Origin of the sequence: Nocardia albiluteola, assembly GCF_018860155.1 — a bacterium.
Taxonomy (GTDB): Bacteria; Actinomycetota; Actinomycetes; order Mycobacteriales; family Mycobacteriaceae; genus Nocardia; species Nocardia albiluteola.
Genome location: NZ_JAHKNI010000001.1, coordinates 698,482 through 756,152, shown reverse-complemented (window position 1 = coordinate 756,152; position 57,671 = coordinate 698,482). Strand labels below are relative to the sequence as shown.

The 57,671-nt window shown below is 67.8% G+C and carries 38 protein-coding genes, 1 tRNA gene and 2 pseudogenes (2 of these 41 only partly in view); 11 read left to right on the top strand and 30 right to left on the bottom strand.

Features of this window, described 5'->3' with window-relative positions; all coding sequences use genetic code 11:
• Nucleotides 1-15,770 carry the 3' portion of a scabin-related ADP-ribosyltransferase gene (locus tag KO481_RS03520; RefSeq protein ID WP_215915429.1) on the top strand. 42,907 nt of this gene lie to the left of the window's left edge, so only the last 15,770 of its 58,677 coding nucleotides appear in the window; the start codon falls outside the window, past its left edge; it ends in the stop codon at nt 15,768-15,770.
• 278 nt (nt 15,771-16,048) lie between these two features.
• Nucleotides 16,049-16,885, top strand: a complete 837-nt coding sequence (locus KO481_RS03515; RefSeq protein WP_215915428.1) for a class I SAM-dependent methyltransferase — start codon at nt 16,049-16,051, stop codon at nt 16,883-16,885.
• Between the two features lie 5 nt (nt 16,886-16,890).
• Here the strand turns inward: KO481_RS03515 and KO481_RS03510 are convergent, their stop codons facing one another.
• The gene (locus KO481_RS03510; protein WP_215915427.1) at nt 16,891-17,121 is read right to left on the bottom strand and encodes a DUF6400 family protein; all 231 of its coding nucleotides are present in this window, start codon (nt 17,119-17,121) and stop codon (nt 16,891-16,893) included.
• A gap of 232 nt (nt 17,122-17,353) precedes the next feature.
• Between KO481_RS03510 and KO481_RS03505 the strand changes: the two genes are divergently transcribed.
• Entirely contained in the window at nt 17,354-18,226 is an 873-nt protein-coding gene (locus KO481_RS03505; RefSeq protein WP_215915426.1) for an SDR family oxidoreductase, read from the top strand.
• A gap of 307 nt (nt 18,227-18,533) precedes the next feature.
• On the opposite strand, the gene KO481_RS03500 is transcribed toward KO481_RS03505, so the two are convergent.
• Nucleotides 18,534-18,609, bottom strand: a tRNA-Thr gene (locus KO481_RS03500).
• Nucleotides 18,610-19,233: 624 nt separating this feature from the next.
• Here KO481_RS03500 and KO481_RS03495 point away from each other — a divergent pair.
• Both KO481_RS03495 and KO481_RS03490 read left to right on the top strand, forming a co-directional pair.
• Complete coding sequence (locus tag KO481_RS03495; RefSeq protein WP_215915425.1) at nt 19,234-19,851, top strand: DUF6088 family protein; 618 nt, start codon at nt 19,234-19,236, stop codon at nt 19,849-19,851.
• Entirely contained in the window at nt 19,851-20,864 is a 1,014-nt protein-coding gene (locus KO481_RS03490) for a nucleotidyl transferase AbiEii/AbiGii toxin family protein (protein ID WP_215915424.1), read from the top strand. Before KO481_RS03495 ends, KO481_RS03490 begins: the two co-directional genes overlap by 1 nt.
• A 95-nt stretch (nt 20,865-20,959) precedes the next feature.
• Here the strand turns inward: KO481_RS03490 and KO481_RS44255 are convergent.
• The 3 genes and pseudogenes from KO481_RS44255 to KO481_RS03480 form a co-directional block, all read right to left on the bottom strand.
• Nucleotides 20,960-21,217 (bottom strand): annotated as a pseudogene (locus tag KO481_RS44255) (Tn3 family transposase); the annotation flags it as partial.
• A 79-nt stretch (nt 21,218-21,296) separates the two neighbouring features.
• Nucleotides 21,297-21,476: a YegP family protein gene (locus KO481_RS03485; RefSeq protein WP_215915423.1), complete on the bottom strand. Its 180-nt coding sequence runs from the start codon at nt 21,474-21,476 to the stop codon at nt 21,297-21,299.
• 239 nt (nt 21,477-21,715) lie between these two features.
• Complete coding sequence (locus KO481_RS03480; protein ID WP_245400250.1) at nt 21,716-22,165, bottom strand: VOC family protein; 450 nt, start codon at nt 22,163-22,165, stop codon at nt 21,716-21,718.
• A 367-nt stretch (nt 22,166-22,532) separates the two neighbouring features.
• On the opposite strand from KO481_RS03480, the gene KO481_RS03475 reads away from it, so the two are divergent.
• The gene (locus KO481_RS03475; protein WP_215915422.1) at nt 22,533-24,086 is read left to right on the top strand and encodes an FAD-dependent monooxygenase; all 1,554 of its coding nucleotides are present in this window, start codon (nt 22,533-22,535) and stop codon (nt 24,084-24,086) included.
• A 32-nt stretch (nt 24,087-24,118) separates the two neighbouring features.
• On the opposite strand, the gene KO481_RS03470 is transcribed toward KO481_RS03475, so the two are convergent.
• The 9 genes from KO481_RS03470 to mdlC form a co-directional block, all read right to left on the bottom strand.
• Complete coding sequence (locus KO481_RS03470) at nt 24,119-26,473, bottom strand: glycoside hydrolase family 65 protein (protein ID WP_215915421.1); 2,355 nt, start codon at nt 26,471-26,473, stop codon at nt 24,119-24,121.
• Nucleotides 26,470-27,213, bottom strand: a complete 744-nt coding sequence (locus KO481_RS03465; RefSeq protein WP_215915920.1) for an HAD family hydrolase — start codon at nt 27,211-27,213, stop codon at nt 26,470-26,472. The genes KO481_RS03470 and KO481_RS03465 overlap by 4 nt, the downstream gene beginning before the upstream one ends.
• A 108-nt stretch (nt 27,214-27,321) precedes the next feature.
• Nucleotides 27,322-27,714: a hypothetical protein gene (locus KO481_RS03460; RefSeq protein ID WP_215915420.1), complete on the bottom strand. Its 393-nt coding sequence runs from the start codon at nt 27,712-27,714 to the stop codon at nt 27,322-27,324.
• Nucleotides 27,715-27,734: 20 nt separating this feature from the next.
• Nucleotides 27,735-28,121 (bottom strand): hypothetical protein, encoded by a 387-nt coding sequence (locus tag KO481_RS03455; protein ID WP_215915419.1) that lies wholly within the window; start codon nt 28,119-28,121, stop codon nt 27,735-27,737.
• A 127-nt stretch (nt 28,122-28,248) separates the two neighbouring features.
• Complete coding sequence (locus KO481_RS03450; protein ID WP_215915418.1) at nt 28,249-28,740, bottom strand: hypothetical protein; 492 nt, start codon at nt 28,738-28,740, stop codon at nt 28,249-28,251.
• 88 nt (nt 28,741-28,828) lie between these two features.
• Nucleotides 28,829-29,245 (bottom strand): DoxX family protein, encoded by a 417-nt coding sequence (locus tag KO481_RS03445; RefSeq protein ID WP_215915417.1) that lies wholly within the window; start codon nt 29,243-29,245, stop codon nt 28,829-28,831.
• Between the two features lie 31 nt (nt 29,246-29,276).
• Entirely contained in the window at nt 29,277-29,456 is a 180-nt protein-coding gene (locus KO481_RS44655; protein ID WP_215915416.1) for a copper chaperone, read from the bottom strand.
• 26 nt (nt 29,457-29,482) lie between these two features.
• A complete protein-coding gene (locus KO481_RS03435) occupies nt 29,483-30,022 on the bottom strand; it encodes a cupin domain-containing protein (protein ID WP_215915415.1) in 540 nt (179 codons plus the stop codon).
• Nucleotides 30,023-30,068: 46 nt separating this feature from the next.
• Complete coding sequence (gene mdlC / locus KO481_RS03430; RefSeq protein ID WP_215915414.1) at nt 30,069-31,679, bottom strand: benzoylformate decarboxylase; 1,611 nt, start codon at nt 31,677-31,679, stop codon at nt 30,069-30,071.
• Nucleotides 31,680-31,822: 143 nt separating this feature from the next.
• Between mdlC and KO481_RS03425 the strand changes: the two genes are divergently transcribed.
• Together KO481_RS03425 and KO481_RS03420 are read left to right on the top strand one after the other, a co-directional pair.
• Complete coding sequence (locus tag KO481_RS03425; RefSeq protein ID WP_215915413.1) at nt 31,823-31,990, top strand: hypothetical protein; 168 nt, start codon at nt 31,823-31,825, stop codon at nt 31,988-31,990.
• A gap of 28 nt (nt 31,991-32,018) precedes the next feature.
• Complete coding sequence (locus tag KO481_RS03420) at nt 32,019-32,633, top strand: NADPH-dependent F420 reductase (RefSeq protein ID WP_215915412.1); 615 nt, start codon at nt 32,019-32,021, stop codon at nt 32,631-32,633.
• 223 nt (nt 32,634-32,856) lie between these two features.
• On the opposite strand, the pseudogene KO481_RS03415 reads toward KO481_RS03420, so the two are convergent.
• From KO481_RS03415 to KO481_RS03400, 4 genes and pseudogenes are all read right to left on the bottom strand, one after another.
• Nucleotides 32,857-33,258: pseudogene (locus KO481_RS03415) on the bottom strand (MFS transporter); the annotation flags it as partial.
• Nucleotides 33,259-33,480: 222 nt separating this feature from the next.
• Nucleotides 33,481-34,680: a DNA polymerase III subunit delta' gene (locus KO481_RS03410; RefSeq protein ID WP_215915411.1), complete on the bottom strand. Its 1,200-nt coding sequence runs from the start codon at nt 34,678-34,680 to the stop codon at nt 33,481-33,483.
• 88 nt (nt 34,681-34,768) lie between these two features.
• On the bottom strand, nt 34,769-37,669 hold the full coding sequence (topA, locus tag KO481_RS03405; RefSeq protein ID WP_215915919.1) for a type I DNA topoisomerase: 2,901 nt from the start codon (nt 37,667-37,669) through the stop codon (nt 34,769-34,771).
• Nucleotides 37,670-37,971: 302 nt separating this feature from the next.
• Nucleotides 37,972-38,178 (bottom strand): cold-shock protein, encoded by a 207-nt coding sequence (locus tag KO481_RS03400; RefSeq protein ID WP_011206895.1) that lies wholly within the window; start codon nt 38,176-38,178, stop codon nt 37,972-37,974.
• A gap of 435 nt (nt 38,179-38,613) precedes the next feature.
• On the opposite strand from KO481_RS03400, the gene sftH reads away from it, so the two are divergent.
• Complete coding sequence (sftH, locus tag KO481_RS03395) at nt 38,614-41,001, top strand: DEAD/DEAH box helicase (RefSeq protein ID WP_215915410.1); 2,388 nt, start codon at nt 38,614-38,616, stop codon at nt 40,999-41,001.
• Nucleotides 41,002-41,307: 306 nt separating this feature from the next.
• Here sftH and KO481_RS03390 read toward each other — a convergent pair whose 3' ends face one another.
• The 7 genes from KO481_RS03390 to ssd all read right to left on the bottom strand — a co-directional run bounded on the left by KO481_RS03390 (nt 41,308) and on the right by ssd (nt 47,565).
• On the bottom strand, nt 41,308-41,676 hold the full coding sequence (locus KO481_RS03390) for an Rv3654c family TadE-like protein (protein WP_308166282.1): 369 nt from the start codon (nt 41,674-41,676) through the stop codon (nt 41,308-41,310).
• Complete coding sequence (locus KO481_RS03385; protein ID WP_215915918.1) at nt 41,673-42,044, bottom strand: TadE family type IV pilus minor pilin; 372 nt, start codon at nt 42,042-42,044, stop codon at nt 41,673-41,675. Before KO481_RS03385 ends, KO481_RS03390 begins: the two co-directional genes overlap by 4 nt.
• A gap of 23 nt (nt 42,045-42,067) precedes the next feature.
• Nucleotides 42,068-42,223 carry a DUF4244 domain-containing protein gene (locus KO481_RS03380; RefSeq protein ID WP_215915916.1) on the bottom strand — a complete coding sequence of 52 codons (156 nt, stop codon included), beginning with the start codon at nt 42,221-42,223 and terminating at the stop codon, nt 42,068-42,070.
• A gap of 108 nt (nt 42,224-42,331) precedes the next feature.
• Nucleotides 42,332-42,922, bottom strand: coding sequence for a type II secretion system F family protein (locus tag KO481_RS03375; protein ID WP_308166281.1), 591 nt, complete (start codon nt 42,920-42,922; stop codon nt 42,332-42,334).
• 570 nt (nt 42,923-43,492) lie between these two features.
• On the bottom strand, nt 43,493-44,299 hold the full coding sequence (locus tag KO481_RS03370; protein WP_245400249.1) for a type II secretion system F family protein: 807 nt from the start codon (nt 44,297-44,299) through the stop codon (nt 43,493-43,495).
• 649 nt (nt 44,300-44,948) lie between these two features.
• Complete coding sequence (locus tag KO481_RS03365; RefSeq protein WP_215915409.1) at nt 44,949-46,136, bottom strand: TadA family conjugal transfer-associated ATPase; 1,188 nt, start codon at nt 46,134-46,136, stop codon at nt 44,949-44,951.
• 340 nt (nt 46,137-46,476) lie between these two features.
• Entirely contained in the window at nt 46,477-47,565 is a 1,089-nt protein-coding gene (gene ssd, locus KO481_RS03360) for a septum site-determining protein Ssd (RefSeq protein WP_245400248.1), read from the bottom strand.
• Between the two features lie 488 nt (nt 47,566-48,053).
• On the opposite strand from ssd, the gene KO481_RS03355 reads away from it, so the two are divergent.
• Entirely contained in the window at nt 48,054-48,833 is a 780-nt protein-coding gene (locus KO481_RS03355; RefSeq protein WP_308166351.1) for an HAD family hydrolase, read from the top strand.
• Nucleotides 48,834-49,289: 456 nt separating this feature from the next.
• Here KO481_RS03355 and KO481_RS03350 read toward each other — a convergent pair whose 3' ends face one another.
• The 5 genes from KO481_RS03350 to KO481_RS03330 form a co-directional block, all read right to left on the bottom strand.
• Nucleotides 49,290-50,030 (bottom strand): Fic family protein, encoded by a 741-nt coding sequence (locus KO481_RS03350; protein WP_215915408.1) that lies wholly within the window; start codon nt 50,028-50,030, stop codon nt 49,290-49,292.
• A 267-nt stretch (nt 50,031-50,297) separates the two neighbouring features.
• Complete coding sequence (locus KO481_RS03345) at nt 50,298-51,989, bottom strand: dipeptide ABC transporter ATP-binding protein (RefSeq protein ID WP_215915407.1); 1,692 nt, start codon at nt 51,987-51,989, stop codon at nt 50,298-50,300.
• 6 nt (nt 51,990-51,995) lie between these two features.
• On the bottom strand, nt 51,996-52,946 hold the full coding sequence (locus tag KO481_RS03340) for an ABC transporter permease (RefSeq protein ID WP_215915406.1): 951 nt from the start codon (nt 52,944-52,946) through the stop codon (nt 51,996-51,998).
• Complete coding sequence (locus KO481_RS03335) at nt 52,939-53,865, bottom strand: ABC transporter permease (RefSeq protein ID WP_215915405.1); 927 nt, start codon at nt 53,863-53,865, stop codon at nt 52,939-52,941. Before KO481_RS03335 ends, KO481_RS03340 begins: the two co-directional genes overlap by 8 nt.
• A gap of 63 nt (nt 53,866-53,928) precedes the next feature.
• Nucleotides 53,929-55,590: a peptide ABC transporter substrate-binding protein gene (locus KO481_RS03330; RefSeq protein WP_215915911.1), complete on the bottom strand. Its 1,662-nt coding sequence runs from the start codon at nt 55,588-55,590 to the stop codon at nt 53,929-53,931.
• A gap of 356 nt (nt 55,591-55,946) precedes the next feature.
• Between KO481_RS03330 and acs the strand changes: the two genes are divergently transcribed.
• Nucleotides 55,947-57,671, top strand: partial view of an acetate--CoA ligase gene (gene acs / locus KO481_RS03325; protein WP_215915404.1) — the 5' portion only. 228 nt of this gene lie beyond the right edge of the window; 1,725 of the gene's 1,953 nt are visible here — the first part of the coding sequence; it begins with the start codon at nt 55,947-55,949; the stop codon falls past the right edge of the window.

Here is a 57,671-nt window from a genome sequence, read left to right as displayed (position 1 = left end):
ACCGCCCCGGCCCGCTGCAGCGCATCAACCAGCAGACCACCAGCTTCGGCACCCGCACCCTCCCCAACGCCGGCTCCAAGGGCAAGACCTCGATCCATTTCGTCCACCGCCATCCGGTGTGGGGTCCGCGCCTGATCGAGATCAATTTCAACGTCAAGCCCCACCCCGACGTCCAGCTCAAGGACGTGCGCGGCAAAGTGGTCCCCGCCACCGCGGCCCTGGACAACGTGTTCGGCCACGCCCTGGGCACCAGCACCGGCACGAGCCGCTCCAGCGGGCACCAGCTGAGCTTCAACCCGACAGGGCAGGACAACGGCGAGCGGCCCTCGGCGACCATCAACATTCAGCGCACGGGCACCCACAGCGATTCCCTCACCACCAGCAGCGATCGCCGCGCCTGGGAGCGCAGCAACGACGGCGTCGAATTCCAGTTCCGCACACTGCATTCGGTCGAGGTCAACTGGCGCCCCTGGACCGAGTCGCTGTCGACCTACGTGCTGGACAAGATCGGCACCGCGGCCGGCGCCCCCCTCTCCGCGGCCGGGAAATTGCTCGTGCGGGCCGGGCGGTACATGAACGTCCTGCCGGAACTGGATCCCGACGAGCTGCCGGAGCCGCCCGTCCACACCGAGCGCGATACCTTGAACTCGTTGTCGCGCTTCCGTTTGCACAGCGCCAACGCACCCGCCGAGTCCGAGTCGGATACGGGTTCGGAATCCGATCCGTCCGAAGTCTTCGACGACACTTCCGACGCGAGTTCCGACAGCGAGTCCGAGCCCGATCTCGGTCCCTCCCACACCAGGCCGGACACCTATCGCACCGACCCCACCATCCCGGTCCCGCCGCCCCCGCCCGGCAGCGTCGCCGTCGACATGCGATCGCCCGATGCGCAGCACGCACAGAATCTGCTCACCGGGCCGGTGTGGCGGCCCACGCGACCGATCGCGATCTACGACTTCGAGGGCCTGCCCGAGTTCGGCCGGGCGCTGCTGGCCGTGGACCCCTCGCTGCGCGACAACAACCAGACCCGCAGCTTCGAGGGCATGGGCGTGCGCCTGACCACGCTGGCCGAGAGCGGCGCGGACACCCCCCTGGGCCCGGAGAGCACCGCCCCGTTCCTGAACCTGGATGACACCACCGATCTGCCGACCCCGCAACGGCATCCACGCGGCGCCCGGGTCACCGAGACCTCGGTCCAGCTCACGCTGCACTCGCCGCGTATCGAGCAGACCAGCTCGACCATCGCGATCGACCGCTTCGAGTTCACCAACAGCAGCGTGCAGACCCACGCCGACAACACGATCGCGATCAACCCGACCTTCGGGCTCAACTCGCCCTACACCGAGGACGGCGACCACCGCGGCACCCCCACCATCCCGCTCGGCGGCCAGGTCGCCGGGCACGGCAGCACCGCGAACCTCGCCAGCGTCCGGCGCAACCTGTTGCGCTGGGGCACGCCGGCTTTGAACGCCGACGGCGAGGGCGCGGTCGGGCATCGCGTGCGCGCGGTCGCGCTGCTGCGGGTCACCGGACCCAGGGGCACCGTCTGGGTCTCCGGCGACGTGGTCCTGCGCACGACCGAGGACAACCTCCCGCTGTCCCCCGACTTCCCCGAGCCCGATCGGGAGGCGCCCGCGCCGAAGACTCCGAAGCCGGTCAGCGACCCAGCCAAACCCAAGGCGCCCGAAACCAAACCCAAGACGGCGGACGATACGGCGGCCAAGGCGAAGGCGGACGCCGAGGCCAAGGCTGATAAGGCCAAGGCGGACAAGGCCAAAGCCGATAAGGCCAAGGCAGACGCCGAGGCAGCAGCCAAGGCGAAGGCCGACGCCGAGGCCAGGGCCAAGGCAGACGCTGAGGCCAGGGCCAAGGCCGATAAAGCCAAGGCAGACGCAGACGCAGAGGCAGAGGCAGCAGCTAAGGCGAAAGCGACGGCGAAGAACGAAGATTCGGACTCGGACTTGTCGGACTCGGACGAGGAGGCCGCGCCCGTCACACCGAAGCCCAAGGCCAAGACGGGCACCGACGCGGCCAAAGCGAAAGCTACAGCAAAGGCCGACGACTCGGACTCGGACTCTAACTCGGACTCGGACGACGAAACCTCCCCTGTCACACCGAAACCCAAGCCCAAGCCGAAGGTCGTCGACGAGAGCGAGAGCGAGGACGAAGACCCCGCGCCAATCGCGCCCAAGCCACGCGCCTCGTCGTCCGCGGGCAGCGTCGAGACCGTCCTGCACAAACCGGCCGACACCGCCGGGAAACCGGTCACCGACCCGAGCCGTCCCGTGTCTACGGAGGAAACCCCCGCCGAGGACACGGTCGAACAACTCCGTCGCACGAAGCAGCAGCCCGGCGCCGACGACCGGGTGAAGCAATGGCAGCAGGACATGCTCGATGCCCTGAAGCAGGACGGCGAAGCCTCGGACGAGGATTCGGACGACGAGGCCGAGCACCGGGACCTCTCGGTGGACAAGCCCCCCACCCCGCCCGCGGACATCTACCGACCCCCGTCGTCCGACGGGTCCGCCGAGACCGTCGTGCCCGCATCCAAGTCCACACCCGCACCGGCGGGCGCGGCCGACGCCGAAACGACGACATCGCCCAAGGGCAAGGGGAAGAGCACCTCGCCCGCGAGCTCCGTCGGGTCCACCGGCACCACCCGCCGCATCCCCCGGGACGACGAGTCGGCCCATCTTTCCGACGACGAGCTGCCGCCCCCGCCCGCCCGGCAACCCGCCGCCAACGTGCGGCAGCGCGGCCCCCGATACGACTCGATCAGGGACGTCGCCCCGCCGGCGGGCCACGTCTGGGAATCCATGCCCCTCGACGGCGACTGCTACTTCTCCACCCTCGAACGCATCATCCACCGCAACGATCCGCCCGCCACACTCCGCGAACTCCACGATCGCATCCGCGACCTTCGCGACCAGGTCGCCGACGAGTTCGTCGCCAACGCCGACGACTATTTCGAACAGTTCGAATCGATCGTCGCCGCCGCCGAACGCACGTCCACCGGACGGGCCTTCCGCAACCTCGATCGTCGCGAAGTCAGGGCACTGATCCAGGCGCGCCGCAACGGCCGACTCCGAGCCGCCTTCAACCAGCAGGTCGAGGACATTCGCACCCTCGGTATCTGGGAGAACGCGATCAGCCATCTCGTCCCCACCGCCAGCGCTCCCGTCCTCGACCGCCGGAACCTCCTGGTCAGCCTCCGGACCACCCTGCACGGCGGGGCCGCCGACACGATCCTCGGGCCGGAGACCTTCGCGTCCGCCGACGCCGCGGTCCTGCTCCACGAGGACCACTTCTACCTCGCCGTGCCCCGGATACACCCGCCCGCCAGGAACTGGGACGAACTCGCCGACCTCCTCGGCCCCGACCCCCTGCGGCACACCTCCGAGTCCCTCACCCAGACCCCCGACGCCACCGATCGGGTCATCGCGTTCGGCGACCGCACGGGCGCCCGTTACCTCTGGCTGCCGCCCGCCGACGCGGCCTCCGACGGCGAATTGCGCGACGCCACAGATAATCCCGTCACCCTCACCATCGACGACCTCCTCACCGACCCCGCCATCACCGATATCCGCACACCCAATCCGACCCCGCTCGCCCCATTCGGCAGCCGTCACACCGGGACCACGGACACTGCCGGATCCGGTGATCAGCAGCAGATCCCAACCTCCCGTACAACCCAGCACACCCCATCCGGTGAACGCCCCAGCGGCACAACGAACACCACCGAATCCGGCGATCAGCAGCAGACCCCGACCCCCGATACAACCCAGCACACCCCGCCCGGTGAACACCCCAGCGGCACAACGAACACCACCGAATCCGGCGATCAGCAGCAGACCCCGCGGACCGAACCGGCTGCACACGACAGCGACAGTGACAGTGACAACGAGAGCGACAACGACGAGACCTCCTCGACGGCGTCGGACGATGCCCCGGCGCTCCCCTCCTTCCAGGAGACCGGCCCACAGGGCGAGAGGGTCGGCGTATTCGAGCCCGAGGTCTTCCGCCGGTCCTTCACCGGCGGCATATACCGACCCGGCACTCGAATCTATGGTTTCTCGCCCCGCGGAATAGTTCGGCTGACGGCGACCGAGGACGGGTACACCAGGCGCGACCAGTCCAACGACCTCTCCGTCCACGACAGGCCGTCGTACAGCCTGCAGGAAGCCCGGGAGTTCGTGGGCGGACTCGTCGAGAACGGCGAACTCACCTCGATCGTGGTCCGCATGCCGGGCGCCGCCCGCCCCGGGCCCGACGAGCAATTGACCAATACCGCTCTGGCACAACGGCTGCAGCAACGCAACGACTTCCTCACCGGCACGCAATTCCGGTTCTCGGGCGGCCAGGCCGCCCTGATGGCGGACGGCAACGTCGCGCTCCGCCCACCGGGGAGCGCGGCGACCGACACGATCACCGTCACCCGGGCCGACTTCATCAACCGCCTGTCCCAGAGCCGGACACCGTTCTCCGTCGATATCACCCACCCGGGCCCGCCCCATTGGCGCCGCGTCCACACCGCCGGCCAGGACCCGGTGACCACGACGCTGGCCGCCGTGCACAACGCCAACCCGAGCCAGCTTCGCACCCACGTGGCCGGTCGCCTGGAGACCGATCTGAATGCCCATCGCCGTGCCAACCTCGCGCCGGGCTCGAGCCGCTTCGTCGAGCGCATCGGCTCCGATGTCTTCGACGCCGCACAGTCCGTCCATCGCGCCGGGGTCCACCGGCTCATGCAGGGCACCACCCCGGCCAGTGCCGCCGACGTTCGCCAACATGCCGCTCAGTTCGAGAACACGCAGTCCCGGATGCGCGCCGACCAGGCTCAGCGGGTGATCGATGCGCTGCGCGCCGGAACCGCCACCGACACCCATGTGGCCGGACGCCACGCCATCGACTTCACGCTCTTCGCCGCCGCGAACATCACGCGTACGAATGTCGTTGTCATGCATGGTGACCGGATACAGGGTCAGATCCTGACCAACCCCGGCCAACCGATCCTGTTCCTCCGGCGCAACGATGACGGCAGCTACGACGTCGGAACCACCGCCCCGCAGAACGGTAGTTTGTTCGCAGGCTCGATTCCCGCCGCGGACGTACCGACCGCCGCGTCCCAGCAACCGCGCCCCCGGACCGCCCCACCCCCATCGGCCGAACCGGCCACCGCCCCGCCGCCCGGCCCCAGCCCCACCGTGTCTCCCCGCCCCACCGCGGTACAGCCGGCTACCGTCACCGGCCGATCGGTGCCGACCGGCCTGGAGCAGGCCGGCATCGGACATGTCGGCGGGGACGGCGTCCGGGTATTCGATACCGACGCAGCGGGTTTGAACTTCGGCGAGACCGTTCTGAACAACTGGCCCGAGCTCACCGCGCCGCAGCAGAACGCGATATTCGCCTACGACCAGATGCCGATCGCCAATATCCTGCTCCGGCGCGGCGAACAGCAGATGCAGCAGTATCTCGATCGATTCCGCCACCAGGCCGCCGCCCTGGACCTGCTGTCGGAACTGACCGGATCCGAGCGGCCGTCGATGGCCGATCTGACGCCGTTCCGTGGGGCCGGCGAGGACGCCCTACCCGCGACGATCCAGGACCCCGTCCGCCGCACCCGGACCAGCCTGGTGCTCCGCGCGATCTTCGACAGCCCGCGCCCGGAGGGCGTGCTGCACCAGATACTCACCGACGCCGACTTCAATATCGCCGTCACGACCCACTTCCAGCGCTATTTCGGCACCACACCGAGCCTCGACGCCCTCGACCACGAGATCGAACTCCTCGACGAGGCGACCGAGCGGCCGCTGCCGCTCACCGAGGATGTCCGTGTCGTGCGCGGCCTGGATAGCATCGGATTCCTGCGCGACCGGAACGGGGACCCCCTGGGGAACGGCGACCCGTCCCGGCTCGTGGGAACGGTGCAAGAGGAGCGCGGCTACCTGTCGACCTCGGTCAGCCGCGACCCAATCGCCATTCCGGGCGGCCTTCGATACAACTACCGGCTCAATCTCACCGTGCCCGTCGGGGCCCACGGCCTCTGGGTCGGACTGCTCGGACACGACAGGGTCATACCGAATGTCGCCGAACTCCTGCTGCCGCGCGGCACCCGCTACCACATCACCGGCGTAACCCGGGACCCGTCGACCGGCATGGTCACCCTCGACGCCCGTGTCCTGCCGCCCGGCGGCCGCCGCCCCGAATCCCCGGAACCGGCCGAGAGCCCCGAACCGCCGCAGCGACGGTCCCCCGACCGCGACCGATCGGGCTCCCCGCATCGGGAGACGGACGCGGGCACCTCCGGCGGGAGCCGATCGCAGACGCCCGACGCGTCCGCCGGAACGAGGGACCCGACCCGGCCGCGCACCGGCACGACGACCCCGCCGACCGGACATCGGGGCACGTCCGACACCGCCCCCGGCGACCGGCCGGGTACAGGTTCCCCCACGCCGGTGCATCCCGCGAGAAACGCCTTCGGTGAGCAGCCGCCGCGAACCACACCCGCGCACGCCTCCCCACCGGCCTCCGACGGCAGCACATCTCACGCACCGGTCTCCCGCCCCGCGCCGGAGGAACGCATCGGCGCCAGCCCGGCGGAGACCACGGACGTCGAACACCTCAACCAATGTGCCCCCTTGACGCTGGCCGAACTCAAGACCCGCACCCACAGCCCCGTGGTCAAGACGATCGACGAGCCCACGCCCCTCTCCGGCGTCACCCGCAGCCGGGTCGTCTATGCCGCCGGAGCACGCCCACGGCGCTACGACGACCACCTCACCGTCGCCGACATTCTCGATGAACTCGGTCCCGGCCACATCGCTATGGTGTTCGACACCTACACCAGCCGGGACCAGCACGGCGTCGGCGCACACACCTATCTGATGGTCAACGACAACGACGACATCACCGTCGTGGACCGCGGACAAGGTGTCGAGCACGGCTACCCGCCGCGGCCGCTGCGAGATCTCGCCAAGACCGAGGCGATCTTCTACACCCCCGACGGCCACCCGATCGAACTGCTGACCAGCCCCCGTCACGACGTCACCAACCAGGGCGTCATCGGCCCCGACGGCGTGCGCCGTTTCCCCGACAACGTCGCGGGCGCCAACTTCGGCTTCTTCGGCCTGCGCGACTGGGACGAGCGCCCCGCCCACGAACGCGCCGCGCTGCTGGCGTGGGAGCAGGGAGCGTTCGTCAACTCGATGCTGCGGCGCAACCCGCAGGGCACCATGACCGCCCAGGAGCACGCCGACCTCTACCACCGATCCCGCCGCAGCGCCGAACTCGTCCAAGCACTCACCGGCCCCGGCAACACCGTGCCGACCGCCGCCGACCTCGTCCAGCAGCGCAACGACCTGACCTCTAACTACCAGGGCACCCGCAGCCAGCAACGACACCTGGCGCTGCTCGACCAGGCCCTGCCCGACCTGAACGGACCACACCCGGGCACCGCCTGGAACCAAATCCAAGTCCAGGCCCAGTATTTCCACGACGTGGACGGGATCTATCGCGGGTTCCTCGGCGAGCCCTACGGGCCCGACACCATCCCCCGTCACATCGACGTACTCGACCAGGCCACCTCGACCCCGCTACCGCTGACCGAGCCCATCGTCGCGGTCCGCAGTTTCCGGAACATGAACTTCCTGGCCATCGACGGACAGGGCACCAGATATCAGGGCGGCGACCTCTCCGCCGTCATCGGCGTCCCCCAGCACGAACGCGCCTTCCTGTCCCTGACCCTAGGCGCCGATGTCGCCCCCGGATTCGTCCAGGAGCCCTTCCGCCTGGCCCTCACGCTTCCCCCCGGCACCCGAGGCGCCTACATCGGCCAAGACGGCAGCGTCCCGGTGCAACTGGAAATCCTGCTCCCCCGACACCCCGACTACCACATCACCCACATCACCCGAGACCCCGACGGAATCACGGTCCTGCACGGCATCGTCGACAGCACCCCCGAACACATCGCCGAGGCGCGTGTCGGAGGCGCCGGCCAGTCGACCGAGCAGGCCGCCGCTCGGCCGCCGACTCATAACATCCAGAGGTTCGGCCCCTCGGCAACCAAGCAGACCACCGTGATCGAGCCCGACTCACTGCCGGTCAAGGCCATCTTCAGAAAATCGGTATTCCCGCAGCGAGTCACGATCACACCCGCCGAATCGCCGAGTCAGGTCTTCACCATTCCGCCCGTCCAGAACCGGCATACCCTCGCGATCGCCCCGTCGGGAGAGCGGCGAACCGTCGAGATCGAATCCATTCTGCCGGACCTGCCGACGGCGATCGTGCCGATCGATCTCACGAAGATAACGGCGCAGGGATGTCGGCCGGTATGGCGAAATGAACTGGACTGGCAAAATCCGGAAAACTACATGTTCCGATACGATAGCCGAGGGCCGGAGGAGATCCACGAGCGCGGTTTCGAGCCGTACCTCATGAGCCCCGTTCCCGTCTACGACGGCGGATTCGACCTCAGCGATCATATGACGCTCGGCAGGGGCGCGACCACCTTCATTTCGACCACCACGGCGAGCCCGTTCCGGCCGGGTTTCCGCTGGGCCGGAAAATGGGTGTACGCAATCAGCGCCCCCGGCGGTTTCGATATCGCGGCGAGCGAGGGTTTCAGTGGCCATCAAAGTGAAATCACTTTTCCGGGCGGTATTGATAAGCGCTTCATTGTCGGCGCCTACAAGGTAGAAATAGTCGGGTGGGGCAGGAGGGGAGCCAGAACGGCCATCAAGAAGGAAAGTTTTGTTCCCAACCCGCACTTCTACGGAAACACTCCGGAAGGCGCCGATGACATTCATGCCACCGACGGGGAGGCGCGCCCGGTGCACCCCGCGCATGCGGACACCGTCCGGATCGACGGCAGCGCCGCACACGTCACCGCCACGGCCCCGGCGCATTCCACCGCGCGGCAGGACACCGCCGAGACCCCACCCGACTGCGTCGTCGACGCGCTCACCGCGATCGCCCACGATCTGCCCGGCGCCCCGATCGAGATACCACAGCAGGCCGCCGAACTCCCCGGCCGTTCGAGGCAGGAGGCCGAACAGGCTGCGGGCGGCGAACTCCTCGGATACTCCGACCACGACCGCATCGCCGAACAACTCCGACGTCTCGGCCCCGGGGCGCAGGCCCTGGTCGTCGGCGTGCACCCGGCCGTCGGCACGAACGGCATCGGCGCGCACGCCTACCGAATGATCAACCGGGACAACACCATCGTCGTCGACGACGCGGCCGATCCCGCCCACACGGTGCCCGGCCAACGCCCGACGGCGAGCGTCCACGCCGTCCTCTACGATCCCACCGGCGCGACCGCCCGTCCCACCCGTGCCTCCGGCGAGACGATCCCCGAATTCCCGGCCGACATCCGCATCGGCGCACCGACCGACGTACCCGCCGACGCCCATCCCCACGAGCCCGCCCCGCCCTCGCGCTCTCGCGTGCCGGACCGCTGGGAGCCGGTCGCCGCCGATCGGGATCCGCTGTTCGCCGCGATGACCCGAATCTGGAACCTGACCGAGCCGGACATCCGCCAACGCCTCGACTCGTTCCTGGGCGGGACCGAGCGAGAAGAACAACGCCGACGCAGGCGCCCGGACTACGACCGCCGGAACGGGGCGATCGACGACCCGGAATGGGATCGGGAGCAGGCGCGACGACAGGAATTCGACCGGCAGCTGGCATACCGGAGAGGCCTGCTGGCCCCTAACGATCCGTCGACACCGCACATCCCCTCGGACGCGACCGCCACTACCAACCTGCTGCAGCTGGCCGGTGAGGCATTCGGCAGGAACGTGGTATTCACGCACCCGGATGGACGGACCACCGAGATCATCGGCAAACCGACCAAACCTTTGGTGTTCCTGCGCGGCACGGCGAAGGGCGACTACGAGATCGGCCTCACCCACGTCGGGGGCCTGTTCATGGCCTCAGGTCAGCTCGGCATGTCCACCCGGCTCAGCTCCCCCCTCGCGCGAGTGCCCCGCGATCGGATTCCACCGCCGCGGGACCGGGTGCTGTCCACCACGCACACCCCGCTGCTCAGCGGTGCGACACTGCAGAAGAAGTACATCGGCGAGGACGGACCCGTCATCCCGATCGAGACCGGCGTCGACACCGTCCCCGGCAAGAAAAAGGGTCGCCGCCCGGTGGCTCCCACCCCGGTGCGGCGCATGGACGCCGAGGAACTCGAGGCCCATCGGCTCTTCATCGGCGAGGACGGCAGGCTCTACCGGGCCGCCGACGGCCGGCTGTTCGACACCAGGCAGATCACCTCCACCCGCCGCGACGGCGACGGCCTGGCCATGTTCGTTATGGACGAATTCGGCAACCTCTATGCCTCCGAACCCGAAATCGACGGACTGCACCACTCGTCGTTCCTGCGCGGCCCGTGGGTGACCGCGGCCGGCGAGATCGAGGTCCGCGACGGCCTGCTGGTCGCGATGACCGACACCAGCGGACACTTCCTGCCACGCCCGGAGGTCAACGATTACGCGCTGGATTGGCTGCGGCGCCAGGGTCTCGCGGTCAGCGACAGATTCGTCCGGCGCGCCTTCAACGACCAGCCGCGTGAGCGGTCCGACGAACTCGACCGCCAGCGCACCGAGGTCACCCACCGCCAGATCCTGCTCGACGCCGCCGACCAGGCGCTGGCCCGCCAGGAGAGCGCACTCGGCGCATCATCTTCCCGCGAGGCCGTGCGGGCCGAACGCGACAGCCTGGAACGACGACGGGCCGAGCTGAACCGCTGGCGCGAAGGCCTTGCCGCCGAACAGCTCCAGCCGGACCTGAAGGACCAGCTCTACGCGCTCCCGACTCCGACCGGACCGCACGACCGCATGAGCGTCCCGCAGGCGCCGCGGGGGTTCGACGACGCGGGCTTCACCGCACCGCAACGGGCGGCGTGGTGGCACGAGCACGGCCGTTCATGGTGGGACGCACTGCATTTCGAGCAGATATCACCCGGGTACCAGGCAACCCTGCTCACCGACCACCCGGGACTGCGCAACGGCGAGGGCATCCCCGCCGATGTGCGAGATATCTTGAACCGCAGGCATATCCAGCTGGAGATCGCCCGCCTGGCCGCCGCTACCGACCCGACGCCGGACGATCTGCGGCAGTCGCAGAACCTGAAAACTACGCTGGCCGACCTGCACGCCGCGGAACTCGAGGCCGCAATCGCCGCCCGGCACAACGGCATCGACACACCCCCCGTGCGTCTACTCTCCTTCCACCAGGCCACGCCCGGCCGTCGCGCCGGCGCGACCATCGCATTCGGGCCCGTGGACACCGCGGCGACGGTGCACTGGCATGCCTCACAGAACACCGCGAGCGACTCGACGGGCCACGTGATCACCGAGGCTGCCACGCGGCACGCGCACACCGCTGCGACACAACCGAATCACGCGACGGTGGCATGGATCGACCATGAGGCCCAGGAACAGCCGGAGCCATCCTGGTCGCTCGGCCGCATATTCCGCGGCCGCGGCGAACCCGACCGGCTCGGCACGGCGATCTCGGCATTCGCCGCCACGCGCCGCCCCGGCGAGAACGACGCCGAACCGGCGCGGATTCAGCTGTTCGCGCCCGAATCGCTGGCGAAATCCGCGATACCGCACGTTGACTCATCTCTTGTCACGGTTCACGGAAACCACCAGGTGCACCCGGCCGCGTCGGTCGCGGAAACCCCACAGGCACACGATGTTTCGCCGGACGCGACAACCGGCGAGCCGGTCCTGTCCGGCACCGCGCGACCGTATGCGCAGACGCTGGGCTCGATGCTGGCCGGGCAAGGACCGATCGACTTCGCCCGTGTCCTAACGCTGCTGCGCCACGCGAACACCGCGCGAGACCCGCGCCCGCTCGACGAAGCGTTCGCGGCCGGGCACGACCGGCCGCTGCGGGATGCGGTCCGGCAGGCGGTACAGCAGAAGCGGCTGCACCCGGCCCAGGAACAGCGGATGGCTCGGCTGATGGGCTGGCAGCCGAAGCAGACGCTCCCCGCCGACGCGCCCGCCCCGCCCCGCGCGGCGGCACGACCGAACCAGGCGCCGGAGGATCTGCCGGAGGTGCGCGACTACGTCCAGGCGATTCGATCCGCCACCAGCACCGAAGGCGTGCTGGCCCTGGTGGAGCAGCTGGACCGCAACCCGCGCAGGTTGTGGGCGGTACGGGACGCGTACACGGCGCAGACCGACGGCCGCGACCTGGCGCGGGACCTGCACACCGCGCTACCGGACGACAAGGACTACATCGACCACGTACTCGCCGAACCACCGGCGGAATCCACGGCCTGGAATCCCGGCAGCGAGCCGGCGCCGGTCGAGTGGGATACGGCACTGGGATGGTTCGAGCACATCCGGAACATGAGCTTCGAACACTGGACCGGCGACCACCCGCTGCCCCACGCCTACATCGACACCGGGTGCGTCCAGATGGCGCATCACGTTACGCTGGAACTGATCCGGCTGGGCACGCAGCCCCGCAAGATCCTCGTCAACGGCGAGGACATCCTGATGACGCAGCACCTGCCGGACGGCTGGACCAATCGGCTCGCGTGGCGCCACCATGTCGCCAATCTCGTATACACCCGCGACCAGGACGGTCACGCCGACTGGATGGTCTGGGATCCGTCGGTCGCCCGCGAACCGGTGACCGCGCGAGAGTGGCTGGCGGCCATACGCATCGACGCCGATACCGCGGAACGCCTCGAGGGGCCGGTCGAGGACGTCACCGACACCTTCGGCAGACGCCGCGCCGAGGACGTCGCCAACGACCGGATCCTGGAGCGGTGGAGGCCCGGCGGCTATCTGCGCGATCCGACCGTGGTCGTCACGGATGCGCACGCGATGGCCCTGGCGCCGGGCCGGCTGCTACCGCCCGACCGAGATCAGCAGGTACACCATTCGAAGACACTGCGGGAGCTCGACCGGGCGCTGGCGAGCGACGACAGCGATAAGCGCCTGCTGGAAAACCTGAACATCATCGCGCGCCGGAAACTCGGCGGCGAGGTCTCCGATGCCGTGGACGACTATCTCCGCACCCACGAGGCCGAGGGCACAACACCCGACGAGGACGAGATCCTCGACATCGTCTGGTCGCTGCTCAGGGGCAACCCGGCGAGGGTGGGATTGCTGGAGGACAGTCCCGGACTCCTGGCGCAACTGCGAACGCAGCTGCGCACCCGGTTCGATGCCCTCATCGCGGGAACCCGGGCCTCGGACTCGGACGACGAATACGCCTCGCAACTCGCCACGATCCTGGGCGGCACCGGCCCGATCGACTTCCGTGCGCTGCTGGACAATCTGCGCCACGCGACAGCGCAACGCGACAGCGCCTTCGTGGAGGCCGCCTACCAGGCGGGCTATGAGAACCGGACGGACGGCGCCATGCGGTTGGACGACGCGGTGCGCCAGGCCCGCCGCGCGGACCGGTTGACGAGCCCTCAGGTGTCCCGGATCGCGCGACTGATGGGCTGGGCGCCCGATGCCGAGCCTCCCGCCGCCCTGACCCCGCCCCGGACCGACGTTCCGCCGGGCGAGCACCCAGAGGATCTGCCGGAGGTGCGAAACTACGCGAATGCGGTGTGGAAGTACGTCGATTCCCGCCGACCCGACGCCGCGCTCGCGCTGGTCACGCGGCTGGACCGGGATCCGCAGCGGCTGTGGGCCGTTCAGGGTGCCTACCGGCGGGCGTCCGGCGGACGCGAACTGATCGCGGACCTGCGCGACGCGCTCCCCGGCGAGCACGACTACATCGACCACGTCTTCGCCGAGCCGCCCGCGACGCTCCTGGCCTGGGCATCCGATGCCGCACCGACGCCGGTCCAGGAGGAGAAGACGACCGAGTGGATCCGCGCGCTGCACCGCGGAACGTTCGAGGGTCCGACCGGTGACCTGCCGTTGTCCTCGCTCGAGGTCGGATCGCCCGAACGGGCGCAGCGAATCGCCTCGGCGCTGACCCGCCTGGGCACCCATCCCCGCAAGATCATCATCACGGGCCCGGACATGCGGGTGAACGCGCGGATTCCGGGCATGGCGCAGCGCCAGGTGCCACTCCGGCAGTACGTCGGAATCCTCGTGCACACGGTCGAATTCGGCGTGCCCGGCTGGCAGGTGCTGGATCCCGCGCTGAGCAACTCGCCGATCGGCCTGCAGGAGTTGCTGATATCGCTGAACATGCCGGACATCCCCGCGGACAGGCAACTTCGGGGTCCCGCGCCGGAGATCACAGAGTCGCTCGCCGAACTGCACATGCGGGATCCGTCGCGATGGACGCCCGAGGGCGATCCGCTCGATCCGATGATCGTGACCACGGACGCCAACCCGACGCGCACCCATACCCCGATGTTCACGATCGACACCGAGCGATGGCGGCCGCTACGGGCCGACGCGTCGAACCCCGCCCTCGAGGACGCCTTCGTCATACGGCCGCCGGACACCCCGGACGGGCAGCCCGCGATCGGCCGCGGCACCCACAGCGGCACCCGGCAGATCGTGCGATACGACCTCGACACCACACCGGACGAATGGAAGTTCCGGCTCCGCGTCCACCTGAAACCCGGTGCCGGAGCGACGAAGTCGACGCTGGCCGAGATCATCTCGAAGGCGGCCGACGCCAACCGGGGCATCAATCGGGACATCGACGAGTCCGGCCTGACGCTGCCCGGCACCGACGCGACGATGTCGTCGAGGGTGGAGTTCGTCGACGACCCGGCCACCGCGCACCTGGTGGTGGAGGCCATGCCGGGGCTGCCGAGCCAGGACGAGCCGATGAATCAGCTCCGCTGGTTCGCCGGGGCGGCACCGGACAAGTTCAAACACGAGATCCTGCACACGTACGGTCCGCAGGACGGGTACCGGCTCCCGCGCGGCCTGCTGCGCCCGACCGGCCCGAACGCGCAGGCGCAGCCCGACGATGTGATGGGCGCGATGAACAACGACGGCCCATTCCGGGTCCTGGACCACCACCTGGCCCAGATCGTCGACGTAGCGGCCCCATACCTGCCCGCCGACCCGGCCGTCCCGCGCCCCGCGCCACCCGCCCGGCAGTCCTCGCCCGACCACCACCCCCAGCACGAGTTCGACCTGCCGCCGGAGGTCAACCAGGACCTGCTCGTGCCGGAGGACCGGGGCCAGGTCGTCGAGTCCGAACCCGGCGCCATCGTCTATCACACCACCGAGCTCGGCCCGGACACGGCGTTCAACACCGGCATTCCACCCAAGAACCCGGCCGATCCCCTAACCATCCACAGCCATGTCAGCACCACCGGAAAATCACAGTTCGTATCGACGTCGCTGGACTCGACCTACAAGCACAAGCACTACCGCTACAAATACAAGATCCGCTCCACGACCTCCGGTATCGACGTCGCCAAAACCTTTGCCCTGCAGAGACACAAGTACGTCTTCAACTGGGAGAAGGAGGTCGCCTTCACCGAGACCATCCCCAATACGGACATCGTCGAGGTCTACGACCTCGAGACCAAGCAAACAATCCCCAACCCCAACTATCGGCCGCCCGTCCCCGAGGTACCGCCCGGCGAAGCCCTCGCGGACAACGCCCCAGCTGAGGCGCCGCCCGACGAGCAGGAAGTCCTCGCGGAGGGCGAGCAGGCCGAGGAGCCGCCGAACGAACCCGCGCAGTCCCTCGAAGAGCCCGGCGCAGAACACGAATCCGCCGAGCCTGCCGCACACGGCTCCGAAACCGACGGCGGGCTCGGCGAATCCTCCTCGGAGGCATCGGATGTCGCCCCGGGCGTCCCCTAACTTCGACGAAATCGGCGCACACGGAGACCGTTTCGGAACGTTCACACCCGAGAACTTTTAACGGGCTTTCGCCGACTGCGATTATCTGCCCAGCGCCCATCGGAACCACCGATCCCCAGGGCGGCGGCTGGCACCTCGGCATCCTGGCGCGATCCGGTCGCAGATCGATTTCTGCGAGTCGGTGGTCGTGAAATACCCTGCGCCGCACCATCACCCACGCGAACACAAGATCGCCGGAAGTGCTCGCGGTTCAGGCTGTGTCAGGCCAGAATTGGTGGATGACCGAGCTTGCGCTGACGGCGGAACGTCGTGATGAACTGGCCGCGTTGCTCGGTGATGAGCGGCTTCTTCGAGATCGGTATCCGAGGGCCGCAGAGTATCTGAATACCGCGCCGATGCTGCCCGGCACCGGCGACGATGCCGCGGATGCCGCGTTCGATCTGCGGTTCGTGCACTTCATGACCGGTGGCCGGAAAGTGAGTGAGAACCCCTATTGGGACATCATTGCCCCGTCGGTGTCAGTGCGCGAAGGCCGTCGTGTGGTGGATGGTGGCCGGCCGAACGGGAGTGCTCGGCTCGGGTTCACGGAGACGATCCTGCAGGCGGCGTACGCCTACGCGATCCCGTCGCCCGAGACGGTTGCCTGGTTGGCTCAGTTGGCCGATGGACGGTCGGTGGTCGACCTGGGAGCGGGCCGTGGGTATTGGGCCGCGCAGCTCGCGGGCGCCGGAATTCGGGTCGAAGCGTTCGAGTCGGAGCCGCCGGACCGGACGCAGAACCCCTCGTTCCTCCCGGCAGCTGGGCAGGACGACGTGTGGCACGGCGTCGGTGACCTGGCGGAGCTGGAGACCCGCGGCGGAATCGGTGCGAACGAGATGTTGTTCCTGTGCTGGCCGCCGGGATGGGGCAACCCGATGGCCTCCCAGGCGTTGGCGGCCTTCACCGCGTCCGGAGGCGAGCGTGTGGTGTACATCGGTGAACCGAAGGGCGGAAAGACCGGCGATGATGCGTTCTTCGACGCCCTGACGGCCGACTGGACCCTGAAATCCGAAGACGTGCAGTTTGTTTCGTGGTGGAACCTGGCCGATCGAGCGCAGGGCTGGGTGCGGCGCTGACCGGCTCAGTCGGCGATGGAGCGCGGGGCTCGATCCGGCAGGACACCGGCCTGGACGAGTTCGTCGTAGATTCGCTGCTGCTCGTCGTCGAGATTCGAGTACAGCATGTCGTACGCCCGGTCTTCCTCGGCGAGCACCGCGACCGGATCCCAGGTGTCGCCGAGCGCGGCGAGGACGGCGCTGCGGCGCCGCGTCTCGTCGAGCGTGAGGTCATAAGCAAAATCGAGATCGGCCATGGGGCACTCCAACCGGGTCTTTCCGTCAACAATTGCGACGACGATGCCCAATGACACCGTTGCGGGCAATGACCTACGTCACATTCCGCGCTTCGACCGCATCACACTCGATGTCGGCGGAGTCCGTCGAAGAGTCGTGAACACGGCATCGGCCAGGTACGGCCCCCGAGGCGCGGGAAATAACGAATTCTCGTGATGTGGCCACAGGGGCTTTACGACGAAAGTAAATGTCATGAACAGCACAGAGATTCGCCCCTCCCGCCCGACCGTCCTCGTCACCGGCGCGACCGGTGCCGTCGGGCGCCACCTCGTCGCCACCCTCCTAGCCCGCGGCGCCACGGTCCGCGCCCTGACCCGCAAGCCCGAGGACGCGAACCTGCCCGAGGCCGTCGAGGTCGTCGCGGGCGACCTCGCCGATGCCACCACTCTCGGCGCGCAGGTATTCGAGGGTGTCGATCGGGTCTTCGTCTTCCCGGCGCGCGGCATCGACGTTTTCCTCGACGCGGCCGTCGCCGCCGGCGTGCACCGCTTCACGGTTCTGTCCTCGCTGGCCGCGGCCAAGGAATTCCCCCGTGACCACGGCTCGGCCAGCCAGCTGCACCACAGCGCCATCGAGGCCGCCGTCACCGATCGCACCGACGGCTGGACGATCCTGCGCCCCGGCACCTTCGCTAACAACCTGCTCGAATGGCGCTGGCAGATCAGCTCGGGCGCACCGATCCGGGCCCCCTACCTGGCCTCCGCGCAGGCACCGGTCCACGAATACGACGTCGCCGAGGCCGCCGCCGAGACGCTCCTGTCCGATGACTACGCCGGCCAGATCATCCCGATCACCGGCCCCCAGGCGGTCACCCGCAGCGACCAGGTCGCCACCCTCGCCGCCGAAATCGGCCGCGAGATCCCCCTGATCGAGATCACCGCCGACGAATTCCGCACCGAGATGGCGCAATTCATTCCCGAGCCGATCATGAAGATGCTGCTCGACTACTGGAGCGACACCGCCACCACCCCCGACCGGGTCCGCCCCGTCACGAAGGTGACCGGAAAACCAGGCCGCACCCTGGCCGAGTGGGCCGCCGACCACCGCGCCGACTTCGGCGCCTGACCACCCACCCAACGGCCTGGCCACTTCGGCCGGGCCGCAGGGTGTGACTTCGATGCCACGCGGGCCGCGTCCAGCACATAATCACCGCCGGTCCTCGCGCAGTACCGCCAAGGCGCTGCGGTCGTCGTCCGGATCCGATCTCCGCACGCCCCATAGGTCCGCGAGCAGGTCCTCGGCGCGTATGGTCCCCGCAGTGCCGTCCGGCTCGAAGGTGGGAAGCGGTGGTCAACATGGACGGCATGTTCGCCAGGAAAGCCCGACTGTCGTCGAGAACTGTCGTCAATGGCTCCACGAGGGAAAGAAAACCTGGAGCCGCCTGGGGGAATCGAACCCCCGACCTTTTCATTACGAGTGAAGCGCTCTACCGACTGAGCTAAGGCGGCGTGCCTTTCGGCCAGGCGAGTCTATCGTCTCGTGCGTGGATCACGAAAACCGCAGGTCAACGCAGCGCAACCGACTGACCGAACGGCTGCGTCGTGGCCGGCCTCGGTCGGCCGTAAAGCCGCGAAATCGAGCATGGGAGGTGCTCGAACAACTACCTTTTCGCCGGAGCTGAAGCGCCTTCCAAACCGAGCAGCAGCCTACGACTCGGCATCCCACCTGCGGAGACAGCCACACACCGTCACTTGTTCGCCGACATACGACGCTGACTGATGCCGCACTCCAGGCTCCTATCGACTGACACCGCTCTCACCAGCGTCAACCGCACATCAAGCGACAGATTCGGTAAATCGGCGGTAATCGGCCGCGATCCATCAGCCTCCGCAGAGGTTAGCAGAATGTTTGCTATCGCGCCTATTCAACGATCGCCGGATCCGCCGGACCGATCGATAAAACGCCCGTAGCAGCGATGCGGCCTGTGGCGATAGCCGGACAGCATACCAGCCGAAGCCCCCCAGACCGCCCTGGAGGAACGTTCGATTCCACGCGCCGAGGCGCAGATCCGACTCATGGATCACATGCCGTGGCCTCGACTTAGTGACATGTTTTCAATACACTTTAATGTCATGAGAGCTGCGACTGGCAGCGCCGCCAAGGCTTTGGAGATGGTCCCGGCGGGCAGTTTCGTGTGGACGAACAGCCTGCCGGGGACGCCTGCTGCCGCGGCCTCGGCCGTCAAGCGTGCCCATCAGCGCGGCGACTTGGTGCGTATCCGCAAAGGCCTGTACTTCAAGGGCACCAAGACCCGCTACGGCACGACCCGGCCGGCTACGGAAGCCATCGCCGCCGAGGTGCTCGGCACAAACGGTGCCGGGCCGACCGGTTTCTCTGCCGCGCGCGCGTTCGGGCTGACCACTCAGGTACCCGCCAAGCCGACCATGGTCGTGATCGGATCGGTCCCCAAGGCGGTGCCCGGGGTGAAGGTGTCGCGACGCAATAACCTGAAGAGGGTGGGGTTGACGTGGCTGGAGATCGCCACTCTCGAATTACTGCGTGGTGATTGGGAGACGACAGTCGATGAGGGCTGGTCCGCATTCGCGGGTGCGGTCGGCCAGGCGGTCTCGACCGGCCGGGTGCGATGGCGCACGCTCACCGCTGCAGCCAAAGGTGAGCGCTCCCCGGCTCTGCGCGAGAACATGCAACGGCTTGGCGAGGACCTGCAGGTATCGGGCATGCTGGCCTGATGCCCCCATTGCTGCGTGAGCACCCGGACGAGTTGGCCGCCCTGATCGCCGCGGCCGCAACGCAACTCGGCCTCGACCAGTCGTACGTCGAGAAGGACTTCTGGGCCATGGAAGTGCTACGGGCATGCACCGCACCAGTCGAGATCACCGGACCGAACGGAAACGGCTCAGTGACAGCGATATTCAAGGGCGGCACCTCGCTGTCACGAGCCTACGGCCTGATCGAGCGGTTCTCCGAGGACATCGACCTGCTGATCGTGTTCCCGGACGTCGGCGCCGGTAAGGGCGCCAAGGACAAGGTGCTTATCAAGCTGCGCGACACCGTCTCCCGGCATCTGGGCCTGCCCGACGTGGCCGTCGTACCAAAGGAGTCGACCACCGGGGTCAAACGCAACGTCAGCTACCACTACCCCGCACAGACGACCGCGTTACCGATCGCAGTCGACGCGATCAGCCAAGGCGTCCTGCTCGAAATGGGCACCCGCGGCGGCGCGTTCCCCACCCATCGCCACCAGATCCGTTCCCTCCTAGCCAATTTCGCAATCGATCACTTCGGCGACACCACCGAAACATGGGCGGAATTCGTCCCGTTCGAGGTCGAGGTACTCGCGCCGGAGCGGACACTATTCGAGAAGCTCGCGGCGCTGCATGATGGAGCCTCACGCGCACCCGACGAAGCAGCCGTTGCCAGCCTGCATCGCAATGCCCGACACCTCTACGACATCCACCGCCTCCTGTGGGACGAACAGGTCTCGGCCACCCTCACCGCCCTCGGCGCTGACGGAATCGCCCAGCTGTGCGCCGACATCGACGAGCACAGCACCACGGCAGGGTTCAGCCACACCCCGCGGCCGGCCGAAGGATTCGCTGCCAGCCCACTGCTGACCGACGACCACCCCAGCAGACCTGCCCTCGAAGTTGGCTACCAGCGAGCGATGCACCTGGTGTACGGCGCCCAGCCATCCATGCAGGACTGCCTCGACACGATCCGCATGCACGCGCATGTCCTGTAGATGGGTCGTAAGAGACCTCGACCGAGCACAGAGGGACGGAGCCGTGCATTGTGCGGAGTGTCGACCGGCTGGACGAGATGCTGGTCGCGGCATGATCAGAAGAGGGTGTCGCGGACCCGCAGCGGCCGGTACTCGGGTAGTTCCGAGCTGGGCGAGTTCCGCATAGATGTCGACCTCGATCGCGCCGAAGAAGTTGATCTCCTCGCTGTGCTCCAGAGAAGCGTGGGCGAGCACCTCATCATCGATGCGCCGGCCCCGCGGCGCAGCTGTGCCACCGCCAGCCCGTGGTGCTCGGTGGTCCAGGCAATAACCGCGTTGGTGGCCAGAGTTAGGCACCATGCCTGCTCGGTCTGTACCAGTTCGGACCCGCCCCTGCCTCGGTCCGGCCGATCGATGCGAGGCAGGGCGGCGGGGAGGAATCAGCACAGTGGGTTAGGTCTGGTCGTCGGTCTCGGACACTGGCGCATACTTCATGACCGACTCGATGCCGTCGAGGGCGGCGGTCTTGCTCTCGTAGGCCTGCCCCTGCGCGATGATCTCGCCGTTGCCCGCCTTGAGCCTGAACCGGAATTTGCCGGCGCTGTCCCTGTATAGCTCGAACTTGGCAGCCACGCGATTACCTCGTCTCCACGTCGAACACGGATAATGCTTCGGTCCGAAATCGACTGTAGATCTTCGTGCTGCGGCCAGGACAGACGCCTTCTCGGGACCACCTGCCCCTGCCGATCGACACCCTGCGCGACGTGATCCAGCCTTTCCCCACCTTCTCCGAGATCTACGTCTCAGCGCTCAACACACTCCACGGCCGGATCACCGCGGACCGGCAACCGGCCGGGAGAACGCGCCCGGCGTCATGCCTGCGAGGCAGGGGACAGCCACGGCGTCCAGTCCCCGCTCGCGTCGGTCGTTTGCCCGACCTCGATGATGTGACCGTCGGGATCGCGTATATAGCAACGGATCTCGTACTGGCGCTGCTTCGGCGGCGTCAGGAACCGAGCACCGCGGGCGCTCCATTCGGTGTACACCGCGTGGATGTCCTCGACCCGGATATTGAGGAAGCTGCTGACCCGGTCCGGGTCGCTCGGTGTCTCCAGGGTGACCGTCGGCTTGTCGTCGGTCGGGCCGCCACCGACGTTGATGATGATGAAACTGTTGGCCAGCGCCACGTAGACGGGGCCCGCGGAGAAAACCTCCCGGCCGCCGAGCACCTCGGTGTAGAAACGTCGAGAGCGCTCCACATCGTCGGTAACGATGAAGTGGGCCAACACCATTCCGGTTCCGGGCTGTGACGCATCGTCCAACTGGCACCTCCACTGGTCGGGCTCGCATCGGGGTGGCAGGGAATTCCATCTGATCTGCCCAGCAACGATAGGTCACCAGGTTCGATCTCGACCGAAGCCGCTATCCGGCGAGTCCCACAGCACCGGATCGGTGCTCATCGCCGGGATCAACCAGCCTCACCAGGGGCGTGCCGGTGTCGCTTTCCACCCGCGTCGGCCGATCGGCGACGGGCCTGCCGTACTCCGCGCCGCCATGCAGGCCGAGCGACCGGACGACGAAACAAGCAGAATCGCCAAGGTGATCGGTCCATCGCGGCAGCGCAGAGACGTGCCTGCGCGGTCACTCGGATACAGCCGACCACCCAACAGCAACTGATAGGCTAACCGCGTGGGCGGGGTCGTGATCGAAGGGGCCGGCCCGAGCGGCCTCATGCTGGCCTGTGAACTGGGATTGGCCGGGAACCGGCCGGTAGTGCTGGACTCGCTTCCCGGCCCCAATCCGCAGCCACGGGTCAACCGGATTGTGGGCCAAGCGGCTCGAATTCTCGATCATCGAGGTCTGTACAGCACACTCACCGGGACCACGGATCCGCCGAAACCCGCTCCCCGCACCACATTCGCGGGTTTCCCCCTGGATCTCACGGCGGTGCCAGGCTCCCAGCTGTTCACTATCCCCGTGCAACAGCGAGGACTTGTCCAGGTGCTCGCCGAGCGGGCCGGCGAATACGACGCCGATATTCGTTGGGGGCATACCGTCACCGGCTTCGACCAGCACGACGACGGCGTGACCGTCCACGTCGCCGGCCCGGATGGCGCCTATGCTCTGGACTCCGACTACCTCGTCGGCGCCGACGGTGGCACCAGCAGCACACGCCACCTCGCCCACATCGACTTTCCCGGAATGTCGTCGTACGACCTGGTCATCCGGATGGGATTCAATGTGGTGCCGCCGGACGAATGGCTGCCCCCGATCGACGGGGCGCTCCACACCGGCGCTCTTCCGCCACTGCGATTCCATCGCACCGAGCAAGGCGTTTTCACCTGCGGTGCGGTGGGCAGCCGGGTGGCGGTAATGACCTACGAAATGGACACCTCGGCCCGGGAACAACGCGGCGATGAGCACATCGATGAGCCCCCGATGAGCTTGGCCGAGTTGGAGGCCAGCGCCCGCCGGGTGCTCGGCCAGGACGTGCCGCTGCGGCCCATCTCGCCGAACGAGTCCCTGGATCTGCGCCGGCTCTCCGGTATCAACTCCAGGATCGCGTCCCGGTATCGGGACGGGCGGGTGCTGCTGGTCGGCGATGCCGCGCACGTCCACTCGCCGATCGGCGGACCGGGTCTCAATCTGGGTCTGCAGGACGCGGTCAACCTCGGCTGGAAGCTGGCGGTCGTCCTCGACGGGCGCGCGGAGCCCACGCTGCTGGACACCTACCAGACCGAGCGCCGAGCCGCCGCCGAACGGGTCATCATGCAGAGCCGGGCCCAACTGGCTCTCCTACGGCCGGGCCCCGAAGCCACCGCGCTGCACCAACTGTTCGCCGAACTGATCACCGCTCCCGGCAACGTCGCTCACCTCAGCGACCTGCTCTCGGGAGCGGAAAACCGCTACACCATCAGCGTCGGCGCGCATCCTCTCGTCGGATACTGGGTGCCCGACTTCGCTGTGACCGATACCGGCGGAGCACACCGCGTCGCAGAGCTCGCCCGGGACGGACGACCGCTACTCGCCGACCTGACCGGGGACGGCACGGCCGCGACCGCGGTGACCGATATCGGAGATCGGCTCACCGTCGCCGCCGGACGACCGGTCGGCGCGATACCCGCCACGGCTCTACTGATGCGTCCCGATGGATATGTTGCCTGGGCGTCCTCGCAGCCCCGGCCCGGCCCTGACGAATTGGGCGAACTGCGTACCGTGCTCGCGCAGTGGTTCGGAATCTAGGTGTTCGCGTAATTCCAGCGGAATCGGCCCGATCAGCCGATCTCGCTGCGCGGGTTGGGTTCTCGGCCGGATGGCTGGTGCGGGCGGGGTGCGGAGATCGGCGGCGGGATGGGGTGGGTGACAGTGTCCCCGGGCGCGAGGTTGAAGGGCCTGCGGTGGTGTTCGAGGGTCAGCGGCGAGCCGTCCAGGAGCTCATATCGAGCTTGGTTCGGGGTGATCTCGACGTGGAGCGCGCGGTGACGATAGTGCAGCCGGAAAGCGAGCCGGGACAGTTGGGTGGGCAGGCGCGGTGCGAAGCAGAGTGTGCCCGTGTCGTGACGCATTCCGCCGAATCCGGCGATCAACGCAGTCCAGGAGCTGGCCAGCGCGGCGATGTGCAGGCCGTCGCGGGTGTTGTGCTGTAGGTCCGCCAGATCCAACAGCGCGGTCTCGCGGAGATAGTCGTAGGCCAGCTCGGTGTGCCCGGTTTCGGCGGCGATGACCGCCTGGCAGGGCGCCGACAGGGAGGAGTCGCGGACGGTGATCGCTTCGTAGTAGGCAAAGTTGCGTGCCTTGTCCTCATCGCTGAACGCGGCACCGCACAGATGCATCGCAAGGACGAGATCGGCTTGTTTGACGACCTGTTTGCGGTAGAGGTCGAAGTACGGGAAGTGCAGCATCAGCGGATATCGGTCCGGGCCGGTGGTGTCGAACGACCACACGGCCCGGCGGGTGAAACCGGCGGCCTGCTGGTGGACCTTCAGATCGTCGTCATAGGGCACGGCCATGGCCTCGGCGGCTGCCCGCCACCGCTCGCATTCGCCGTCGTCCACGCCGAGGCGTTCCGCGACCTGGACGTGACGTCCAGCAACATCGGCGGCAGCGCGCAGGTTCGCCTGAGCCATGAGGTTGGTGTAGACGTTGTCATCGGCGATGGCACTGTATTCGTCCGGCCCGGTGACCCCGTCGATGTGGAAACGGCCGTCGGCGCCGTGATAGCCCAGCGACTCCCATAGTCGGGCGGTTTCGACCAGAAGATCGGCGCCGACGCCGCATTCGAAGTCGGTGTCGGCCGCGACGCGGACATAGCGGACGACCGCATCGGCGATGGCGGCATTGAGATGGAACGCCGCGACGCCCGCCGGCCAGTACCCGGAGCACTCCGCACCGGCTATCGTGCGCCACGCGAACGCGGCCCCACGCAATCCGAGTTGGGCGGCGCGGGCGCGCGCCTCGGGTAACGTGCTGTGCCGCCACCGCAGCACATCTTGCGCGGCGCGCGGTGTGGTGTGGGTGATCAGCGGCAACACGAAAGTCTCTGTGTCCCAGAAGCTGTGGCCGTCGTATCCGGGGCCGGTGAGCCCCTTGGCGGGCACGCCGCGCTCCTCGACGCGAGCACCGGACTGCAGCACCTGGAACAACCCGAACCGTACCGCCTGCTGCAACTGTGGATCACCCTCGACCTCGACATCGGTCCGCGACCAGAACTCATCCAGGTATCCACGCTGATCCTCGACCAGTCCGGACCATCCACTGTCCTCGGCAGCCGCCAACGCCGCATCGACCTGATCGCGGACAGCCGGCAGTGAGCGGTGCCCCGACCAGCCGTAGGCCACCGTCTTGTCCATGCGCAACCGCTGCCCGGCAGCCAGCACGCAGGTCAGGGTGAGACGCGCCAGGTCCGGATCCGATTCGACAGACGTGGTGGTGTGCACGGGAGCGTGGATGTGGTGGTGGGCAGCCACTCCGACGCGCAGTCCACTGACACGGGTGCGATGTATCAGCCGCAGGCGGCTACCGCGCGCGTGGTCCTCCTCGGCCAGCAACGGCGCCTCCAGCGCTGCGGCCACACGGGGATCGCCGCTGGTCGCGGGCACCGGTTCATTGGCGACCAGTTCGGACTGGACCACCACCCGCGCCGTCCCGTCGATGGGTTCGACCTCGTAACGGATGCCCCCCACCGCTCGTTGGGTCAGGGAGACCAGCCGGATGGCGCGGATACGAACCCGCCTCCCTGCCGGCGAGGTCCAATCCACCTCACGCGACAACAGCCCGGTGCGCAGATCCAGGATTCGCTGGTGTGCGTGCAGGTGCCCATAACGCAGGTCGAACGGTTCGTCGTCGACCAGCAGCCGGATGATCTTGCCGTTGGTGACGTTCACGATCGACTGATCCGATTCCGGATAGCCGTACCCGGCTTCGGCATACGGCAGCGGACGCAACTCGTAGTAGCCGTTGAGGTAGCTGCCCGGCATGCCGTGCGGCTCGCCTTCGTCGAGATTTCCGCGCCAGCCGAGGTGCCCGTTGGACAAAGCGAACACCGATTCACTCTGCGCCAGCACATCCAGCTGCAGCCGCGTCTCCCGCACTCGCCACGGTTCGCACGCGAAGGCCGGATCCGTGATCATGGCACGACCTCCAGCAACTGGCTCAGCTCGGTCACTACGACATCGGCGCCATGAGCACGCAACGCCTCGGCCTGGTCCACCCGGTCGACGCCGACGACGTAGCCGAACCCACCCGAGCGCCCGGCGTCCATTCCTGCCAACGCGTCTTCGAAGACAGCCGCCTCGGCCGCCTGCACACCCAGCGCCCGCGCGGCGGCCAGGTAGGTGCCGGGGTGCGGTTTACCGGCCAGATGATCCCGCGCAGCGACGATTCCGTCGATGCGCACCTCGAACAGGTCAGCTATCCCGGCCGCCGACAGTACCTGTGCACAATGCACGCTCGAGGACACCACCGCGCGATGCAGACCCGCCGCGCGGACCGCTCGCACGAACCGCACCGACTCCGGGTAGGCATGCACACCGTCCTCGGCCAGCAGGCGCAGGAAAATCGCATCTTTGCGCGCGGCCAGCGCATACGCGGTTCGCGCGTCCGGTGGATCGCCGGGCCCACCGTCGGCCAGCGTGATCCCGCGGGAGGCCAGGAAAGTGCGCACACCGTCCTCACGGGGACGGCCGTCGACATAGGCGTCGTAATCAGCGACCGCATCGAAGGGGCGCTGCGGCTCGGTCTCCTGCGCGAGCAGTGGATCGAAGGCCTGCTTCCACGCGGCGGCGTGCACGGTCGCGGTGCGGGTCAGCACCCCGTCGAGATCGAACAGGCACGCGGTAGTCGTCGAGGGCAACGAAATCCGATCCGGCATCGGGGCCTCCGGCCTCTCTTCGAGTACGCCCGGACAGCCGGGCGGTGGGATCGTGCCGTGGATGCGGCGCACCACGACGGCGGCCTCGAGTAGATCGCGCATTGCTGCTCAAGGCGCGCCTTCCCAGTGTTCAGCAAGCGGCGTACCGGCGAACCTCTCGAGCATCGCGCGGGACAGCACCAGCACAGAACTGCGCGGCCGGTGATTCACTACAAGGCGCTGGGCTTTCCCTGCGGCATTGAAGACGACCAGAACGATGACAGAGAGCGGCACACCGCGAACCGATGCGGTGTAGTCCTCGAGGAAACTGCTCTCCCCGCAGGGACCGGCGTAGTGGAACTCTTGAAACTCATATATCTCTTTCGCGGCGACGACGACTTCATGGACGGCCGCGGCGCCTCGGATGGCACCGTCCCAGGCCGGCCCCTCCCCGGTTACATCATCGGCGAGGTTGTCCAGCCACGCCGGATAGTAAGGCTTTCCCATATAGGTCGATGCCATGTCGCCCTTCCTATCTCGTCTTATGGGGTGCCTTCCCAGTACTTCGCGTGCGGGGTCCCGGAGAATGTCTCCAGCATCATGCGGGAAAACTGCAGCATCGCGCGGCGCGGCCGGTGATTCACTACCACGCGCTGGGTCTGCCCGCCGGCGTTGAAGCTGACCAGCACGACAACGTAGGTAGGCATGCCACGAACCGAGCTGGAGTAGTCCTCGAGGAAACCGTTTTCGCCGCACGGGCCGGCATAATTGAATTCCTGGTGCTCATACTGTTCGCGGGCTTTCGCCAGGATGAGTCCGACGTCGTCAGCGCCGCAGGCAGTGCCGTCCATCGCCGCGGCCTCGAGGGTGACATCGTCGGCCAGGTTGTCCAACCACAACGGGTAGTAGGGATTTCCCATATACGTCATCCGGCACCTCCTCGCATTGCCATTTCGTCGACCTCGGCGACAACGCGCTGGTTCATAACCACCGCGTAGTCGTTCCCGGACCAGCATCCGAGAGACCTGGGTGACTCATCGACGAAGGGTGGTGTCGTCAGGAATGCGAATCGTGCGGGCCCTGAGGCAGGTTGGTCGATGGCCCGCCGGCATTGCGGACTTCGATGGCGTGGATGGTCTTGACGAGCTCTTTGTCCAGGACGCTTTTGCCGACGGTGCCTATCACCGCCCCGAGTACGTGTCCTGTGAAGTTCTTGCCGTCGCGGACCACGACGGCATCGACTTCGGTGGTCCCGTCGGGCAGCGGTGTGAGTGTGTAGGTGTGGCCGGATGCGCCGCCCCACATGTTGGAGTCGGTGGTCGTCATCACGATGTGGTGCGGGTCGGTCCAGTCGTAGCGCAGGCGCTCCCAGATGCGGCCCGACCCTTCGGTGACATCGGCGTGCGTGGAGTCCCGCCCGTGTACGCGGAGGTACTCGTCGGTGCTGTTGCCGAACAACTGCGACCGACCCGGACCGAAGTCGGTGAGGGCGGCGAGGAACTGCTCCGGTGTCGAGGTGGTTGTGTGCGTGAGGTGGATGGTGGACATCGTGTACTCCCTGAGTCGAGTAATTGACGTGGAGATTGGCAAATCGAGAACCCGAGCCGCCGCCGGACCTGCCCGGGCTACGCGCGGCTCAGATGTGGAACAGCGGTCCGGTGAGGGTCAGCCCGAGGTCGGCACCGAGGTGCGAGAAGAACGCGAACAGCATCAGGGCAGCGGCCGCCAGCCCGATGTCCTTGTTGAAGTTGATCATCTCCTGCTGCTTGACCTGTGGATCGGATTCCTTCCAGAAGGCATGCATGAGCAGGGCGGCCGGGACGAGGAATACGATCAGCAGCAGCGAGCCCAGATCGGCCCACACACCCAACAGCACGCTCAGACCACCCGCGAGCAGGAGCACACCGGAGGCCAGAACCGACAACTCGGGAACAGGGACTCCCTTGTATCCGGCGTACTCGGCCATCTGCTTGCGCTGGGTGAAGTGCCCGAACGCGGAGCCGAGGAACAGTGCGGCGAACAGGATGCGTCCGATGAGTACCACGACGTTCATGATTGCGCTCCTTACTGTTTTATCCGACCGGTCATGATCGCCACGCCCGCGAACCTTCCACCCATGTCACCGAATGGGATCGTCTGCTCCAGTAGGCGCCGAGCCTCAGTCCCATGCGGAAGGCGCCGAAATTGCCGGTGTGCCAGTAGCGGGACATGAAATGCGCTGGGGCTCGGCAGTTCCTGAGACAGGCATTCTCGGTCGACCTCACCGGGCACAATCCGGGCTACACCCGCGCTATTCCGTGCCGGTGTGGTGGCGAGTGATCACGACCGGTTTGACCTCGTTCGGGATCTGGTCGAACGCCGATACCGGAACGCCGAACGATGCGGCGAGTACCGCCCGCGGCAGGCTGTTGAGTGTGCCCACGATCCCGATATCGTCCTCGGGTTCCCGGGTGCTGGTGTTGAATATCGCCAGGACATCCAGACCGTCTGTCTCACTGAGATTTTCAAAGTAGTGAAAGAATCCCTGCGGGGCGAACACCAGGTCGTGTTCGCCGACCTCGAACAGGTCGTTGTGGTAGCTGCCGTCCGGGTGCGGACCGAGCATGGTCCATCGGGCCTGTCCGGAGATGACGAAGTTCAGCTCCCACGCCGAGGGATGCCAGTGCGGTTCGCGGATCCCGCCGGGCTCGAGGTGGACCAGATAGACCGATCCCTTCTGATTTCGCAGGACCGGAAAGTTCTGCTCGTGTACGCCCCGCACTTCGCCGCCGTCGAATCTGTTCGGCTCGGACTCGGAGAAATGGAAAACATACGGGTGATCGGCCGTCATACCCCGCTCCCTGAATGTCGATACCGCATGCGGAATTCTCGATCGGTCACAGTGCGGCCTTCTCCGGTTGGGTGGTCACCACGATGACGGTGGTGGCGCCGGATTCCAGCGCGAGCCGGAACTCCTTCTCGAGGTCTCCGGCGGAGGTGACGTCGACGGCGTGGCAGCCCAATCCTCGTGCCATCGAAGCGATATCGAGGCCGGGCAGGTCCAGCCCGGGTACGCCCGGCGTCTGTTCCAGATCGGCGAAGGATTTGAGGATGGAGTACTCGTGATTGCGCATCACGACGTACACAATCGGCACATCGTGTTGTACCGCTGTCCACAGCGACTGGACCGAGTACTGGAACGAGCCGTCCCCGATCAGGCCGATCACCGGACGCGAGACACCACGGTCACGGTCGCCCAGCGCGACCCCGACCGCCGCCGGAGCGGCCCAGCCGATACCGCCGCTGGCAGTGGCGAACATCGAATCCGGCTCCACGGTGGGCAGCCACTCGGCGTGCTGGGTCATGGTCGAGGTGGACTCGTTCACGAACACAGCATGTTCGGGACGCACCTCACTCAGCGCCGCGTACACCTCGCCAGGAGTCAGCGTCCCGTTCGACGTCTGCGGCAGACTCCGGCGGCGCGACATCGGCTTGGGCATCTCACGGCCTCCCCCGTCGCCGACCAGTCCGGTGAGAAGCTCGATCGACAGCCGCGCATCACCGAGGAGGCTGTCACCGACGCGGGCGGCCGCGGCAACGGTCGGGTCGTCAGTGATCTGCAGCAATTCGGTTCCGGCAGAAAGGATCTCGCCGGGTACGTACGGATAGTAGCGGAAGACCTCGGCCCCGATCACCACGACGAGATCGTGTCCGGCCAGTCGCTCGCCGATGGCCTTGACCGACATGCCGACCGAGCCCTGGAACAACGGGTGGTCCTCGGGGAAGGCGGCACGATCCGGCAGCGGAGGTGCGTACACCGCGGCCCGCATTTTCTCCGCCAGCGCGACCCCGGCGCCCCACCCGCGGGCACGGTCCACATCCGGCCCGAGAATCAGCGCCGGCCGCCGGCTCGCGGTGATGCGCTCGGCGAAGATCCGTAGCCGCTCCAGGTCGGGCGCATACCTCGTACTGACATCCCGCACCACCGCAGGGCCTTCCAACGGCTGATCCCAGTCATCGAGCGGAACGGACAGGAACACCGGCCCGGCCGGAGGCTGCACGGCCATCGCATAGGCACGCATGAACGCCTCGGGCACGGCCTCGGCACGCGCGGGCTCGTAGGACCACTTCACCCACGGCCGCGGCATCGCCACCGCATCGCGGTTACTCAGATACGGGTCACCGATCAACAGTTCGCGATGCTGCTGACCAGCCATGACGATCAACGGCGTATGCCCGTGATAGGCGGCGACCAGATTGCCGATGCTGTTGCCCAGCCCCGCCGAGGAGTGCAGGTTCACCAGCGCCGGACGCCGCGTGGTCTGGGCGAAGGCGTCCGCCATGGCGATGACGGATGCCTCCTGCAGCCCCAGAACGTACGTGAAGTCATCCGGGAAGTTCTTGAGAAACGTCTCTTCGGTCGACCCCGGATTACCGAAGATCGTGGTCATGCGTAACGACCTCAGCAAATCGTAAGTGACGCTCTGCACGGACGATTTCACGGTCATGATGATCAGTCAACTCCTTCGCCAGTTGGCGCCGGCGATCGAGCCAGAAGTGTCCGTGTGCGCACGGGAATGATGCCAACGACCTTGTCGGCCAGGAATGCCACACAATCCACTACAGACTGCCGACTGCGGGGTGTAGCGCTATGACGAAGATCGATAGTACCCACTCGGCGCACAATTCTGAACAGCATCAGCCACCTACAGCAACCATTCAGCGACTGTTCCGCGCACCTCGCGGCGCAACAGCTACCATCGGCGAGGACGCGCTGCGCAATCCCATGGCGACGGTCTGGCAACGGCTCGAGACGTGATTCGATGCGGACAGAGGAGTCGGTTTCCATGCTCGATAACACCATCGGCATTCTCGGGGCGGGAAATATCGGTCAGGCGGTCGCGGACAAGGCGGTCCGTCGTGGCCATGAGGTACTCATCGGCAACAGCCGGGGCCCGCAGACGCTCCGGGCCGTGGTGCGGCAGTTGGGGCCGAAGGCTCACGCGGTCACAGCTCAGGAGGCGGCGCAGCCGGATCTTGTATTCCTCGCGGTACCGTTCTTCGCCGTGCCGGATCTGGCCGGCCTGACCGATTGGTCCGGGAAGATCGTCGTCGACACGACAAATCAGTTCGCCACGGCTAATCCCTGGCAGGGCCGCTACGACGTGGGCGACCGCACGGGCAGCGAGTGGGTCGCCGAGCACCTTGCCGGAGCGCGGATCGTGAAGGCGTTCAACACGTTGTTCGCCGCGTTCATCGCCGCGGACCCCCGACATGCCGAGGGGCGGCAGGTGGTCTTCTACGCGGGCGACAATGCCGACGCGAAAGCCGAAGTGGCCGCGCTGCTGGGCGAATTCGGGTTCGCCGCGCTGGATCTCGGTGGTCTGCGGGCAGGCGGACAGCTGATGCAGTTGGACGGTCCGCTCAACGCGAAGCACTTCCTGCTGCAGGATGTCGGTTGACGCCCCTGATCCTCCCGGTCGACTCGGCCGGTCGTGACGTGCCTGCCCCCGCCCGAAACCGCGATCTGTTCGCGTAATTCCGGCGGAATCGGCCCGATCAGCCGATCTCGCTGCGCGGGTTGGGTTCTCGGCCGGATGGCATCCGGGGCGGCAGGGCTACTCCGGGCGCGCTTGCCGAGACCGACCGTGTGCCGTTGAAGGCGGAGCGCTGAATTCCCCTGCAGGTGCGCAGCACCTCCACGACCGGAAGCCGGGCCCTCTCACCGTCCCGCCGCAGGCGCCTGAACACCTCGGCATCGTCCAGCCACAGCCGGATCGCGGTGCCGATCGCCACCGGAACGATGCTGAGCAGGAACGGGATTCGCCACCCGTAACTCAGGAAGCCGCTGCCCGTGACGACACGGGCCAGCGCAAAGATCCCCGTTGCCAGCAACATTCCGACCGGCGATCCGAGCTGGGTGAAACTACCGAACAGACCGCGACGATTCGCGGGCGCGTGCTCCACCGAAAGCAGTGCCGCACCACCCCATTCCGCGCCCACCGCAAGCCCCTGCACCACCCGCAGCGTCGCCAGCAGACCGGGCGCCAGCACCCCGGCCTACGCGTAGGTGGGCAGCAGGCCGATCGCGCGACCTCGACCGAGCTGATCAGACCACCAGCGGACCTCAGCGGCGATCACACCAACATTCAGAACGTGCATGCGGCTAGCAAGCCCGCCACCGTAGCCGCTACGACGAAACGCGGCTCAACGCTGGCACCCAGGGCCTCAACGGCAGTGCAGTACCACTTCGATCGAGCAGAGCGGACCTCCAGGGCCCTCGATGGCAGAGGCTCAGCCCACCAACGCTCAGAACGTGCGCGCGGCGATCAGACCCGCAACCATCGCGGCGACGGCGAAGCGCGGCTTGACGTTGGTGTCCAGGGCCTCGCGGCAGTGCAGGACGGCCTCGATCGAGCGGAGCAGGCCCTCGGGGCGGACCTCGCTGGCGAGGGTGCGGATTTCCTTGCGCTGGTCGGGGTGGGTCAAGGTGACCGAGTCGGCGGGCGTGCCGAGGCCGACGGCCAGGGCGTCGCGGTAGAAGCCGGCGACGTCGATCAGGGCGCGGTCGAGCGCGTCGCGGCTGGTGCGGGTAGCGCGGGACTTCTGGCGGCGCTCGAGATCCTTGAGCACGCCCGCGGAGCCGCGGGTGGCCGAGGCGGTGCCTTTGCCGGTTCCACCGGCACCGAGGGCCGTGGCAAGCTCCTCGCGCTCACGCTCGTCGCGGGTCGCGCTGAGCTGCTTGGCCTCCTCCTCCGCGGACTTCACCAGTTCGTCCGCCGCGGCGTAGGCCACGGCCGGGCGCGCGGTGGCCGAGACCAGCGCCAGGGCCCGGGTGCGCCTGGTCCGTGCCTCCGCGTCGGTGGCCAGCCGGCGCGCGCGGCCGACGTGACCACCGCTCACCGAGGCGGCCCAGGAGGCGGTCTCGGCATCGAGCCCGTCGCGCTCGCGCAGCACCTGGGCGATGGCCTCGACGGACGGGGTGACCAGGTGCATGTGCCGGCACCGGGACCGCAGGGTCACCGAGATGTCCTCCGGGTCGACCGACGGCGCACACAGCAGGAATACCGTCCGCTCGGGCGGCTCCTCCACCACCTTGAGCAGCACATTGCCCGCCGCCTCGGTCAACCGGTCGGCGTCCTCGATCAACACCACTTGCCAGCGGCCGGTGCTGGGCCGACGGGCGGCGACCTGCACGATCTCGCGCATCTCCTTGGTGCCGATGCTCAGGCCCTCCGGGATCACCCGCCGGACATCGCCGTGCGTACCCGCCATCGTGGTGGTGCAGGCGTGGCATCGACCGCAGCCGGGCATGCCCGGATCGGTGCACTGCAGCGCGGCCGCAAAGCACAGTGCCGCAATGGATCTGCCGGAGCCCGGCGGCCCGGTGAACAGCCACGAGTGCGTCATCGCCGACGAGGAGACCCCGCTGCGCGCGGCGACCGCGGCAGCGGTCAGTTCGGACTCGACCGCATTCTGGCCGACCAGCCGATCGAAGACACCCGCCACGACACACACCCTAGCCGCCGCCACCGACAGAGCCGGAGGAGCTCCGGTCGGGGAGCCGTCACGCCGAGAGGACAGCGCCACGGCTCGGCTACGACTTGGTCGTGGTCGCCTTCTTCGCCGGGGCCTTCTTCGCCACCGTCTTCTTGGCGACCGTCTTCTTGGCCACCGTCTTCTTGGCCACGGTCTTCTTTGCGGTCGCCTTGGCCGCGGTCTTGGTGGCGGTTGTCTTGGCCGCGGTGGTCTTCTTCGCCGCGGCCTTCTTCGCGGTCTTCTTGGCCGCCTTCTTCACCGGCGCCTTGGCGCGACGATCGGCCAGCAGCTCCGAGGCCCGCTCGTCGGTGATCGACTCGACCTCATCGCCCTTGCGCAGGCTGGCGTTGGTCTCGCCGTCGGTGACGTAGGGCCCGAACCGGCCGTCTTTGATCACCATCGGCTTACCCGTGGCCGAGTCGTTGCCGAGTTCCCGCAGTGGCGCCGCACTCGCGGCCTGACGGCCCCGGCGCTTGGGCTCGGCGTACAGCTTCAGCGCCTCGTCCAGGGTCACCGTGAACAACTGATCCTCGGTCGCCAGCGACCGGGAATCGTTGCCCTTCTTCAGATATGGGCCGTACCGGCCGTTCTGCGCGGTGATCTCCTCGCCGGATTCGGGATCGTTGCCGACCACGCGCGGCAGCGACAACAGCTGCAGCGCCTCCTCGAGGGAGACCGTGGCCAGATCCATGGACTTGAACAGCGATCCGGTGCGTGCCTTCGGCGCTTCGGCCTTCTTCGCGCCCTTCTTGGGCTCGTCGTCGTCCGGGGATTTCGGCAGCACCTCGGTGACGTAGGGCCCGAATCGGCCCTCCCTCGCCACGATTCGGTGCCCGGTCTCGGGATCGACACCGAGCGTCCGGCCCTCCTGCGGTGTGGCGAACTGCTTTTCAACCACCTCGACGGTCAGTTCGTCCGGAGCCAGATCGTCCGGCAGGTTGGCCCGCTGCGAAATCAGCTCGCCATCGGGATCGTCCGGATTGATCACCATCCGTTCCAGGTACGGCCCGAACTTCCCGACCCGCACCACGACGTCGCGGCCCTCGTCGTCGGCGAACAGCCTGATCGAGTTCACCGACCGGGCATCGATGTCGTCCATCTGGCCGTCGACCATCTTCTTCAGGCCGCCGCTGCGCGCAACCGACTCCTCGGCGCCGTGATCGCCGCCGAAATAGAAGCTGGACAACCAGTTTCCGCGCTGCTCACGCCCGCCGGCGATGGCATCGAGATCGTCCTCCATGGCCGCGGTGAAGTCGAGATCGACCAGCCGGCCGAAGTACGCCTCCAGCAGGCCGATCACCGCGAAGGACACCCAGTCCGGCACCAGCGCGCTGCCGCGCTTGTACACATAGCCGCGTTCTCGTTCTCGTCCGCGTTCCTTGGTGATCGTGTTGATGATCGAGGCGTAGGTGGACGGGCGCCCGATGCCCAGCTCTTCCATGGCCTTGACGAGCGAGGCTTCGGTGTATCGCGCCGGCGGATTGGTGGAGTGTCCGTCGGGCGTCAGCTCGGTCGCGGCAACGCCCTGGCCCTCGGTGAGCGTGGGCAGCCGCGACTCGGCGTCATCGGACTGGCCGCCGGATTCCTCGTCGACGCTCTCCACATATGCCTTGAGGAAGCCCGGGAAGGTGATGGTGCGGCCGGAGGTGGAGAAGACACACTGCTCACCGGTGCCGGCGCGGCCGGTGATCCGCACAGTCATCGTGGTGCCGCGCGCGTCGGCCATCTGCGAGGCGACGGTGCGCTGCCAGATCAGCTCGTAGAGCCGGAACTCGTCCTGCTCGAGCCGGGCATGCAGCTGGCCGGGGGTGGCGAAGGTGTCACCCGCGGGACGGATCGCCTCGTGCGCCTCCTGCGCGTTCTTGACCTTGCGGTTGTATTGGCGCGGCGTGGGCGAGACGTACTCGGCGCCGTAGAGCTGGGTGGCCTGTGCGCGGGCTGCCGCGATCGCCGACTCCGACAGCGTGGTCGAGTCGGTTCGCATGTAGGTGATGTAGCCGTTCTCGTACAGCCGCTGCGCCACACTCATGGTGCGCTCGGAGGTGAACCGCAGCTTTCGCGCCGCCTCCTGCTGCAGCGTCGAGGTCATGAACGGCGCGTAGGGCTTGCGCGTGTAAGGCTTGGACTCGACGGAGCTGACCTGGAAGTCCGCCCCCTCCAGCGCCCCGGCCAGACGGCGGGCGTGGCCCTCGTCCAGCACCACCACACCGTTCGCCGTCTTGAGCTGTCCATCGGAGCCGAAGTCGCGTCCACTCGCCACCCGGGCACCGTCGAGGTTGACCAGGCGGGCACCGAAGGTGCGCGGGTTGGCCGCGTCGGCACCTGCTGCGGCGCCGGTTTCCGCGTCGAACTTGGCCGCGATGTCCCAGTACTCGGCGGAGCGGAACGCCATACGCTCCCGCTCCCGCTGGACGATCATGCGGACGGCCACGGACTGCACCCGGCCCGCCGAAAGGTTCCGCATGACCTTTTTCCACAGCACCGGGCTGACCTCGTAGCCCACGAGCCGGTCCAGAATGCGCCTGGTCTCCTGGGCGTCGACCAGGTCGTTATCCAGCTCGCGGGTGTCCGCGGCGGCCGCCCGGATGGCCGATTCGGTGATCTCGTGGAAGACCATGCGCCGGACCGGCACCTTGGGCTTGAGCGTCTCGAGCAGATGCCAGGCGATGGCCTCGCCCTCGCGGTCGGGGTCGGTGGCCAGGTAGAGCTCGTCGGCATCCTTCAGCAGACTCTTGAGCTCGGACACCTTGGTCCGCTTGTCCGGGTTGACGATGTAGATGGGCTTGAAGTCGTGGTCGACGTCGACACCGAGGCGCCGGGCAGCACCGGTGTACTCGGCGGGCACCTCGGCCGCCTTGGCGGGAAGGTCGCGGATATGGCCCACCGATGCCTCGACCACATACCCGTGACCCAGGTATGGGGCGATCTTGCGGGCCTTGGTCGGTGACTCGACGATCACGAGACGACGCAACGGGCGGCCCGTATCGGCCCCCGCCTCGCTCTTCGGCGTTGCACCGCGGTCTCGTGTTGCCACCGGCGAACACACCTTTCCTGTCGACCCGCACGACTCAGCTCGGCTGAGCCCCCTGCCAGAAACGTTTATACCCTGGGTAGGGCTCACCCCCACGCGTGCGGCGAGCGCCTACCGGCGTTTCGATGGCCCCATATCGTGGTCGAGTGTACTTGCCAGGAGAAACAGCTCGTCCCTCACCGCGTGGGCGGTGAGGGACGAGCTATCGGTTTTGGCTGGGGGTTGCGTGCTCAGCTGAGCGCGCGAACACCGGTGGCCTGGGGGCCTTTGGTGCCCTGACCAACCTCGAATTCGACCTTCTGGTTCTCCTCGAGGGTGCGGAAGCCCGAACCCTGGATCTCGGAGTAGTGGACGAAGACGTCAGCGGAGCCGTCCTCGGGCGCGATGAAGCCGAACCCCTTCTCCGCGTTGAACCACTTCACAGTTCCCTGTGCCATTCTGTTCCTTCTCTTTCCATACCGGAACGGCGGACAAGGTAGGTTCGTCCACCGGGTCCGTTCCGACCGTTGTACTCTGTTCCCCCTGCAGGAAGCACCAAGCACACCGTTCGCAACATCGATCCTGCTGATGGTTTGGACCTTTGATCCGTTCCCTCGAACACAGAAGCTTGCGACCAGGAACCAGTGAACCATGTCTTCGAGCAATTCAACAGTCGGGTTACCGACAATTTGCAAAAAAGATGATCTTGCGAATGTGCAGGTACGGGGCACAATGGCCAAATCCGTACTCGAGGTAGGTTTGCCGCTCGATAACCGAGCGGATGTCCGGCAAACGGGCTGTGACGCAGATCGCCACTCGGTAGTGAAATGGCAGGTCGGCCCCGTGCAACACACACCTTTCACACTTCTGCCGCGTGTCGCGGTCTCGACGCGATGAATCCGGCGGACCTTACGGCCCCCGGATCGCCCGGCGCCGAAACGAGCTACGGTCGATCGTTGCTGAATCGTGTCCAAATCGGGCTTCCCGATAGTTCGGCTCGTTTATCGCACGTCACCGAGCTGCCCGCGCGGGCGGCCCAGGTCACGACCTGGCCATCCTGGACATCGCCGGAATTGATCGCCGCGTTTCGCTCGCAGGGAATCGAGGCGCCCTGGGTGCATCAGACCCGGACCGCCGAACTCGCCGCAGCGGGCAAACACGTCGTGGTGTGCACCGGAACGGCCTCCGGTAAATCGCTCGGCTATCAACTACCCGTGCTGACCGCGCTGCAACAGGATCCGCGCGCGACCGCCCTCTATATATCCCCCACCAAGGCCCTGGGTGCGGATCAGCTGCGGGCGACCGGCGCGCTCACCCACGAGGGACCGCTGGGCGGTATCCATCCCGCGGCCTACGACGGCGATACCCCCGCCGAGATCCGCCAGTGGGTGCGGGCCAATGGACGGTGGGTCTTTACCAATCCCGACATGCTGCACGTGGGCATCCTGCGCTCGCACCGACGGTGGGCCCGGCTGTTGCGGCGGCTGCGCTATGTCGTCGTCGACGAATGCCACGCCTACCGCGGGATATTCGGCTCGCACGTGGCGCTGGTGCTGCGGCGGTTGCGCCGGCTGGCCGCGCAGTACGGCGCCGATCCGGTGTTCATCCTGTGCTCGGCCACCACCGCCGACCCGGCCGTCGCGGCGTCGCGGCTGATCGGCGCGCCCTGCGAGGCGATCACCGAGGACGGGTCGCCGCACGGCGCGCGGACCGTGGCGCTGTGGGAGCCGGCGCTGCTGACCGCCGTCACCGGCGAGAACGGCGCACCGGTGCGGCGCGCCGCCACCGCCGAGGCGGCCCGGATCATGACGGACCTGGTGGTCGAGGGCGCCCGGACGCTCACCTTCGTCAGGTCCCGGCGTGCGGCCGAGGTCGTCGCGATGGAGACCCGCCGGATGCTCGCGGAGGTGGACCCCGGGCTCGGCGCCCGGGTGGCCGCCTACCGGGCCGGATACCTCGCAGAGGACCGGCGCGAGCTGGAATCGGCGCTGTCCGACGGCTCGCTACTCGGCGCCGCGACCACCAACGCACTCGAGCTCGGCGTCGATATCGCCGGGCTCGACGCCGTCGTCATCGCGGGGTTTCCCGGGACGGTCGCCTCCTTCTGGCAGCAGGCGGGCCGGGCCGGGCGCCGCACACAGGGGTCCCTGGTGATGCTGGTGGCGCGGGACGATCCGCTGGATACCTATCTGGTGCATCACCCCCGGGCACTGCTGGGCCGCCCGGTGGAGGCGACAATCACCGACCCGGGCAATCCCTATGTCCTGGGACCGCACCTGTTGTGCGCGGCCACGGAAAGTCCGCTGACCGATGCCGAGGTGCACGAGTTCGGGGCCGCCGAAGTGCTCGCCGAACTCGCCGACCAGGGCCTGATCCGGCGGCGGGTGCCCGCGAAGGGTCCCGCGCGCTGGCATGTGACGGCCGCGGCCCAGCCGCACGACGCGGTCGACGTACGGGGCGGGATCGGCACGACGATCGCCATCGTCGACGAGGAGACGGGCCGGCTGCTCGGCACCACCGACGCGGGCCGTGCCCCTGCGACCCTGCATCCGGGCGCGGTGCATCTGCACCAGGGCGAGACCTACGTGGTCGACGAGCTGGACCTCGAGGGCGGCGTTGCCTTCGTGCACGCCGATCAGCCGGGCTGGACCACCAGCGCGCGGGCGCTCACCTCGATCTCGATCGACGAGATGAGCACCGAGCGACCGCACGGCGCGGTGACCGTCGCCCTCGCCCGCGTACGGGTGACCCGCCAGGTCGTGGGCTATCTGCGGACCCTCCCCACCGGCGAGGTCTTGGACATGGTCGACCTCGAGCTGCCCGAGCAGACGCTTCCCACCCGTGCGGTGCTCTATACGGTGACACCCGCGCTGCTGGCCAGCGCCGGTATCGACGCCCGGCGCGCGCCGGGTGCCCTGCATGCCGCCGAGCATGCCGCGATCGGGATGCTGCCGCTGGTCGCGAGCTGCGATCGCTGGGACATCGGCGGCGTGTCCACGGCCGACCATCCCGATACCGGGCTGCCCACGGTCTTCGTCTACGACGGCCATGCCGGGGGCGCCGGCTTCGCCGAACGCGGGTTCGCGCGGCTGCGCACCTGGTTGACAGCCACCCGGACAGTCATCGAATCGTGTGGGTGCCCGGGCGGGTGCCCGTCGTGTGTGCAGTCACCCAAGTGCGGCAACGGCAACCATCCACTGGACAAGGCCGGCGCCGCGGCCCTGCTCGGGGCGGTGGTGGCCGAGCTGCCCGACGATGACGACGGCGAGTCCGGACCGTGACGCCGTAGTCATCGCGAGGAGATCGGGCCGCGACAGTGGCCCGGCAGCTCGGGTGTGGCGGGCCGTGCGATGGGCATCACGTTCTGCGCACCCGCTGCATTAATAAAGCGGAAAGCGCTCTTGTTAACTGTCACGTTGCCCCTTAGCTCTTAGCTGCCGCTCAGGAATCACGTCAATGACACTTCAACAATCAATTGGAATTTGACTGATCGGAATATTCCGTATCGCATTTGGCGAATCTCCCATCCGTGGCGGGATGCGCCGTGTCTACCGTCACGCATTCTTTCAATACCAACCGATCAGTCTTCAATCGTCCGTCCGGGTATCCCCGGGACCCGCTCGTGCGGTCGCGCCGACAGCCCGTCTACCGAACGGTCCGAACGACGCGGTGATCTCGGCAACCACCGTCACATCCCAGTCCGCGACCGTGCAGGCCGGCACCCGGGCACCCATCCGCCGTCCGATGTCCCGGGCCTGCGCGCAGGCGTCACCGGACCCGGTCGACAGGGCGCCCGCAGCCGCCAGCGCACCGAGATCCGCGGCCGCCTGCGCCCGGTGCCGCGCGACGATCACCGCGCCGACCTGGCCGATCAGCACCGTCACGGCGAGTAGCGCGGTCAGCGCCAGACACGCCGCCACGGTCGCCGCACCGCGCTCGTCTCGCCACCCCATCATTCGGACTCCCCGGGCTCCCGAGCCGCGACCGCCTCAGCATGCAATCGCAGCAACGGCAACAGTGGCACCCGCGCGGACACCACGGCGATCACACGGTCCCCGTCGGCGCGAATCGAGACGGTCGCGCCGGGCGGGGCGACCCGCAGCGCCGCGGGCTGCGCATCGCCGTTCGCGCCGCGGGCGGCGAGCCGGGCCGCCTCGCGGGCGGCGTCGACACACCGCACCTGCGCCACCGCCGCCAGCAGCGCACCCAGACACAGCACCACCACCACGATCAGGGCCGCCAGCGCAATCGCCGCCTCCACGGTCACCGCGCCCCGCTCGCCGGAGCCACGCCGCGGAGCGTAAACCCGTGTGGCGGCGCGCATCCGGCGACCGGCGCGCTGGCGACTCATACCGAGGTCTTCAGCGCCTTGTCGATGATCCTGGTCAACGCATTCACAACCGAGTCGCCTGTCACTACCGTGTACAAAACCGCCCCGAACGCCGCCGCCGCGATCGTGCCGATCGCGTACTCCGCGGTGCTCATCCCGTCGTCGGCGAGCATCGCCCCCAGCAGGCGGGCCCGTACTTCCAGCACCGCCGATCGAACTGCCAACCGCACAGTTCTCCCCTTCCTCTCGCCCCGGCGCGGCCGATCCGCACCGGACATCTCTCACAACCCACCGCCCAGCACCCGCGTGGCCAGACCGATGACGACGGGCACGATTCCCAGGCACACGAAGGCGGGCAGAAAGCACAGCCCGAGCGGCCCACCGATCAACACCGCGGCCCGCTCCGCCCGAGCCGCGGCGGCATCGGCCGCGCCATCGCGGCATTGCCCCGCAAGCTCCGCCACCGCCCCGGCCAGCGCGGCCCCCGAACGCGCCGACCGTCCCGCCAGCCGGGCCAGCGCCTCCACATCGGCGGATCCGGACGCCCGGGCAGCCCGCCGCCACGCAACCGGTGGATCGGCGCCCAGCGCCAGCAGATCCGCGGCCCGGCACAGCGCCGCACCGAGCGCCGCCGGAGCCACTGGCGCCGCCGCACGCGCGGCCCCAGCAACCGGCAGCCCCGCCCGCAAGCACGCGGCCAGCAGATCCAGCGCGGACGCAATCGCATACGGATCAGCCCCCACCGCCCGCACCCGCTCCCTCGAAACCCGCTGCCGCCCACCGAATACCGCCATCCGCCGCGCCCTCGCGGAGATATCGCCCGGCACGAGCAACAGCGCAATCGCCAGCAGTACCAACGCACCCTCGCTCACCGGATCCCTCCAGCCCACCCGAGTAGACGTGACGACACGACCACACCTACCTCGCCGACCACCCTCGGCACCGACTTGCGGAGTGCGATCCCACGCCCGCTGGACGACACAGCCACACCCACCTCTCCAATCACTACTGGGGTGAGTGCACACAGCTCGGCACAACATCCCGGGAACACGACAAGATCGAGATCCGACTGCTGACCTGGCTGTCCGGCCACACAAACCTCACCGACCGCGCGCAACGTCGGCCCGCAAGGCTCTGCACTTCTCCCCCAGGACGCAATGAGCCCGGTGCTCCACGAATCCTGCGGCGGCACAGCCACACCCACCTTGCCGAACGCTCCCGAGGTAGGCGGGCGAAGTTCCGCCCGACGCCTGGAGAACGCGTCCTCGCCGGGATCTCGTGATGACCCGTTCATGACGACTCCGGTGCCGTGATCCCATCCGTCCACAGCAGGCCGAGGGGATCAGGGTTTGTGCCCGCGGGGAGCACGAGCATGCCCACGCGACGCTGTGTCCAACGAGTGGAGGACACACCGCAGCCAGTGGCGGCCCGTGGCAGCCCTCTCATGACGACACCGGTGCGGTGATCGCATCTGTCCACAGCAAGCCGAGGGAGATCAGGGCCGTGCCTACCGGGAGCAGCACTGTACCCGCGCCGCGGCTCAGTAGGACGTGTAGCGGGGCCGCACCCATCAGCTGGCCGAGGGCGAGTCCGAGCAGCGGCAGGGTCGAGAGCACCACGGCGCTGGCGCGGGCGCCGGCGAGTGCCGCGGCGGTGCGCTCACGAAAACGTATGCGGCCGAGTAGATCCGCACGGGCTGCGGTAAGCAATTCGGCGAGAGCTAGCCCGTGCCGGTCCGCCACCTGCCAGGCGTCGGCGATCCGGGACAGTTCGGCGGAGATGATCGTCCCGGGGGCGCGCAGTCCGGCTGCGGCGGAGCCACCGAGCCTGCTGCGAGCGGAACTCATCGCAAATGCGCGCGCCGCGATGCCCTCGATCTCCTCGGAGGCCACCGCCGCGGCCGCGCTCGGATGCGCACCAACCCGCAGCTCCCCGATCACCGTCTCCAGCCCCTCGAGCAGCGCACCGCATTCGACTGCGCGGAGCCGAACCGCACGCGCACGCCGCACGCGCACCCCGACCGTCACCACCATGAGCAAGACCGCGACCAGCACCCCCGGCCCCAGCACGGCCGATCCGGCGACACCGATCCCGAGGCCAACCCGAAATATGGAACGCCACAGTATTTTTCGCGGCCGATCCAGGTCGCCGAGCACCGCAAGACAACGCCGCCGGACTCCAGCCTGCGGCCAGGCCAACAACGCGGCCGCCAAACACCCCACGACCACACTCATATCCACACTTCTCATACCGAGCTCCCGAACACCGCCCGGGAGCGAACGACCCGGCGGCGGTCGACCCGCGCGCCCACACCGGACTCATTCCACGATTTCGGTTGTTCCATCGGCTGTTTCATCGAATATTCCGATCGCCGAACAGTCGGCGCAGCACCTCGGCAGCCGGACAGGCCGCGGTGTCAACACGAGACTCATTCCACGATTTCGGTTGTTCCATCGACTGTTTCATCGAATATTCCGTTCCTCGAGCAGTCGATGCAGTGCCCCGGCGGTCCGGCAGGCTGCAGCGTCGGCACGAGACTCATGCCGCGGTTTCAGTTGCGCCATCCGCTGCTTCATCGGACATTCCGCTCCACGAGCAGTCGATGCAGCGTCCCGGCAGCGGCCACTTCCCGGCAATGTCCGCCACTCCCCTGCGCGTCGACCCGCTCCCGAATCCACAACTCTCGAGCTGCGGCTCACCTGCGCATCGCGCCACGGAGCGTCGATACCCCCGCAGGGCGTATCGGCCTGTGACTCATGCCGCGACTTCAGCTGTGCCATCGGCTGTTTCATCGGACGTTCCGTTCTTCGAACAGCCGATGCAGTGCCCCGGCAGCCAGACAGTGGGCGGTATCGGCCCCGGACTCGTGCCGCGATTTCGGTTGTTCCATGAGCTGTTTCATCGGACGTTCCGTTCTTCGAGCAGCCGATGCAGCGCCCCGGCGGCCGGGCAGGGTGCGGTATCGGCGCGCCAGGCGGCCTCGATGTGGACCTGGCCGTCTCGGTCGCGGACCACCAGGCCGATCTCGGAAAGAGCACGGGCGCCGTCGGGGCGACGGTGGACGTGCACGATCACCTGTATGGCCGCAGCGAGTTGGCTGTGCAGGGCGGCGCGGTTGAGGCCGCCCAGTGCGGCGAGAGCCTCCAGCCGGGCCGGGACCTCGCGCGGGGAGTTCGCGTGCACGGTTCCGGCACCGCCCTCGTGGCCGGTGTTGAGTGCGGTGAGCAGGTCCACCACCTCGGCGCCGCGTACCTCGCCGATGACGATGCGGTCGGGGCGCATTCGCAGCGCCTGGCGGACGAGGTCGCGGACCGTCACCTCCCCCGCGCCCTCGACGTTCGGCGGACGGGCCACCAGGCGCACGACATGTGGGTGCGGCGGGGCGAGTTCGGCCGCGTCCTCGACACAAACGATGCGCTCGCTCGCATCGACCGTGGCGAGCAGACCCGACAGAAGCGTGGTCTTCCCCGCACCCGTGCCGCCCACCACCAGAAAGGCCAGGTGTGCGCGAATGATGGCTTCCAGCAGCGTCTTTGCTTCGGCAGGGACCGAGCCGGAGGCGGCCAGCGCGTCCAGGCCCTGACTTGCGGGGCGCAGCACGCGCAGGGCCAGGCAGGTACCGGCGGGGGCGATGGGCGCCAGTACGGCATGCAACCGCACGCCGAACGAATCCCCCAGTACCCCGGTACTTTCCGGCAGCCGGCCGTCCACCCAGGGCTGTGCGTCGTCGAGCCGGCGGCCCGCGGCCAGCGCCAGTCGCTGGGCCAGCCGGCGGACCGCGGCCTCATCGTGGAAGACCACCGACGTGCGCCGCAGTCCGTGGCCTCGGTCGACCCAGACCGAATCCGGCGCTGTCACAAGCACATCGGATACCTGCGGGTCGTGCAGCAACGGCTCCAGCACACCGGCACCGGTCAACTCGGTCTGCAGTTGCCGCAGCACCCGCAGCAGGTCGGTGTCGCCGAGCACCCCGCCCGCCTCGGCCCGAATAGCGGCCGCCACCCGCGCCGGATCCGGATCCCCGGACTCCGCCGCCAGCCGCTCCCGCACCCGATCCAGCAGCTCACCCGTCACCACCGCGCTCATTGCCAGCACCTCTCGCTCATCGCCCGTCCTCCGCGCTCATCGCCCGTCCTCCGCGCTCATCGCCCTACCCTCGCGCTCATCGCCGACCGTCCGCCCGCACCACTCGCCCCCGCGCACACCGCCGACCCTCCGTACGCACCGCTTGGCCTCCGACGCACCGCCCGCCCTTCGCACCTCGCCCGTCCTTCGAGCTCACCGCCGGCCCGCCGCACGCACCGCTTGGCCCGCGCACACGCCCACCCTCCATACGCATCGCCGACCCAGCGCCATCGACTTCCCCTGAATTCATCGCCGTCCCCTCGCACATGGCCTACCGCCGCATTCATCGCCGACCCCACGCTCACGCCCTGCCACCGGGCAGAACGGCGAGCACGGCCTCGGCGGCCGTGCGCAACGGACCGCGCGCGACCGCTAGGCCGGTGCGCTCGAGTTGCCCGGCGAGCCCGGGCTGGGCTCGCACCGCGGCCAGCAGCGGCAGGCCCAGCGCCTCGGCGACCTCCGCGCCACGCACGCCGCCGGGCGCCGGACCGCGAACGATCAAGCCCTGGTTCGGGTTTCGGCTGCGGATTCGAGCCGCGGCCGCGCGGGCCGCGGCGATCGAATGCAACCGCGCCGAGGCGACGAGCACGACGAGATCGGCATCATCGAGCATCTGATCCGCATGCGGCCCGCGCTCGCGCGAGACATCGCAGACCACCAGGTTGGCACCGGCCCGCCCGGCCTCGAGCACCGCTCGCACCGCGCCCGGGCCGATCTCCTCGGGCGCCGCGTCGGCGGTGGGCCGTCCGGAGGCCAGTACGCACAGGCCCGGCGCCGCGGACGGTAGCGCGTCGCGCAGGGTGGACGCGCTCACCCGACCGTCCTCGATGACCAGATCCGGCCAGCGCAGCCCCGCCACGGACTCGACCCCGAGCAACAGGTCCAGGCCACCGCCGAGTGGATCGCCGTCGACGAGGAGTGTGCCGGAACGGAATCGGGCCGCGGCGGCGGTCAGCGCGACGGCACAGGCGAGGATCGACGCCCCGGCGCCGCCGCCCGCCCCGACGACCGCGACAACGGTTCCGCCGCCCGCGGCGTGCCGGACCGGCTCGGCGAATGCCTCGATCAGCCGATCGGCAGCGGCCGGCAAACCGAGCACCGATTCGGCGCCGCCGGCGACGGCCGCCTCCCACTGCTCCACCCCGGGCTCGCCCTCGCTGACCAGGATCGTGCCGGGCCGGCGCGGGTACCCCGCGACCACGCACTCGCGAGCGGAGACGGTGTCGAGAATCACCAGGGCGGCGTCGGACCACGCGTATCGGCCGACGGGCATCGAGTGCTCGGCGAGACGACAGTCGGCCGCAGCGGCGATACGGCGAACCTCCTCACGCAACCGGGGATCGGTGACGAGCACCAGTACCGGAGGCGGGCCCATCGGATCTGAGTTCATGCAGGTCAGCGTGGCCCGTGCACCGGGACGACACCAGCGGTTACCGCCGGGTTGTGGATAACTCCGGGGGTGTGGACAACATCAGAACTGCGAGTTACGCCCAACGGACACAAGGGAGTCCGACAGGAACGCGCAGTGGCATCGGGACGAAGTGTCCGGAAATAGAGGACGGCCCCAGCCGGGGGGGGAGGAGGCTGGGGCCGTCGGGGTTCAGCCCCGGGGGGTCGGGCTGAACACGCCTGGACTATGTCCAGGTGCCAGCAATACTACACCCAGGCCCGGGCGGAAACGCAAGTCCACCGGCCGGGGAAGTTTTTTCCGGCCACCCCGGCGGCAGGGCAGCAAACCCGCCGCACCCGACCATCCGACGCGGCGGATTTTTCCCTATCCTGGACCGCGTGACGGTGGAGGGCGACCAGACGGCTGCGGAAAACTCGGCGACTGCGACGAATACCGGCGGACGGCGAGCGGGCGCACGACCCGCACGGGTGGCCGCTTTCTTCGATCTGGACAAGACGGTGATCGCCAAGTCCAGCGCCTTCGTGTTCAGCAAGCCGTTCTTCGATCAGGGCCTGATCGATCGCCGGACGGTGCTGGAGAGCAGCTACGCCCACTTCTTGTTCCTGCTTTCGGGCGCCGATCACGACCAGATGGAGCGGATGCGCGAGCATCTGACGAAGATGTGCGCGGGCTGGGACGTCGCGCAGGTCCAGGCCGTGGTGGCCGAGACCCTGCATGAGCTGGTGGATCCGCTGATCTACGCCGAGGCGGCCGACCTGATCGCCGACCACAAGATCCGCGGCCACGACGTGGTCATCGTGTCGGCCTCCGGCGAGGAGATCGTCGCACCCATCGCGGCAGCACTCGGCGCCACTCACACCGCGGCCACCCGGATGGTCGTCGAAAACGGCAAGTACACAGGCGAAGTCGAGTTCTACTGCTACGGCAAGGGCAAGGTCGAGGCCATCCAACGACTCAGTGCCGCAGAGGGTTACGATCTGTCGCGCTGTTACGCGTACTCCGATTCGATCACCGATCTGCCGATGCTGTCCGCGGTCGGTCACCCGACGGCGGTCAATCCGGACCGAAATCTGCGGCGGGAGGTCACAACTCGCGGCTGGCCGATTCTGACCTTCTCGAACCCGGTATCCCTCTGGGCGCGCATTCCGGCCCCCTCGTCGACGACCGTCGCCGCGACGGTGCTGGTCGGTTTGAGTGCCGTGGTCGCCGGTGCGATCAGCTACCGTCTGCTGCGCCGACGACCCTGAGCGGCGGAGCGGGCGCGAGTGCCGCGGTGAGACGCGGACAGGGTGTGAAACCTATCAATGCAACCATGAAACGCCGGGCGACACGCCGGTTACGAGAAAGTTTCCGCAGGTCTTGCTGTGAGGCCACTCACAGGCAACAATGGATTCACGGAAGGACGGAAGGCCTAGATCGAAGCGAAGAGAAGCTCCGGCTCTCCCATCCCACCCTTCCCAGCACGGGCACCAGGCACCCACGCGGAGCGCGCCGCGACAAGGGCAAGAGCGTTGTGGGCCTGCGAGATTCGGGCATCCGTCGGCGAGACTTCGCACAGGTTGCGGGGATGAACCGCCGGAGCGCGAAGGATCGCCGAGGCCGCAGAACACAACCGATAAAGCACGCCTGGTAACCCGGTAGTCCGTGCTAGCGGGCGGTGAGGTCGTTCAACGACAACGCCGCCCGCTTTGATGTGTACACCCCTAGGCGGCATCCGCGATCGAGCGCGCCTCGCGGGCCCCGTCCTCGAACGCCCCGCAGCAGAACAGCACCCACCCGCCGACGCCCTCGGCCGTGCCGGCCCCGAAGGCCGCCGCCGCGTCCAGGTAGGCCTGACGGCGGCGCAACCAGAACACCTCCGGCACCCCCAGACTGTGCGGGTCCAGCCCACTCGACACCGCTACCAGCCTTGACGCCCCGCGCGCGACGACGCCGTCACCGGCACCGAAGGGCCGCAGCGCCAGCAGCTCGCCGTGCACCACCGCGGCGATGACCGGGGCGGGCGCGTTCGAGGTCAGCACGGTCTGCGCGAGCAGGTCCAGCCGCGCGGCGACGTCGTCCCCGGCACGCGGGCGGCCCAGCTGCTCGGAATCGGCGACCAGATCGGCGGCGGCCAGCAGGTGCAGGCGGGCCAGCGCCTGCAGCGGCGCCCGCTGCCAGACGCCGACCAGGTTCTGCAATGCCTCGCCGTCGAGGGCCTGGCCGACGCGCAGCGCGCCGGTCAGGATCGGATCGCCGACGGTGCCCGGCTCGGGCAGCTCCGTGCGACCCCCGTCGATCGCCGCGGACGACCGCGCCGCACGCACCGCGGCCTCCGCCGCCGTGGTCGGCCACCCCCGCCGGTTCGCCTTGTGCCGGTGCACCTCGGCGAGCGCGTCGCGGGCCCGATCGGCCGCGTCGCGCACACCGGGCAGGTCGACCAGGGGCTGCAGGACATCGTTCACAGGCGTCCACGGTACTCGAGCGGCACAGCACGCCTCGCACGCCGGACCCCGAGGTCGTGCGCGGCCCAGTTCCTCACCGGCCGGCCCCGACCCGAACCACAGGCCCGACACCGACCAGCGCAACCCACCCGCCAGCCGACCCCGACCCGAACCAGATGCGGACAACGACCAGCGCACGCAACCGGCCGACACCGACCGAATCGCACCTTCCAACCGACGAGAGCGCCGCACCGCGGGCGTCGGTCACACGCGGTGCGGCGCCCGGTCCTACGCCGTATCGAGCAGGTCCCGGCCCGGAATCGCCTCGAGCAGCTTGCGGGTGTACTCCTGCCGCGGATTGTCGAAGACCTCGGTGGCGGTGGCGGCCTCCACGATCCTGCCCTGCTCCATCACCACGACGTCGTCGGCGATCTGCCGCACCACCGCCAGGTCGTGGGTGATGAACAGGTACGACAACCCGAGTTCGGCCTGCAGATCGTTCAGCAGTTTGAGGATCTGCGCCTGCACCAGCACGTCCAGGGCCGAGACGGCCTCGTCGCAGACGACGACCTCGGGCGAGAGCGCCAGCGCCCGAGCAATGGCGACGCGCTGACGCTGGCCGCCGGAGAGCTCGTTCGGGTAACGCCGCGTGACCGATGTGGGCAGCGCGACCTTGTCCAGCAGGTCCCGGACGGTCGCCTCGCGCTGGCGCGAGTCGCCGATGCGGTGGGTACGCAGCGGCTCCTCGATCGTGCGGAAGATCGTGTACATCGGATCCAGCGAACCGTACGGGTTCTGGAAGATCGGCTGTACCCGGCGGCGAAAGGCGAACGTGCCCTTGCTGTCCAGCTTCGCGACCTCGCGGCCGTCGAACGTCACCGCGCCCGAGGTGGGCTCGAGCAGCCCCAGCACCATCTTCGCGACGGTGGACTTGCCGGACCCGGACTCGCCGACGATGGCCGTGGTCGTGCCGCGCCGCAGCTTGAACGAAACATCGTCCACCGCAAGGAATTCCGACGACTTCCACGGCGAGGAACCACGCACCTTGTACATCTTGGTGAGATGGTCGGCGATCACCACGTCGTCACCGGCCTCCGCGAGTTCGGAATCCGATGCGAGCGCCCGCTCGGCGATCTGCACGGCTTGCTCGCGCACCTCCGCGCGCAAGTTCACCGCCGCGAGCCGCTGCGAGGCCAGCGAGGGCGCGGAGTTCACCAGGCGTTTGGTGTACAAGTGCTGCGGATCGCGCAGAATCTGCAGTGCCGGACCGGATTCCACCACCCGGCCCCGGTACATCACGACCAGATGCTCGGCCCGCTCGGCGGCCAGCCCCAGATCGTGCGTGATCAGCAGCACGGCCGTGCCGAGCTCGGCGGTCAGCTCGCCGAGGTGATCCAGGATGCGGCGCTGCACCGTCACATCCAGCGCCGAGGTGGGCTCGTCGGCGATCAGCAGCTTGGGCTTGCACGCCAGCCCGATCGCGATGAGCGCACGCTGGCACATGCCGCCGGAGAACTCGTGCGGGTACTGGTTGACCCGCCGCGCGGCGTCCTTCATCCCGGCCTGTTCGAGCAGCGTGACCGCCTGCCGCTTCGCCTCCTGGCCGTGGGCGATTCCGTTGGCCTTCAAGGTTTCCCGGACCTGGAAGCCGACCTTCCACACGGGATTCAGGTTCGTCATCGGATCCTGTGGCACGAATCCGATGCCGTTACCACGAACGGCCAGAATCTCCTTGCGCGAGGCGGACGCGAGATCCTTTCCGTCGAACAGGATCTCACCACCGGTGACCTTGCCCGTACCGGGCAGCAGATCGACGATCGCATGTGCGGTAGTCGATTTGCCGGATCCCGATTCGCCGACGATGGCCACCGTCTGGCCCGGATAGACCGACAGATTGACGTCCCGGACGGCCGGGACCTGCTTGCCGTCGACGGTGAAACCGACGTTGAGGTCACGTATTTCGAGCAACGGCTCATCCACGAGCGCTCACCTCCGTGCCTTCGGGTCGAGGGCGTCGCGCACCGCGTCGCCGAGCAGAATGAAGCTAAGCACGGTCAGCGCCAGCGCCGTTGCCGGATAGAACAGGATTCCCGAGGTCCGGATCTGGTTCTGATCCGCCGCGATATCCGCGCCCCAGGACACGATCGTGTGCGGCAGCCCGACCCCGAGGTAGGACAGCGTCGCCTCGGTCACGATGAACACGCCCAGCCAGATCGTGGCGACCACGATCAGCGGACCGGCCGCGTTCGGCAGCACGTGCCGCACCAGGGTACGGGCCGGAGACACGCCCAATGCCTTTGCCGCTGTGACATATTCGCTGTTCTTGGCCTGAATCACCGCACTGCGTGCGATACGCGCGGCCTGCGGCCAGGTGAAGGTGACCAGGATCAGGATCACCGTCCAGATCGTGCGCGAATTGAGCAGCTGCATCAGCACGATTGCCGCCAGCACCAGCGGGAGCGCGTAGAAGATCTCGGCCACGCGCGAGATCACCGTGTCCAGCAGTCCGCCGTAGAAGCCCGCCAGCGCCCCGAGCACCCCGCCCACCAGCACGAACATCAATGCCGCCCCGACGCCGCAGGCCACCGAGGCCCGGGCGCCATAGAGGGTGCGGGTGTACACGTCGCAGCCCTGCTGATCGAATCCGAACGGATGACCCGCCTTGTGCGAGGCCATACTCAGCGCGGTATCGCAGTACCGCGGATCCTGACTGGTGAACAGCTGCGGCCACGCGACGACGATCAGCACCAGCACGATCATCAGCATTGCGATCAGGAAGATCGGGTTGCGCCGCAACCGCTTCCACGCGTCGCGCCAGATGCTGGTCGGCGTCTCCACGTCGGTCACCCGGTCGGTGGCCAGCACCTCCACCTCGTCCGGAGGCGCGACGAAATATTCCTGTGTGCGCCGAGCGGCGCCGAATTCCTGTTCAGGCATATCGGATCCGTGGGTCGAGGGCGGCATACAGCAGATCGACGACGAGATTGGAGATCAGGAAGACGACCACCAGTACCGTCACGAACGAGACGACAGTGGGCGATTCCCCGCGGACGACGGCCTGATAGAGCGTGCCGCCCACCCCGGGAATATTGAAGATGCCCTCGGTGACGACCGCACCGCCCATCAGCGCGCCGAGGTCGGTGCCCAGGAAGGTCACGACGGGGATCATCGAATTGCGCAGAATATGAACAACGACCACCCGGCGGCGACTGAGCCCCTTCGCGGTCGCGGTGCGCACGAAATCGGCGGTCATGTTCTCCGCCACCGAATTCCGGGTCAGCCGCAGCACATACGCGAACGACAGCAACCCGAGCACGAATCCCGGCACTATCAACTGCCCCCAGGGCGCCTTTCCGGTCACGGTGACCGGCGCGATGCCCCATTTCACGCCGAGCAGGAACTGCGCGACGAAGCCGACGACGAAGATCGGCACCGCGATGATGACCAGGCTCACCACCAGCAGCGTCGAATCGAACAACTTCCCCTTGCGCAACCCCGCGACGAGCCCGAAACTCACCCCGAACACGGCCTCGACCAGTATCGCAATGATGCTGAGCCGCAATGTGATCGGGAACGCACGGGCCAGCTCCTCACGCACCGGCCGTCCGGAGAACGACGTCCCGAAGTCGAGGGTGAAGATGCCCTTCAGATAGTCCAGATACTGAATGTAGAACGGTTGATCGAGGTGGTATCGGGCGCGCAGCGCCGCCTCCACCCCCGGGGTGAGCACCTTGTCCCCGGCCAGCGCCTTGATCGGATCGCCGGGAATAAGGAACACCATTGCATAGATGAGCAGCGTCGCACCCAGAAAGACCGGAATCATCTGGAGCACGCGCCGCAGGACGTACCAGGCCATATCGCCTCCGCGGTCGAATGCCGGGGCGCGCGGCGGCCCGCGCGCCCCGGCGATCTGCTCAGGTCAGTTCTTGACGATATTCTCGAAATCGAACAGGCCCGCATAGGTGAGCGGAGCGCTCTGCACATTGGCCGAACGACCAGCGTTCGCAATGTAGTCGAGCACCGGGATGTCAGCCATGTCCTTGATCAGGATCGCCTGCGCCTGTGCCGACAGCTTGAAGGCCGCATCGGGCGTCGGCGCGGCCTGGGCCGCGTCGAGCGCCTTGTCGAATTCCGGGTTGGAGTAGAAGGCCTTGTTACCGCCGATTCCGGATACGTACTGCTGGCTCAGGAATTCGAACACCGACGGATAGTCGGCCTGCCAGCCGTACCGGAACGCCGAGCCGATGGTCTGACTGTTGATCTTGTCCAGGAGCTGCTTGAAGGTCGGGTACGGCGTGCCGACGGCATCGATACCCAGGGTGTTCTTGATGCTGTTCGCGACCGCATCGATCCAGGCCTGGTGACCACCGTCGGAGTTGTACCCGATCTCGAACCGGCCCGACCACGGCGACATCGCATTCGCCTGCGCCCACAGCTGCTTCGCCTTGTCCGGGTTGTACTTCAGGGTGTCCACGCCCGGCAGATTCGGGTCGAAGCCCGGGAGGCTGGCCGAGGCGAAGTCGAGCGCGGGCTTCTTGGTGCCCTTCCAGATCGTGTCACAGATCTGCTGACGGTCGATGGCCATTGAGATGGCCTGACGGCGCAGCAGACCCTCCGGCCCGCCGAAATGCGGGACGTTGGGCTGGATTCCGATGTGCTGGTCCTGCGCGGTCGGCTTCGAGATGGCCCGGTCGCCCAGATCCTTCTTGTAGGTGGTCAGGGCGTTGTCGGGAATGGTGTCCAGGGCATCGAGGTTGCCGGACAGCAGATCGTTGTACGCCGTGGTGTACGACTGGTACATCACGAAGCGCAGGCCCTTGTTCTTCGGCGCGCGGCCGCCGTGGTAATCCGGATTGGGCACCACGTCGATCTGCACGTTGTGCTGCCAGGCACCATTGTGATCGAACTTGTAGGGGCCGTTGCCGATCGGGTTCTCGCCGTAGGCCTTCATATCCTTGTAGGCGACCTTCGGCAGCGGATAGAACGGCGACCAGCCGAGCGAGAGCTCGAAGTCGATCGACGCATGGGTCAGCGCGACGGTGAAGTGCGTGTCGTCGATGACCTTCAGCCCGGACATCGTCTGTGCCTTGGGCGGAGTCGCCGCCACGTCGTCGTACCCGGTGATCTCGGTGAACGCGCCGTTGTTGAGCTGGGCGTTGGTGCTCAGCGCGCCGTAGTTCCAGGCGTCCACGAAGGACTGCGCGGTGACCGGCTCACCGTTGGTGAACTTCCAGCCCGGCTTCAGGGTGACGGTGTAGTTCTGGCGATCGGTCGAATCGATGGACTGGGCGACCTCGTTGTGCGCGTTACCGTTCGCGTCGTAGTACATCAGCCCGGCCCACAACCGGTCGACGACGCGCCCGCCCATGTTCTCGTTGGTATCGGTGGGGATGAGCGGGTTCTGCGGCTCGCCTGCGTTGACCGTCACGATCCCGTCGCCCGCACCTCCGCCCCCGGACGAGCAGGCGGTCAACGCCAGGCTGCTGCTCAACAATACTGCCGCGGCCAGCGCGGTAATCGTCTTGACTCTCAACGCATACTCCCGAACTCCAGGACGAGCGAGCCGACCGGCGGCGTGCATGGGGTCTCCCGCACGAGCCTGACGTTCGCCATAGGTGAATCGGACAGTAGCCATCCGACCGGTTGTTGTCAGCGGATCGAGTCGGGTTGATCCGCCTTGTTAGCAAAATGGCAACATTGGTGACGCATAACCGCGAATTCGGGTAACACTCTGCTCAATCGACTGGACATCGTGCCAGGCAGGCGATCGGAGCCGTGGTGACCGGCCAGTCAAGAAACATCGGAGCGGAGGGGACCGTAACGCAAGGCGCTCCTCCGGCCACCGAGACCTGGCCACGGCACAGGTCGGACTCCGTTATGGTCGGAACGTGGCCGCGCTCACCCCCCGGCCGAAGCGCATGCGAAAGAAGAGGCGAGATGACCGAGAACACCGCTGATCACATGAACGCGTACCCTCCGACCGCGCAATTCGCCGCCGCGGCCAACGCCGACGCGTCCATGTACGACCGGGCCGTCGCCGATCGCGACGCGTTCTGGGCCGAGCAGGCGAACCGGTTGCATTGGCACGAGCCCTTCAGTCGCGTCCTGGACTGGGACGACGCCCCCATCGCTCGCTGGTTCGCGGATGGCAAGCTCAATGTCGCCTACAACTGCGTGGATCGGCACGTCCTGGACGGCCATGGTGAGCAGGTCGCCGTCCACTGGGAGGGCGAGCCCGGCGATTCCCGCGACATCACCTACGCCCAGCTGCTGGCCGAGGTGTCCCGGGCGGCGAACTACCTGACCTCGCTCGGCCTGGTGGCCGGCGACCGGGTCGCGATCTACATGCCGATGGTGCCCGAAGCGATCGTCTCGATGCTGGCCTGTGCCCGCCTGGGCCTGACCCATTCGGTGGTCTTCGCGGGCTTCTCTCCCAGCGCCCTGCGCCAGCGCGTGGACGACGCGCAGGCCCGGATGGTGATCACCACCGACGGGCAGTGGCGCCGGGGCAAGGCGGCCCCACTGAAGGAGGCCGTCGACGAGGCGCTGATCGGCGGCTCGCACAGTGTCGAACACGTTCTGGTGGTGCGCCGCACCGAGATCGAGGTGCCGTGGACCGACGGGCGCGACGTGTGGTGGCACGAGACCGTGACCGAGGCGTCGGCCGAGCACGAGGCGCAGGCGTTCGACGCCGAGCACCCGCTGTTCATCCTGTACACCTCCGGCACCACCGGCAAGCCCAAGGGCATCCTGCACACCTCCGGCGGCTACCTCACCCAGAACTCCTACACCCATCACAACGTCTTCGACCACAAGGCCGGCCAGGACGTGTACTGGTGCACCGCCGACATCGGCTGGGTGACCGGGCACAGCTACATCGTCTACGGCCCGCTGGCCAACCGCGCCACCCAGGTCGTCTACGAGGGCACCCCGAACTTCCCCGACGAGCACCGGCACTGGCAGATCATCGAAAAGTACGGCGTCACAATCTATTACACCGCCCCCACGCTGGTGCGGACCTTCATGAAATGGGGCCGGGAGATCCCGGACGCGCACGACCTGTCCTCGATCCGGGTGCTGGGCAGCGTGGGCGAGCCCATCAACCCCGAGGCCTGGCGCTGGTACCGCGAGGTCATCGGGTCGAATTCGGCGCCGATCGTGGACACCTGGTGGCAGACCGAGACCGGCTCGATCATGATCTCACCGCTGCCCGGCGCGACCGCCGCCAAGCCCGGCGCCGCCATGACGCCGCTGCCCGGCATCTCGGCGAAGGTCGTCGACGAGGAGGGAAATCCGGTGCGGCTCGGCGAGACCGAGGCCAACGGGTACCTGGTCCTGGATCAGCCGTGGCCCTCGATGCTGCGCGGCATCTGGGGTGATCCGGAGCGCTACCAGGCGACCTACTGGGATCGCTACGGCGACAAGGGCTGGTACTTCGCCGGTGACGGCGCCAAGCTCGACAAGGACGGCGACCTGTGGGTGCTGGGCCGGGTGGACGACGTCATGAACGTCTCCGGACACCGGATCTCCACCGCCGAGGTCGAATCCGCACTCGTCGGGCACTCCGGCGTCGCCGAGGCCGCGGTGGTCGGCGCCAGTGACGACACCACCGGACAGGGCATCGTCGCGTTCGTCATCCTGACCGCCGAGGCGAAGAACACC

Coding starts and splice junctions, on each gene's coding strand:
- KO481_RS03515 (WP_215915428.1), top strand. CDS start 16,049: ATGACCGAGCTTGCGCTGACGGCGGAACGTCGTGATGAACTGGCCGCG.
- KO481_RS03510 (WP_215915427.1), bottom strand. CDS start 17,121: ATGGCCGATCTCGATTTTGCTTATGACCTCACGCTCGACGAGACGCGG.
- KO481_RS03505 (WP_215915426.1), top strand. CDS start 17,354: ATGAACAGCACAGAGATTCGCCCCTCCCGCCCGACCGTCCTCGTCACC.
- KO481_RS03495 (WP_215915425.1), top strand. CDS start 19,234: ATGAGAGCTGCGACTGGCAGCGCCGCCAAGGCTTTGGAGATGGTCCCG.
- KO481_RS03490 (WP_215915424.1), top strand. CDS start 19,851: ATGCCCCCATTGCTGCGTGAGCACCCGGACGAGTTGGCCGCCCTGATC.
- KO481_RS03470 (WP_215915421.1), bottom strand. CDS start 26,473: ATGATCACGGATCCGGCCTTCGCGTGCGAACCGTGGCGAGTGCGGGAG.
- KO481_RS03465 (WP_215915920.1), bottom strand. CDS start 27,213: ATGCCGGATCGGATTTCGTTGCCCTCGACGACTACCGCGTGCCTGTTC.
- KO481_RS03460 (WP_215915420.1), bottom strand. CDS start 27,714: ATGGCATCGACCTATATGGGAAAGCCTTACTATCCGGCGTGGCTGGAC.
- KO481_RS03455 (WP_215915419.1), bottom strand. CDS start 28,121: ATGACGTATATGGGAAATCCCTACTACCCGTTGTGGTTGGACAACCTG.
- KO481_RS03450 (WP_215915418.1), bottom strand. CDS start 28,740: ATGTCCACCATCCACCTCACGCACACAACCACCTCGACACCGGAGCAG.
- KO481_RS03445 (WP_215915417.1), bottom strand. CDS start 29,245: ATGAACGTCGTGGTACTCATCGGACGCATCCTGTTCGCCGCACTGTTC.
- KO481_RS03435 (WP_215915415.1), bottom strand. CDS start 30,022: ATGACGGCCGATCACCCGTATGTTTTCCATTTCTCCGAGTCCGAGCCG.
- mdlC (WP_215915414.1), bottom strand. CDS start 31,679: ATGACCGTGAAATCGTCCGTGCAGAGCGTCACTTACGATTTGCTGAGG.
- KO481_RS03425 (WP_215915413.1), top strand. CDS start 31,823: ATGACGAAGATCGATAGTACCCACTCGGCGCACAATTCTGAACAGCAT.
- KO481_RS03420 (WP_215915412.1), top strand. CDS start 32,019: ATGCTCGATAACACCATCGGCATTCTCGGGGCGGGAAATATCGGTCAG.
- KO481_RS03400 (WP_011206895.1), bottom strand. CDS start 38,178: ATGGCACAGGGAACTGTGAAGTGGTTCAACGCGGAGAAGGGGTTCGGC.
- sftH (WP_215915410.1), top strand. CDS start 38,614: ATGAATCCGGCGGACCTTACGGCCCCCGGATCGCCCGGCGCCGAAACG.
- KO481_RS03390 (WP_308166282.1), bottom strand. CDS start 41,676: ATGATGGGGTGGCGAGACGAGCGCGGTGCGGCGACCGTGGCGGCGTGT.
- KO481_RS03385 (WP_215915918.1), bottom strand. CDS start 42,044: ATGCGCGCCGCCACACGGGTTTACGCTCCGCGGCGTGGCTCCGGCGAG.
- KO481_RS03380 (WP_215915916.1), bottom strand. CDS start 42,223: ATGCTCGCCGACGACGGGATGAGCACCGCGGAGTACGCGATCGGCACG.
- KO481_RS03370 (WP_245400249.1), bottom strand. CDS start 44,299: ATGAGAAGTGTGGATATGAGTGTGGTCGTGGGGTGTTTGGCGGCCGCG.
- KO481_RS03365 (WP_215915409.1), bottom strand. CDS start 46,136: ATGAGCGCGGTGGTGACGGGTGAGCTGCTGGATCGGGTGCGGGAGCGG.
- ssd (WP_245400248.1), bottom strand. CDS start 47,565: ATGAACTCAGATCCGATGGGCCCGCCTCCGGTACTGGTGCTCGTCACC.
- KO481_RS03340 (WP_215915406.1), bottom strand. CDS start 52,946: ATGCCTGAACAGGAATTCGGCGCCGCTCGGCGCACACAGGAATATTTC.
- KO481_RS03335 (WP_215915405.1), bottom strand. CDS start 53,865: ATGGCCTGGTACGTCCTGCGGCGCGTGCTCCAGATGATTCCGGTCTTT.
- KO481_RS03330 (WP_215915911.1), bottom strand. CDS start 55,590: ATGCACGCCGCCGGTCGGCTCGCTCGTCCTGGAGTTCGGGAGTATGCG.